Annotated in this window: 52 protein-coding genes and 2 tRNA genes (2 of these 54 cut by a window edge); 29 read left to right on the forward strand and 25 right to left on the reverse strand. The window is 41.8% G+C overall.

What is annotated here, in order from left to right; translation table 11 throughout:
- Both J0654_RS17865 and J0654_RS17870 read left to right on the forward strand, forming a co-directional pair.
- Positions 1-708: the 3' portion of an OmpA family protein gene (locus J0654_RS17865; protein WP_207030480.1), read on the forward strand. 342 nt of this gene lie to the left of the window's left edge; only the last 708 of its 1,050 coding nucleotides appear in the window; the start codon falls outside the window, past its left edge; it ends in the stop codon at positions 706-708.
- Between the two features lie 42 nt (positions 709-750).
- Entirely contained in the window at positions 751-2,370 is a 1,620-nt protein-coding gene (locus tag J0654_RS17870; RefSeq protein WP_207030481.1) for an amidohydrolase, read from the forward strand.
- Between the two features lie 116 nt (positions 2,371-2,486).
- Here J0654_RS17870 and J0654_RS17875 read toward each other — a convergent pair whose 3' ends face one another.
- Positions 2,487-3,020 carry a DUF2911 domain-containing protein gene (locus tag J0654_RS17875; RefSeq protein WP_207030482.1) on the reverse strand — a complete coding sequence of 178 codons (534 nt, stop codon included), beginning with the start codon at positions 3,018-3,020 and terminating at the stop codon, positions 2,487-2,489.
- 240 nt (positions 3,021-3,260) lie between these two features.
- On the opposite strand from J0654_RS17875, the gene asnB reads away from it, so the two are divergent.
- The 3 genes from asnB (at position 3,261) to J0654_RS17890 (ending at position 8,212) form a co-directional block, all read left to right on the forward strand.
- Positions 3,261-4,931 carry an asparagine synthase B gene (gene asnB / locus J0654_RS17880; protein WP_207030483.1) on the forward strand — a complete coding sequence of 557 codons (1,671 nt, stop codon included), beginning with the start codon at positions 3,261-3,263 and terminating at the stop codon, positions 4,929-4,931.
- Between the two features lie 256 nt (positions 4,932-5,187).
- A complete protein-coding gene (gene gyrB, locus J0654_RS17885) occupies positions 5,188-7,128 on the forward strand; it encodes a DNA topoisomerase (ATP-hydrolyzing) subunit B (protein ID WP_207030484.1) in 1,941 nt (646 codons plus the stop codon).
- Positions 7,129-7,201: 73 nt separating this feature from the next.
- Positions 7,202-8,212 (forward strand): DUF6588 family protein, encoded by a 1,011-nt coding sequence (locus J0654_RS17890; protein ID WP_207030485.1) that lies wholly within the window; start codon positions 7,202-7,204, stop codon positions 8,210-8,212.
- Between the two features lie 80 nt (positions 8,213-8,292).
- On the opposite strand, the gene J0654_RS17895 is transcribed toward J0654_RS17890, so the two are convergent.
- On the reverse strand, positions 8,293-8,664 hold the full coding sequence (locus J0654_RS17895; RefSeq protein WP_207030486.1) for a hypothetical protein: 372 nt from the start codon (positions 8,662-8,664) through the stop codon (positions 8,293-8,295).
- A 247-nt stretch (positions 8,665-8,911) separates the two neighbouring features.
- On the opposite strand from J0654_RS17895, the gene J0654_RS17900 reads away from it, so the two are divergent.
- Together J0654_RS17900 and secDF are read left to right on the forward strand one after the other, a co-directional pair.
- Positions 8,912-9,838, forward strand: coding sequence for a malate dehydrogenase (locus J0654_RS17900; RefSeq protein WP_207030487.1), 927 nt, complete (start codon positions 8,912-8,914; stop codon positions 9,836-9,838).
- Between the two features lie 223 nt (positions 9,839-10,061).
- Positions 10,062-13,028: a protein translocase subunit SecDF gene (gene secDF, locus J0654_RS17905; RefSeq protein WP_207030488.1), complete on the forward strand. Its 2,967-nt coding sequence runs from the start codon at positions 10,062-10,064 to the stop codon at positions 13,026-13,028.
- A gap of 61 nt (positions 13,029-13,089) precedes the next feature.
- Here secDF and J0654_RS17910 read toward each other — a convergent pair whose 3' ends face one another.
- The 8 genes from J0654_RS17910 to exaC all read right to left on the reverse strand — a co-directional run bounded on the left by J0654_RS17910 (position 13,090) and on the right by exaC (position 20,158).
- Positions 13,090-14,553, reverse strand: a complete 1,464-nt coding sequence (locus tag J0654_RS17910; protein WP_207030489.1) for a glycosyltransferase — start codon at positions 14,551-14,553, stop codon at positions 13,090-13,092.
- A gap of 82 nt (positions 14,554-14,635) precedes the next feature.
- Positions 14,636-15,886, reverse strand: a complete 1,251-nt coding sequence (locus tag J0654_RS17915; RefSeq protein WP_207030490.1) for an ATP-binding cassette domain-containing protein — start codon at positions 15,884-15,886, stop codon at positions 14,636-14,638.
- A 30-nt stretch (positions 15,887-15,916) separates the two neighbouring features.
- Positions 15,917-16,441, reverse strand: coding sequence for a GNAT family N-acetyltransferase (locus tag J0654_RS17920; RefSeq protein WP_207030491.1), 525 nt, complete (start codon positions 16,439-16,441; stop codon positions 15,917-15,919).
- On the reverse strand, positions 16,442-16,927 hold the full coding sequence (locus tag J0654_RS17925; RefSeq protein WP_207030492.1) for a DUF192 domain-containing protein: 486 nt from the start codon (positions 16,925-16,927) through the stop codon (positions 16,442-16,444).
- A gap of 4 nt (positions 16,928-16,931) precedes the next feature.
- Complete coding sequence (gene lgt, locus J0654_RS17930; RefSeq protein WP_207030493.1) at positions 16,932-17,894, reverse strand: prolipoprotein diacylglyceryl transferase; 963 nt, start codon at positions 17,892-17,894, stop codon at positions 16,932-16,934.
- Between the two features lie 67 nt (positions 17,895-17,961).
- Positions 17,962-18,183 (reverse strand): membrane protein insertion efficiency factor YidD, encoded by a 222-nt coding sequence (yidD, locus tag J0654_RS17935; protein ID WP_207030494.1) that lies wholly within the window; start codon positions 18,181-18,183, stop codon positions 17,962-17,964.
- 63 nt (positions 18,184-18,246) lie between these two features.
- Positions 18,247-18,633, reverse strand: coding sequence for a DUF779 domain-containing protein (locus tag J0654_RS17940; protein WP_207030495.1), 387 nt, complete (start codon positions 18,631-18,633; stop codon positions 18,247-18,249).
- A gap of 1 nt (position 18,634) precedes the next feature.
- A complete protein-coding gene (exaC, locus tag J0654_RS17945) occupies positions 18,635-20,158 on the reverse strand; it encodes an acetaldehyde dehydrogenase ExaC (RefSeq protein ID WP_207030496.1) in 1,524 nt (507 codons plus the stop codon).
- A 212-nt stretch (positions 20,159-20,370) separates the two neighbouring features.
- Here exaC and J0654_RS17950 point away from each other — a divergent pair, with 212 nt between their 5' ends.
- The gene (locus J0654_RS17950) at positions 20,371-21,279 is read left to right on the forward strand and encodes an AraC family transcriptional regulator (protein WP_207030497.1); all 909 of its coding nucleotides are present in this window, start codon (positions 20,371-20,373) and stop codon (positions 21,277-21,279) included.
- Here J0654_RS17950 and cysS read toward each other — a convergent pair.
- Entirely contained in the window at positions 21,276-22,757 is a 1,482-nt protein-coding gene (gene cysS, locus J0654_RS17955) for a cysteine--tRNA ligase (RefSeq protein WP_207030498.1), read from the reverse strand. The two genes, J0654_RS17950 and cysS, sit on opposite strands and share 4 nt — an antisense overlap.
- Before the next feature lie 15 nt (positions 22,758-22,772).
- A complete protein-coding gene (gene folE, locus J0654_RS17960) occupies positions 22,773-23,453 on the reverse strand; it encodes a GTP cyclohydrolase I FolE (RefSeq protein ID WP_207030499.1) in 681 nt (226 codons plus the stop codon).
- A gap of 133 nt (positions 23,454-23,586) precedes the next feature.
- Between folE and J0654_RS17965 the strand changes: the two genes are divergently transcribed.
- Both J0654_RS17965 and J0654_RS17970 read left to right on the forward strand, forming a co-directional pair.
- Entirely contained in the window at positions 23,587-25,389 is a 1,803-nt protein-coding gene (locus J0654_RS17965; RefSeq protein WP_207030500.1) for a T9SS type B sorting domain-containing protein, read from the forward strand.
- Between the two features lie 109 nt (positions 25,390-25,498).
- Positions 25,499-26,941 carry a T9SS type B sorting domain-containing protein gene (locus J0654_RS17970; protein ID WP_207030501.1) on the forward strand — a complete coding sequence of 481 codons (1,443 nt, stop codon included), beginning with the start codon at positions 25,499-25,501 and terminating at the stop codon, positions 26,939-26,941.
- 50 nt (positions 26,942-26,991) lie between these two features.
- On the opposite strand, the gene J0654_RS17975 is transcribed toward J0654_RS17970, so the two are convergent.
- Positions 26,992-28,494 (reverse strand): OmpP1/FadL family transporter, encoded by a 1,503-nt coding sequence (locus J0654_RS17975; RefSeq protein ID WP_207030502.1) that lies wholly within the window; start codon positions 28,492-28,494, stop codon positions 26,992-26,994.
- Positions 28,495-28,530: 36 nt separating this feature from the next.
- The gene (locus J0654_RS17980) at positions 28,531-29,862 is read right to left on the reverse strand and encodes a hypothetical protein (protein WP_207030503.1); all 1,332 of its coding nucleotides are present in this window, start codon (positions 29,860-29,862) and stop codon (positions 28,531-28,533) included.
- 94 nt (positions 29,863-29,956) lie between these two features.
- Here J0654_RS17980 and proS point away from each other — a divergent pair, with 94 nt between their 5' ends.
- The 4 genes from proS (at position 29,957) to rpsT (ending at position 32,015) form a co-directional block, all read left to right on the forward strand.
- A complete protein-coding gene (gene proS, locus J0654_RS17985) occupies positions 29,957-31,432 on the forward strand; it encodes a proline--tRNA ligase (RefSeq protein WP_207030504.1) in 1,476 nt (491 codons plus the stop codon).
- 80 nt (positions 31,433-31,512) lie between these two features.
- Positions 31,513-31,584 (forward strand) — tRNA-Glu (locus tag J0654_RS17990).
- Positions 31,585-31,656: 72 nt separating this feature from the next.
- Positions 31,657-31,728 (forward strand) — tRNA-Glu (locus tag J0654_RS17995).
- A 35-nt stretch (positions 31,729-31,763) separates the two neighbouring features.
- Complete coding sequence (rpsT, locus tag J0654_RS18000; protein WP_207030505.1) at positions 31,764-32,015, forward strand: 30S ribosomal protein S20; 252 nt, start codon at positions 31,764-31,766, stop codon at positions 32,013-32,015.
- A gap of 70 nt (positions 32,016-32,085) precedes the next feature.
- Here the strand turns inward: rpsT and J0654_RS18005 are convergent, their stop codons facing one another.
- The 5 genes from J0654_RS18005 to rho form a co-directional block, all read right to left on the reverse strand.
- Positions 32,086-32,772 (reverse strand): hypothetical protein, encoded by a 687-nt coding sequence (locus J0654_RS18005; RefSeq protein WP_207030506.1) that lies wholly within the window; start codon positions 32,770-32,772, stop codon positions 32,086-32,088.
- Positions 32,773-32,870: 98 nt separating this feature from the next.
- Positions 32,871-33,557: a hypothetical protein gene (locus J0654_RS18010; RefSeq protein WP_207030507.1), complete on the reverse strand. Its 687-nt coding sequence runs from the start codon at positions 33,555-33,557 to the stop codon at positions 32,871-32,873.
- A 104-nt stretch (positions 33,558-33,661) separates the two neighbouring features.
- Positions 33,662-34,228: a hypothetical protein gene (locus tag J0654_RS18015; protein WP_207030508.1), complete on the reverse strand. Its 567-nt coding sequence runs from the start codon at positions 34,226-34,228 to the stop codon at positions 33,662-33,664.
- 131 nt (positions 34,229-34,359) lie between these two features.
- The gene (locus J0654_RS18020; RefSeq protein ID WP_207030509.1) at positions 34,360-35,028 is read right to left on the reverse strand and encodes a hypothetical protein; all 669 of its coding nucleotides are present in this window, start codon (positions 35,026-35,028) and stop codon (positions 34,360-34,362) included.
- Positions 35,029-35,161: 133 nt separating this feature from the next.
- The gene (gene rho / locus J0654_RS18025) at positions 35,162-36,775 is read right to left on the reverse strand and encodes a transcription termination factor Rho (RefSeq protein WP_207030510.1); all 1,614 of its coding nucleotides are present in this window, start codon (positions 36,773-36,775) and stop codon (positions 35,162-35,164) included.
- Between the two features lie 189 nt (positions 36,776-36,964).
- Here rho and J0654_RS18030 point away from each other — a divergent pair, with 189 nt between their 5' ends.
- Complete coding sequence (locus J0654_RS18030) at positions 36,965-37,375, forward strand: DUF4293 domain-containing protein (RefSeq protein WP_207030511.1); 411 nt, start codon at positions 36,965-36,967, stop codon at positions 37,373-37,375.
- 69 nt (positions 37,376-37,444) lie between these two features.
- Here J0654_RS18030 and J0654_RS18035 read toward each other — a convergent pair whose 3' ends face one another.
- Entirely contained in the window at positions 37,445-38,401 is a 957-nt protein-coding gene (locus J0654_RS18035; RefSeq protein WP_207030512.1) for an MBL fold metallo-hydrolase, read from the reverse strand.
- A 3-nt stretch (positions 38,402-38,404) separates the two neighbouring features.
- Positions 38,405-38,899, reverse strand: coding sequence for a metallophosphoesterase family protein (locus J0654_RS18040; RefSeq protein WP_207030513.1), 495 nt, complete (start codon positions 38,897-38,899; stop codon positions 38,405-38,407).
- An 88-nt stretch (positions 38,900-38,987) separates the two neighbouring features.
- On the opposite strand from J0654_RS18040, the gene truA reads away from it, so the two are divergent.
- Complete coding sequence (truA, locus tag J0654_RS18045) at positions 38,988-39,743, forward strand: tRNA pseudouridine(38-40) synthase TruA (protein ID WP_207030514.1); 756 nt, start codon at positions 38,988-38,990, stop codon at positions 39,741-39,743.
- A complete protein-coding gene (locus tag J0654_RS18050) occupies positions 39,727-41,499 on the forward strand; it encodes an ABC transporter ATP-binding protein (RefSeq protein ID WP_207030515.1) in 1,773 nt (590 codons plus the stop codon). Before truA ends, J0654_RS18050 begins: the two co-directional genes overlap by 17 nt.
- Here J0654_RS18050 and J0654_RS18055 read toward each other — a convergent pair.
- From J0654_RS18055 to folP, 3 genes are read right to left on the reverse strand one after another with little or no spacing between them, the layout of a single operon-like run.
- The gene (locus J0654_RS18055) at positions 41,496-42,263 is read right to left on the reverse strand and encodes a DUF3667 domain-containing protein (RefSeq protein ID WP_207030516.1); all 768 of its coding nucleotides are present in this window, start codon (positions 42,261-42,263) and stop codon (positions 41,496-41,498) included. The genes J0654_RS18050 and J0654_RS18055 overlap by 4 nt on opposite strands.
- Positions 42,260-43,048, reverse strand: coding sequence for a diadenylate cyclase CdaA (gene cdaA, locus J0654_RS18060; protein WP_207030517.1), 789 nt, complete (start codon positions 43,046-43,048; stop codon positions 42,260-42,262). The genes J0654_RS18055 and cdaA overlap by 4 nt, the downstream gene beginning before the upstream one ends.
- Positions 43,049-43,092: 44 nt before the next feature.
- Entirely contained in the window at positions 43,093-43,926 is an 834-nt protein-coding gene (gene folP, locus J0654_RS18065; protein ID WP_207030518.1) for a dihydropteroate synthase, read from the reverse strand.
- Between the two features lie 95 nt (positions 43,927-44,021).
- Here folP and J0654_RS18070 point away from each other — a divergent pair, with 95 nt between their 5' ends.
- From J0654_RS18070 to J0654_RS18095, 6 genes are all read left to right on the forward strand, one after another.
- A complete protein-coding gene (locus tag J0654_RS18070) occupies positions 44,022-44,564 on the forward strand; it encodes a DUF1599 domain-containing protein (protein WP_207030519.1) in 543 nt (180 codons plus the stop codon).
- Positions 44,561-45,655 (forward strand): BT_3928 family protein, encoded by a 1,095-nt coding sequence (locus J0654_RS18075; RefSeq protein WP_207030520.1) that lies wholly within the window; start codon positions 44,561-44,563, stop codon positions 45,653-45,655. The genes J0654_RS18070 and J0654_RS18075 overlap by 4 nt, the downstream gene beginning before the upstream one ends.
- A gap of 29 nt (positions 45,656-45,684) precedes the next feature.
- Positions 45,685-46,434, forward strand: a complete 750-nt coding sequence (tpiA, locus tag J0654_RS18080) for a triose-phosphate isomerase (RefSeq protein ID WP_207030521.1) — start codon at positions 45,685-45,687, stop codon at positions 46,432-46,434.
- A gap of 3 nt (positions 46,435-46,437) precedes the next feature.
- On the forward strand, positions 46,438-47,271 hold the full coding sequence (prmA, locus tag J0654_RS18085; RefSeq protein ID WP_207030522.1) for a 50S ribosomal protein L11 methyltransferase: 834 nt from the start codon (positions 46,438-46,440) through the stop codon (positions 47,269-47,271).
- A 22-nt stretch (positions 47,272-47,293) separates the two neighbouring features.
- Positions 47,294-47,569 (forward strand): ATP-dependent Clp protease adaptor ClpS, encoded by a 276-nt coding sequence (locus J0654_RS18090; protein WP_207030523.1) that lies wholly within the window; start codon positions 47,294-47,296, stop codon positions 47,567-47,569.
- A 165-nt stretch (positions 47,570-47,734) separates the two neighbouring features.
- Positions 47,735-48,346: a hypothetical protein gene (locus J0654_RS18095; protein WP_207030524.1), complete on the forward strand. Its 612-nt coding sequence runs from the start codon at positions 47,735-47,737 to the stop codon at positions 48,344-48,346.
- Positions 48,347-48,402: 56 nt separating this feature from the next.
- Here J0654_RS18095 and J0654_RS18100 read toward each other — a convergent pair whose 3' ends face one another.
- A complete protein-coding gene (locus J0654_RS18100; RefSeq protein ID WP_207030525.1) occupies positions 48,403-50,010 on the reverse strand; it encodes an amidohydrolase family protein in 1,608 nt (535 codons plus the stop codon).
- A 210-nt stretch (positions 50,011-50,220) separates the two neighbouring features.
- On the opposite strand from J0654_RS18100, the gene J0654_RS18330 reads away from it, so the two are divergent.
- From J0654_RS18330 to J0654_RS18125, 6 genes are all read left to right on the forward strand, one after another.
- On the forward strand, positions 50,221-50,601 hold the full coding sequence (locus J0654_RS18330; protein ID WP_237686055.1) for a hypothetical protein: 381 nt from the start codon (positions 50,221-50,223) through the stop codon (positions 50,599-50,601).
- A 61-nt stretch (positions 50,602-50,662) separates the two neighbouring features.
- On the forward strand, positions 50,663-52,993 hold the full coding sequence (locus tag J0654_RS18105) for a TonB-dependent receptor (protein WP_313784010.1): 2,331 nt from the start codon (positions 50,663-50,665) through the stop codon (positions 52,991-52,993).
- 41 nt (positions 52,994-53,034) lie between these two features.
- Positions 53,035-54,321: a DUF4249 domain-containing protein gene (locus J0654_RS18110; protein WP_237686056.1), complete on the forward strand. Its 1,287-nt coding sequence runs from the start codon at positions 53,035-53,037 to the stop codon at positions 54,319-54,321.
- Positions 54,318-55,676, forward strand: coding sequence for a DUF4249 domain-containing protein (locus J0654_RS18115; protein ID WP_207030527.1), 1,359 nt, complete (start codon positions 54,318-54,320; stop codon positions 55,674-55,676). The genes J0654_RS18110 and J0654_RS18115 overlap by 4 nt, the downstream gene beginning before the upstream one ends.
- Positions 55,677-55,686: 10 nt before the next feature.
- The gene (locus tag J0654_RS18120) at positions 55,687-57,465 is read left to right on the forward strand and encodes an Ig-like domain-containing protein (RefSeq protein ID WP_207030528.1); all 1,779 of its coding nucleotides are present in this window, start codon (positions 55,687-55,689) and stop codon (positions 57,463-57,465) included.
- Between the two features lie 48 nt (positions 57,466-57,513).
- Positions 57,514-57,671, forward strand: partial view of a DsrE family protein gene (locus J0654_RS18125; RefSeq protein WP_207030529.1) — the 5' portion only. Its footprint extends 283 nt past the window's final position; only the first 158 of its 441 coding nucleotides appear in the window; its start codon is at positions 57,514-57,516; the stop codon falls past the right edge of the window.

Here is a 57,671-nt window from a genome sequence, read left to right on the forward strand (position 1 = left end):
TCGGATGGGGCCGTAATGGATATGGGGGCTGTGTTTTCCGAAAAGCCACTTTCGGTGCATACCAAACGCGAACTTTCACAAAGTGAACTCTTGTCTGCCTCTACTCAGACGACCCATATCAAACAATTTCCCGTTACTGGTTATTATCAGGATAAGCAGGACTGGATGGAATTGAGTTTTGATATGGTGGCCAAAGGTTTTGAAAATCATTTGATTCTTGGAAACTTCAAAAGTAATGCAGGTACTTCCTACTTGGATACACAAAATCCATCAAAAAATGAGGAAGGCTATGCCTATTATTATCTCGACGATATTTCGTTGACCTACCTGGGCCCAGAATACAAAACCGATGAGGTGTATGTGTTGGATCATGTCAATTTTAATTTTGATCGTTTTGATCTTCAGCCCAAAGCAGAGCAAAGTCTTAAAGATGTATATAAATATTTAGAAAAACATCCCAACCTAAAGGTTGCCATTAGTGGACATACCGATGATTTGGGTTCCGATAAGTACAACGACATCCTCTCTCGAGAACGTGCCGGTTCGGTTGCACAATATTTGATTGATTTGGGATTGGATAAAAACAGAATAACCTCCAGGGGGTATGGGGATAGTAAACCACTGGACACTACCCGCACAGACGAAGCCCGAAGAAAGAACCGAAGAGTGGAGTTTGTGATGACAAAGTTTGAAGACGAAAACCCTTAAACATATCCTTGCTTTTTCTATTTTTGATGGAAACCAACAGAAATGAAAAAGTTCTTATTGTTCGTCACGGGTCTGGTCGTTTTTTCTTGCACAACCAAAGAAGAGGTAGACCTTATCGTTACCAATGCAAATATTTATACCGTGGACGATGCCTTCTCCAAAGCATCGAGTATAGCCATCAAAGATGGAAAGTTTGTTGCCGTTGGCGATTCCGAAGAAATCTCAAAAAAATATAATCCCCAAAAACAGTTGGACGCAGAGGGCAAGACCATTGTTCCGGGCCTTATCGATGCCCATTGCCATTTTTATGGATTGGGCCAAAACCAACAGGTTGTAGATTTGGTCGGGACCCAAAGTTTTGATGAGGTACTGGAAAGAGTAGTGGCATTTCAAAACGATCGTCCATCCAACTTTATTTTGGGAAGGGGATGGGACCAAAATGATTGGGAGGTTAAAGAATTCCCGACCAAGGACAAATTGGATGAATTGTTCCCCGATATCCCTGTGGCTTTGGAACGCATAGATGGCCACGCGTATCTCGTGAACCAAAAGGCATTGGATATGGCGGGCATAACAGCTGACACCGAAACGGAGGGTGGCGAAATTGTCAAAGAAGATGGTGAGGTTACAGGCGTTTTGGTCGATAACCCGATGGGTTTGATCAATAATGTGATTCCACGGCCTAGTCTGGAACAAAACATACAAGCTCTTAAGGATGCCGAGAAAATCTCTTTGGATTATGGGTTGACCACAGTAAACGACGCTGGACTGTCGCGGGATATTATTGAATTGATAGATAGTTTGCAACAGGCGGATGAACTATCCATTCGAGTGTACGCAATGGTCTCCAATTATCCCGAAAATCTGGATTACTTTTTGGATAAGGGCATAATCAAAACAGAGGGGTTGAATGTCCGTTCCATAAAAGTATATGGCGATGGTGCTTTGGGTTCTCGGGGAGCCGCGTTACGAGCACCTTACTCCGATAAACCGGGTCATTTTGGGGCTATGGTAACTCCTGTGGACCAAATTGAAGCTTTGGCTCAGCGAATTGCAGCCACCGATTATCAAATGAATACCCATGCCATTGGTGATTCTGCCAATATTGTGGTGTTAAGGGCGTATGAAAAAGCCTTGGAGGGTAAAACCGACCGTAGATGGAAAGTGGAACATGCACAAGTAATTTCGCAATCCGATTTCGATTATTTTGAAAATGGTGTTATTCCATCCGTTCAGCCGACCCACGCTACCAGCGATATGTACTGGGCAGAGGATAGGTTGGGTCCTGAACGTGTAAAAGGTGCATATGCCTACAAAGATCTATTGGAGAAAGCCGGGTTGGTGGCATTGGGCACCGACTTTCCTGTGGAGCAAGTAAATCCATTTTTGACCTTTTATGCCGCGGTGGCCCGACAGGATGTGGAACAATATCCGGAAGGAGGTTTTCAAATGGAGAATGCCTTGAGCAGGGAGGAAACCTTGAAAGGTATGACCATTTGGGCAGCTTATTCCAATTTTGAGGAAGATGAAAAAGGTAGCATTGAGCCAGGTAAATTTGCTGATTTTGTGATATTGAGCGATGATATTATGACGATTCCATCCGAAGAGATTCCCAATGTGACCGCCGAACATGTTTTCTTGGGTGGGATCCAGAAAAAATAATACCCTTTTGTCATTCTGAACGAAGTGAAGAATTTACTTGAAGCTTTTTTGAGTTGTGAAGAGAAATAAAAAAAAGCCCCGAAATGGGGCTTTTATATTTTTAAGACTAAAACTTTTTAGTAGCTGATAGGCAAGGTAACCCTTGTGGTTCCCCAACCCATAACCAAGTTTCCATCGTCATCGAAAGCCATTCCAAAAGCTTCCAATTCTTCACTGTCGGTAGAAACTGTTGCCGTAGCTCTAACTACATCACCATCGCTATCGTAGGAATAAGCACCCCATTGGTGTAGGTTGCTGTTCAGGATTACCGTCCACTCATCTTCGCCGGGAATGGAAAACAAAGAGTAGGAACCGGCTTTAATGGTTTTACCGCCAACTTTGGCATCCTTGTAAAATGTAATTTCTGTAGCTTCGTTTGCACCTGTTCTCCAAACTTTTCCAACCGGAGCCAATTCGGCAAGGCTACGTCCCTTTAATTGTGGGCGACTGTAAATAACACGGGCAGCTTTATCGGCCTCCCTGGAGCTTGCAGGATAATACGCAATATCCGCTGGACTCGCATCAAGTCCACTGAATTTTTGTGCCGTAGCTTCTGTGGTGAATACTAAACTGGTACAAAGCACTAAAAGTAGTAATGTTAATTTCTTCATGATTGTGATTTAAGTTCCTTGTAAAACTAATTAATTCTAATGTTGCTATAAATATACAGACGAGAAAATTAAACAACCTTACAAAGCGTTCGGGTTAAAAGCATAAAAGAATAAAAAAATTACATATTTTATTTTAATGGACATAAATAGTTATTAAATGTAATTCAAAATAACTTTAGGGTTTTATATATTAATCTTTAAGTTCATTTTTGTTTGAAAATTGTTACTAAATTAATTGATATGTGTGGTATTGTATGCGCATTTGATGTAAAGGAAAGTACGGAGGTACTTAGGCCCCAATTGTTAGAGATGTCGAAGAAAGTAAGGCACCGTGGGCCGGATTGGAGTGGTATTTACTCCAACGACAAAGCCATTTTGGCCCATGAGAGATTGGCCATTGTGGATCCTGCTTCAGGAAAACAACCATTGTTCAGTGCCGATGGTAAATTGGTTTTGGCCGCCAACGGTGAAATATATAATCATCAAGAGTTGAGAAAACAATTTGATGGGAAATACGATTTTCAGACCCAGTCCGACTGTGAGGTGATTTTGGCGCTTTATCAAGAAAAGGGACCTGATTTTGTGGATGAAATGAACGGAATATTTGGTTTTGCCATCTATGATTCCGAAAAGGACGAGTATTTCATCGCCCGTGACCATATGGGAATCATTCCATTGTATATTGGTTGGGATAAGAACGGAACCTTTTACGTAGCTTCCGAGTTGAAAGCTTTGGAAGGAACTTGTTCCAAAATCCAACTGTTTCCTCCAGGGCACTATATGCACAGTTCCGATGGAGAGTTTGTGAAATGGTACAAGCGTGATTGGATGGAGTACGATGCCGTAAAGGAAAACGAAACCAGTATTGACAAGATAAAAGAAGCACTGGAAGCTGCCGTACACCGCCAGTTGATGTCCGATGTGCCTTATGGAGTACTGTTATCTGGTGGATTGGATTCTTCCGTGACCTCCGCAATTGCAAAAAAATATTCTCAAAAACGAGTAGAGTCTGGTGATACTGCCGATGCGTGGTGGCCACAGTTGCACTCTTTCTCTGTTGGATTGGAGGGTTCGCCCGATTTGGCTGCCGCTCAAAAAGTGGCTGACCATATTGGTACGGTACATCACGAGATCAAATTTACCATTCAAGAAGGCTTGGATGCGATAAAAGATGTTGTATATAACCTAGAAACTTACGATATTACGACTATAAGAGCCTCAACACCAATGTATTTAATGGCCAGAGTGATCAAATCCATGGGGATTAAGATGGTCCTATCGGGTGAAGGTGCGGACGAATTGTTCGGGGGATATCTGTATTTCCACAAGGCGCCAAGCCCAAAGGATTTTCATGAGGAGACCGTGAGAAAACTGGATAAACTTCACATGTACGATTGCCTAAGAGCCAATAAATCCTTGGCAGCATGGGGTATCGAAGGACGCGTTCCTTTCTTGGACAAAGAGTTTATGGATGTAGCGATGAGCATCAACCCAAAAGATAAAATGATCAACGGTGAACGTATGGAGAAATGGGTGGTGCGAAAAGCATTTGAGGATTATTTGCCCGAAAGTGTGGCCTGGAGACAAAAAGAACAATTTTCGGATGGTGTCGGATATAGCTGGATAGATACTTTGAAAGCTTTGGTGGAAGAAGAAATTACAGATGAGCAATTGGAAAATGCCCATTTCAAATTCCCGATTCAGACCCCGACCTCGAAAGAAGAATATTATTATCGTTCAATTTTTGAAAGTCACTTCCCGTCGGATGCGGCAGCGTTGAGCGTGCCACAGGAGCCATCGGTAGCCTGTAGTACCAAAATCGCCCTGGAGTGGGACGAAGCTTTCAAGAACATGAACGACCCATCGGGAAGAGCTGTGGCCAAGGTTCATACCGATGCATATGTGAAATAATCCTTGTTTAAACCAACCAAACGATATGAAGCAGTAAATTTAACTTGTTTCATTTTTTAATTAGTCCGAAAAGCCCCTTACCCAAGGGGCTTTTTAGTTGTTAGAGGTTAAGTTGCCAAACCCGTTTTGCATTGGTCCGTTTTCCACAGGATTTGTTGATAACTTAAGCTGTTCAATAGGCTCTTAGAGGCCATTTGCACGGGGTATTGATTATATTTGTAAGATTTGAAAATTTGAGGCAAATACCTAAAAATATATGAGCGAAGAAGCGAACAAGAAACAATACTCGGCGGATAGTATCCAGGCCCTTGAGGGAATGGAGCACGTACGTATGAGACCTTCCATGTATATTGGAGATGTAGGGGTCAGGGGATTGCACCATTTGGTGTACGAAGTAGTGGATAACTCCATTGATGAGGCCATGGCCGGCCATTGTGATAAAATTGATGTGATCATCAATGAGGATAACTCCATAACAACCCAGGATAATGGTAGGGGTATCCCAGTGGACCTGCATAAAAAAGAAGGTGTTTCCGCATTGGAGGTGGTTATGACCAAGATCGGTGCTGGAGGTAAGTTCGATAAAGACTCCTACAAGGTTTCCGGTGGACTTCACGGTGTAGGTGTATCTTGTGTGAATGCCTTATCCTCTCACTTAAAAGCCACAGTTTACAGGGATGGCAAAATTTGGGAACAGGAATACGAAAGAGGTAAGACTTTATACCCTGTTAAAAGTGTCGGTGAGAGCAAGGAAACAGGAACCATAGTAACCTTTATTCCGGACACCACGATTTTTACCCAAACTATAGAATATAGTTATGAGACCCTTGCCAATAGAATGCGTGAGCTTGCCTATTTGAACAAAGGGGTTACCATAACGCTTACAGATAAAAGAAACAAGGACGAAAAAGGAGAATTCATCTCTGAGATATTCCACTCAGAGGAAGGTCTTAAGGAATTTATCAAATTCTTGGACGGTACCCGGGAGCCATTGATTCAGAATGTCATCTCCATGGAAGGGGAGAAGAACGGTATCCCTGTGGAAGTGGCCATGGTATACAATACGGGGTACACGGAGAACCTGCATTCCTATGTGAACAATATCAATACCCATGAAGGGGGTACGCACCTTTCCGGGTTTAGAAGAGGTTTGACGACCACACTTAAAAAGTATGCCGACAACTCTGGAATGCTGGACAAGGTAAAGTTTGAAATTTCCGGAGATGATTTCCGAGAGGGACTTACCGCTATTGTTTCCGTAAAAGTGGCAGAACCACAGTTTGAGGGGCAGACCAAGACCAAATTGGGTAACCGAGAGGTGACCAGTGCCGTTAGTCAGGCCGTTTCCGAGATGTTAACGGATTATTTGGAAGAGAATCCAGATGATGCCAAGCAAATCGTGGAAAAGGTGAAGTTGGCCGCCCAAGCAAGACATGCAGCTGCAAAAGCTCGTGAAATGGTTCAGCGTAAGAATCCGATGAGCGTTGGTGGATTACCTGGTAAACTATCCGATTGTTCAGAACAGGACCCGACCAAATGCGAAGTATTCCTGGTAGAGGGAGATTCCGCAGGTGGTACGGCCAAACAAGGTAGGGACAGGAATTTCCAGGCCATTCTACCATTGCGTGGTAAAATCCTTAACGTGGAAAAAGCCATGCAGCATAAGGTTTTTGAAAACGAAGAAATCAAAAACATTTATACGGCTCTCGGAGTAACCATTGGAACCGAGGAAGATAGTAAAGCATTGAACCTGGACAAACTTCGCTACCATAAAGTAGTGATCATGTGTGATGCGGATGTCGATGGTAGCCACATTGAAACGTTGATCTTGACCTTCTTCTTCCGTTATATGAGGGAGTTGATAGAGGGGGGGCACGTCTACATTGCCACACCACCACTTTATTTGTTGAAAAAAGGTTCCAAAAAACGGTACGCTTGGACCGATAAGGAACGTGATCAAATAAATAAAGAAATGAACGGTGGCGCGAGTATCCAACGATACAAAGGTCTTGGTGAAATGAACGCTGAGCAGCTTTGGGATACAACCATGAACCCAGAGCACAGAACATTGCGACAAGTAAGTATTGATAATGCCACAGAATCTGACCGTATATTCTCTATGTTGATGGGTGATGAAGTACCTCCAAGACGTGAATTTATAGAGAAAAATGCCGTCTATGCGAATATAGATGTATAGATAATAGGCATTTCACAACAAAAACTCGCCCTAAAAAGGCGAGTTTTTTAGTTTTGGGGAAAACTTCAACATTATGAAAAGAATAATTTTAGCGCTAGCGCTGGTTTCTGTCACTATGGGAAAAGCCCAAGATCTGAATGATATTTTTGTATCGGGTGTGGCAGATGCCGAACAATTTGCCAATGCATATTTAGCGCCAGTATCAGAAGCATCGATTTATAGTATATCCAATGGGTGGTACAATACAGCCGATGCCAAACCCTTGGGAGGGTTCGAAATTTCCATTATTGGAAACATGACAGGATTCAAGAACAAGGACGATAAAAAAGCGTTTTTATTGGATCCCGCTGATTATGAAAACCTTGATTTCGTGGATAATCCAGGACAAGCCAGAATGGTCGCTACCGGTTTAGGTGATATTGAGGGGGTAAATGTTTTCGTAGAGGATGAAAGCGGATTTTTCCGAGAAGAGTTTGAGCTGCCGACAGGGCTTTCAGCCGAAAATCTGAACTTTATTCCTTCTGGATACCTTCAGGGAAGCGTTGGCCTTATCAAAGGATTGGAAGTGAAAGCGCGTTTTTTGCCTAAGATCAAATTTGACGAAGATGCCAAGATCGGCCTTTTTGGAGCTGGTCTGCAATATGATTTTACAAAAATGTTGCCAGCCGATAAATTATTGCCGGTGGCCATTTCTGCAGTTATAGGTTATACGAACTTGAATGGTGAGTATGATTTTACGGAGTCTTCTACCATTAGTGGTAGTGATCAACGTATAGATGCATCTTTCAAAACATGGAATTTTAGTGCCGTCGTATCCACAAGAAATATTCCTGTAATTAATTTTTACGGGGGAGTTGGGTATATTACCGGTAAGTCCGATATCGATTTGTTGGGTACTTACGAAGCCAACGGACCTTTCTTTTCCGAAACAGTTGTGGATCCATTTTCTGTTAGTAAAAAAGCAAGTGGCGTTTCTGCCAATTTGGGTACCAAGTTAAAATTGGGCTTTTTTAGGCTCAACGCAGAATATAATATCTCTGAATTCAGCACCTTTACCTTTGGTGTGAACTTCGGGTTCAGGTAGAAAAACACCAAATCAACCGATCAATAATAAAGAAGGCCCCGATTACGGGGCCTCCTATTTTCATATATGTAGTCTTCACGTCATTCCCTGGTGGCGAAGACCGAGCCATTGTCCAAGGTCAATACTTCAGGATCTTTTGCTTTTTGCAAGCTAACGGTAATATCGGTCACTTGTGGGTCGCCATAAACAATGGAATAGTTTCCATTTTCCTGGGACCATTTAAAATCAGTGTAAAAAATTAATTCGGAGTTGGAATATCTTTGGTATCTGCCTAGGTAAACATCGTTAAAGATCCATTCTTCACGAATGGAACTCTCGCTTTTGCCTTCAATACTGGAAGATTCGGTTTTTGCCCAAACACCCAAAATAGGGTCGTTGTTTTCTGGTACACGGGTACAGTTGCTTATGGCGATAATGCCTATAATGGACAACAATGAAAAGAGCTTTTTCATAGGTCAAGTAGGTTAAAATGATTTTGGGACTATTAGAACGTAAGTTTGTAAGAATCTATTGCATAAAAAAGACAAAATATTTGTGTTTGGCTTTTATCCCCGATTCTCCGAAATATTTCTTTTCATTTTTGTAGTGGATGTCAACTTTGCGGAATTCGGTTGAATAAGGCCGCTAAAACTGGTAAAAGTCAGCCTTTTTCTGAGTCAAATGCCTTATTTTTGAAGACTAAAATTTAAATCTATACAAATGAAAGTTACCGTAGTTGGAGCAGGCGCAGTGGGAGCAAGCTGTGCTGAGTACATAGCAATGAAAAATTTTGCATCAGAAGTAGTTTTATTGGATATCAAAGAAGGATATGCCGAAGGTAAGGCCATGGATTTAATGCAAACCGCCTCCTTGAACAAATTTGACACCAAAATCTCGGGAAGCACCAACGATTATAGCAAAACTGCCGGTAGTGATATTGCAGTGATCACTTCAGGTATACCACGTAAACCGGGAATGACCCGTGAAGAATTGATCGGAATCAACGCTGGAATTGTGAAAACCGTGGCAACCAGCCTTTTGGAACACTCTCCGAACGTAACCATTATTGTGGTAAGTAACCCAATGGACACCATGACTTATTTGGTGCATAAAGCAACGGGATTGCCAAAGAACAGAATTATCGGTATGGGCGGTGCTTTGGATAGTGCCCGTTTCAAGTATAGATTGGCCCAGGCGTTGGAAGCGCCAATATCCGATGTCGACGGTATGGTAATCGGCGGACATAGTGATAAAGGAATGGTTCCTTTGATCGGTCATGCTACCAGAAACAGTGTTAAAGTTTCCGAGTTCTTATCCGAAGATAAAATGAACTGGGTGGTGGAAGAGACCAAAGTAGGTGGAGCTACCCTTACAGGTTTGTTGGGGACCAGTGCATGGTATGCGCCAGGTGCTGCAGTATCTGGATTGGTTCAGGCCATTGCTTGTGATCAAAAGAAAATGTTCCCATGTTCCGCTTTGCTGGAAGGGGAATATGATTTGAATGATATCTGTATCGGTGTACCAGTAATTTTGGGTAAAAACGGAATCGAGAAGATCGTTGAAATCGAATTGTCCGATGCCGAAAAGGCCAAAATGCAGGAAAGTGCCGAAGGTGTTAAGAAAACCAACGGATTGCTAGAAGTTTAATCCGTAAAATATAGTCTTACTGAAATGTCATTTTGGATGCGACCTAAAAAAGATTTCTCTTGAATTTGCATTGGAATCTCTAGGTTTGTCCAGAATGACATTTTCATTTTAACAGCTTAAGCGTAACCTGTAATTGCAATTACATTAATTTCTATTGTCAAATCTTATCGGAAATGATATATTTGCACGCTGTTTAAGAAAACTTCTAAAAAATTAACAATCAATGCAGAATAAAGGACTTATAAGGCTTTTCGCTATCCTTTTTGGCTTGGTGAGCATCTATCAGTTGTCTTATACTTTCATCACTAATAAGTTGGAAGGAGACGCTGAAGCATACGCTGTTAGCCAAATTTCGGAAGCTGAGGAAGACTATGTTGCAAAGCGTGAAGCTTTAGAAGCATCGTATTTGGACTCCATCAGTGACAACACTGTTTTGGGCTTTACGAGCTATGAGGAAGCCAAGACTAAAGAGTTGAACAAAGGATTGGACCTTAAGGGAGGTATCAACGTTACCTTGCAGATTTCCGTGAAGGATATCTTGAAAGGCTTGGCCAACAATACCAAAAACCCGGTTTTCAACAAAGCATTGGCCGATGCCGATGAAGCTTCAACAAATAGCGACGACACCTATTTGGAGCTATTCTTTGATGCCTTTGATAATATTAAAGGAGATACCAAATTGGCTTCCCCTGATATTTTTGCGAACAAGGGACTTAGCGATGATATCAATTTTCAAATGACGGATGACGAGGTAAAACCTATCATCAGAAGAAAAATTGATGAATCCATTGTTTCTGCATTTGAAGTACTTCGTGAACGTATTGATGGATTTGGGGTAACCCAACCGAATATTCAAAGAGAAGGAAACTCAGGAAGGATCGTAGTGGAGCTTCCCGGTGCAAAGGATATTGCTCGTGCACAAGAGCTGTTGTCCAGTACAGCACAATTGGAGTTTTGGGAAACGTATCCACAAAGCAACCAAAGCCTTGGGAACTTTTTGGTGAACGCCAACGAGCGTTTAAAAGAAATTTTAGAGCCTGAAACTACCGAAGAGGAAGTTTCCAAACCAGAATCAGAGATTGACTCCCTGCTTTCCGATGTTTCGCAAGACTCATTGGACATGGCTCAGGACGTTAACCCAATATTGGGCAAATTGCTGCCGGCCAACCCAGGTAGCCACGCAATAGCCCGTGCTATGGTTTCCGATACTGCCGAGTTGGGCGGTTATTTGAGAATGCCGGAGATCAAAAGATTATTGCCAAACGATATTCAATTTACCAAGTTCCTTTGGGAGCGTCCATCCAAAGATGCTGAGGTAGTTGATTTGTATGCATTAAAATCCAATAGAGAAGGTACACCTAGAATAAGCGGTGATGTAGTTTCCGATGCACAGGATACTTTTGACCAGTTCAACAAACCCGCTGTTAGCATGACGATGAATACACGTGGTGCCAAGGAGTGGGAAGAACTAACAGGTGATGCATACAACAACCAAACGGGTATTGCCATTGTTTTGGATAACAAGGTATATACGGCACCTGGTGTTTCTTCAGGACCTATTTCTGGAGGCCGTTCCGAAATCACGGGTACATTTACCGTAAACGAAACCAAAGATATTGCCAACGTATTGCGTGCAGGTAAACTTCCTGCTTCTGCAGAGATTATAGACTCTTTTGTGGTAGGCCCTTCATTGGGTCAAGAAGCGATCAACAGTGGTTTGATGTCTTTTGTAATAGCCATGCTATTTGTGTTGGTATGGATGATTTTCTATTACGGAAGAGCAGGAGTTTTTGCCGATATCGCACTATTGTTCAACATTCTTTTGATTTTTGGGGTGTTGACCAGCCTTGGAGCTGTGTTAACGTTGCCAGGTATTGCGGGTATCGTATTGACCATTGGTATGTCGGTGGATGCCAACGTACTTATTTTTGAAAGGATAAAAGAAGAATTGGACCGTGGAAAAGGAAAGGCACAGGCCATTGCCGATGGTTTTGGAAATGCTTTGTCCTCTATTTTGGATGCCAACATTACAACAGGACTTACCGCGATCATACTCTTCATATTTGGTTCAGGACCTATTAAAGGTTTTGCCACAACTTTGATGATTGGTATCGTAACCTCATTGTTCACAGCGATTTTTGTGACTCGTTTGATGATTAATGCCTATACCAGCAAAAAAGGACGTCGATTGGATTTCTGTACTGGAATTACCAAGAACCTGTTCAAGAACTTGAGCATAGATTTCTTGTCCAAGCGTAAGGTAGCTTACATCATTTCGGGAATAATGGTTACAGTCAGTATAATTTCATTGTTTACCCTCAAGCTTCAACAAGGTGTGGATTTTGTGGGAGGACGTTCTTACCAAATTCGATTTGAACAAGCAGTGAATCCTTCCGAGATAGCTGGAGACTTAAATTCAGTATTCGGAAGTGGAACCAATGCCAAAACTTTTGGAGCTGCCAATCAAATTATAATCACAACGAATTATAGGTTCGAAGAAAATGGACCGGAAGTGGATACCGAGATTTTGAACGAAATGTTCACACATCTTCAAAAATACTTCCCTGATGGTACCAGCTATGACGATTTTAAACCCGGAGGCACAGCAGAAGACCTGGGTGTGTTGAAATACCGTAAGGTTGGTCCAACCATTGCCGATGATATTAAAAAGAGCGCCATATTGGCTATTATAGGCTCATTGGCAGTAGTTTTCCTATACATCTTATTGCGATTTAGAAAATGGCAATTCTCTTTGGGTGCTGTTGTTGCGGTATTCCATGATGTATTGATTGTATTGGGTATATTCTCACTGACAGGAAGCATTATGCCTTTTAACATGGAAATTGATCAAGCCTTTATTGCCGCCATTCTAACGGTAATCGGTTATTCCCTGAATGATACGGTGGTAGTATTCGACCGTATTCGTGAAGTTACCGGCCTAAAGGGTTGGAAAGGTGGAGAACATATCAACCTGGCGTTGAACAGTACATTGAGTAGAACATTGAATACATCTTTGACAACATTGATCGTGTTGTTGGCCATCTTCATCTTTGGTGGGGAAAGCTTAAGAGGATTTATGTTTGCCATGATCGTAGGTGTGATTGTAGGTACATATTCTTCCGTATTTATTGCAACACCCGTGATGTTCGACTCATTAAAGAAGAAAATTGCTGCTGCTACAGGAGCATAGTTTTTCGTTTTTTTACATTACACTTTATAAGAAAGGCCCTCATTTTTGAGGGCCTTTGTTTTTATATTTTGTTTGCAGATAATGTCCCCAGCCACGATAATAATTGACTGAACAAGGTAAAGTTTTGGATTACCCTGAGCTGACCATTAAAGCCCCATTTGTCCCTTTCTTTTGGATGGTTGAGCATATAGGCCAAAGTTTTGGCTAAACTTTCAATATCCGTCGGGTCTGCATTTATTTGCCCCGTTTGATTGTGGACCACTTGATATTTGAGCCCGGCAGCGTTGGATACCAAAACGGGTTTTCTTTTCCACATGGCCTCTGTTGCGGTAAGTCCAAACCCCTCTTGGATAGAGTTCTGGACAATAATGCTCGATGTTCGCTGAAGCGCATTTACGATCAAAGCATTCTGTTTCGGATTATCAAGGGGTAACAGCAATATGGCAATATCATTCTGCATGCTGCTATCCACTTTTTTGTAGGTTTCTGTTAGTTCCTTTAAAACCTCTTTGCCCTCAGGATCATCGGATACAAAAGCAGGGTCGGGCCCACCCATCACCAATAAGGTCATTTCAATACGCTTGTATTCCAAACTTTTTGGGTCACCGTATTTTCGGTTGTCCAATTTCATTTTAATGAAGGCTTCCATCAGCTCCTTAAAACCTTTTAGGCGATCCCATCTCGAGATTTCAGTCACGATCGGGCGATAGATTAAATCCAGGTTTTGACCTGCATCCAAAACGTCGAAAGAACCATCTGGCATTACTTTTCTTACCAAATGCTCATATCGATGATACAGAATGGCTTTATGGTCGTCCAAAATCCCTGACTGATATAAAATACCAATGCACTTATGCAACTGAAGTTCCCGGTTCTTATGGCTCAAAGGGTCAATGGCAGGAGGAATAATGGAAGTTCTATTTTTCAATGGCTTGGGAACGTAGGAGGGGAGACTGAACACAAAATGGTCATAATCATTGGTGTACGGTTCCAAAAATTTCCAAACGGCATCGGTAACATCGGTATCTTCTTCCAGACCGATATGGCATCTCCAAATAATGGAAACGTTTTTTTCTTTTTTGATCATGGCCGCCAAGGGCATGGGCTGTGGGTCATGCACCACAACAATATCGCCATCATTGATAAGTTCGAGGGCTTTGGAAAGGTTGTTGCGGTTAACTTCTTCGTAAATTTTGCGGTCTTCCTCTGTAAAAACACCGTTGCCACTACCGTGAATGGCATTGTGAATGCGTTTGGTCAAATCAAAAAAGGCATCTTTTTTCGCTTCGATAACGAGCCATTCGATAGATACGCCCAACTCTCGCAATATGCGCATTTGACTCGGAAGCATTTCGGCAACACCTCCACCAATGGCGGTCGAGTTGATCATCCAAATGGTTCGTCCTTTAAGGGATTCGATAGGGTCTTTGGCCTGTTCCATAAAATCCAGAACAGAGGAGTAAAGGGAGCCGTATGCCTTGTAATCCACAAGTTTAGCTCCTGGCTTAACATTTATTTTTTGCATGTATGGGAAAAGTTAATGATTGAATTCCCTATAAGATAGCAAAAAAACGGGTGATTTACCTAAGAGGTTGTTTTTTAACCACTTAATGATCTAACCTGATTCCTTTAGAGCCGTTTTCCGAAGGATGGAGCTCATAAATGTATTCAGGTTCCAACTGTGGCTCTTTTCGGTGGGAGACAAAAACAATGGCAGAATCACTTTCTTTGGCTATTTTGTTTACCAAGGCTACAAATAAGTTGGCACTGGCATCGTCCAAACCAGCTGTGGGCTCATCCAAAATAAGTAAAGGTGGGTGCTTTACCATAGCGCGGGCCATCATTACCAAGCGTTTGTCCCCGACAGATAAGTCCCTAAAGTGTTCGTTCTTTCTATGTTCTAGGTTTAAAAGATCTAGCCATTTGTTGGCCAGTTGTTTTTCGCTATCGGTTGGCAGCACATAAAGTCCAATAGAGTCATGTAATCCGGAAATGATCATATTTTCCAAGCTATGGTAACCACGAAATTTATTGGTGATGGCAGGGGTATAGTATCCAATTTTTTGTTTCAGGTCCCAAACACTTTCACCGCTCCCTTTTTTTTGTCCAAAAATGGTGAGGTATTGGCCGTAGCCTTTATGACTGTCACCTGTGATCATGGACAATAATGTGGACTTCCCGCTCCCATTGGGGCCGATCAGTTGCCAGAACTCCCCTTTTTTGATGGTCCAATCTATGTTGTTAAGCACTTGGCGGCCATCAAAACCAACGGAGACCTTTTTAAAGCTAACCAATTCCTTTAGGTCAAGAGCAACAGGGGACAAGGGTGGTGGTATGGTACCGTTAAAACTGATGGATTTGGTTTTGTTTTCTTCCCAAAAGACATCAGGGGATTCATACTGATGCAAGCTATCCCCATCCAGTTTAAAAAAGTGGTTGGTATGCGGCAATATATCATCCAATCTGCTCGCTAATTGAACCAAAATTTTGTGGGAGGCAATATCCAAAAGCTGTTCTTTAAGTTTCGCTTGGGTGGCTATATCCAAATTGTCAAAAGGATTTACAAGCACCATAAAATCAGGGTTCTGCTGCAACAAGTAGTTGAGTAGGGCCTTTTTCTGTTCACCGCTGCTCATGGTTTTTAAGGGTTGTTCGCCGTTCTTGGTCAAAATCTTGATGTCGTGACGGTCTTCTTCGTCCATGTATCGATTGATTTCCGATCGAGAAAAAAGAAGCCCTTTTAAAGGTTGTAGCGCTAGCAATCCATCAACTGCACGATGACTGAGCAAGTCCTGGACCAATTGGTCGGTGTTGGAATTGTTTTGTATAAGAATAGCGTAGCTTTTGGGTGGCTTCATGTGGCAAAACGTATGACCCTAAAATTACGATTATCCTTGGTTCACCCGAAAAATATGAACCGGATTATTCTTGTATGTGGTGGTTTTGTCCAACAACATACCATTTTTAAGTGCTACTTTTTGCGATGGCAGATTGTCCACATGGATAATGGAAATCAATGAATCTGCAAGATTGTTTTCAAAGGCAAACTCCTTACATTTTTTAGCAGCTTCGAAAGCAAACCCTTGTAGCCAAAAATTTGGTAATACCGAATACCCAATTTCCAGTTCTTTTACATTATCCACGGTTTGAACAAGGAGCCCACAGATTCCGACCAGCTCTCTAGATTCTTTTAAAATAAGAGCGTTCATTCCACCCAAATCATTATCGTAGCGTTCAAAAACTCGATCAAACTGTGTTCTGCATGCTTCAACGGGGTTAGTGGGAAGTCCTTGCCAATATTGGGTGGATTTTGGGTTGTGGTAAAAGGGTAGCCAATCCTCAAAATCCGACTCTTCGAGCTTTCGAAAAATCAAACGATTCGAAACTTGATTTTCTAAGAGATATTTAGGCATTTAATTACGCGAAAATGAGATGCTATCCCCAACTTGCAAACCTAATTGGTCGGAAAGCCCTGCATTGATTTCCAACACATATTTTGCGGGCGCATTGGAAGGAAGCGTATCTTCATTGAAGGGTTCAGCGTTTTTTTGGAAGCTCACAATTTTCATTCCTGAATTAATGTAAATAATGTCCAAAGGGATTTCGGTGTTTTTCATGTAAAAGTACTGTAAAGACTCTGTAGGCTGAATGAAGAGCATACCTCGATCTTCTCTCATGGATTTTCGGTACATAAGTCCAGTTTGGGTCTCGTACTCCGTTTCGGCTATCTCAATATCAAAATTGGCCTTGATGGAATCTGTTTCTGTGGACAGTACGGCAAGTTCACCTTCTTTGGTAAAGGTGATGTTTTCTGTTTTAATGGATCGTTTGGACTCCGTTTTGCATGATGCCAAAACAATGGTCAACGCCAAAAGGACTACTTTTAAAATTTGTATCATCAAATTACAGTTCTACGGGTGCAGGTTTTATCATAAAGTACACCCCGATAAGTATCATTGGGATGCTGAGCCATTGCCCTGTAGAAAGCATTCCCAAAGCATCTTCGAATCCACCTTGACTTTTCTTGTAGAATTCCACAAAGAACCGTACCACGAACAAGAGTACCATGAACAACCCGAAAAGGAAACCTGGTTTGTTCTTCCAATCCGTTTTCCAATACAACAGGTAAAGTGCTATAAATACTAAAACGTAGCAGAAAGCCTCGTACAATTGAGCTGGGTGACGATAGGGAATGGATTGTAGCACCTCCGAAAATTCTGGATTGTGCTGAATGGCTTTGTACGCCGCGTTCGGGGTTTGCTCCTTGGTGAGTGCCATGGCCTGATAAGCTGGCATATCGTCCGAATCGCGGATAAAACGGGTTGCAAGAAAATAGGACTCATCTACTTTTTTACCGTTGATTTCGGAGTTGAAAAAATTACCGAACCTCACGAAAGCCGCACCAATGGCTGACGGAATTACCAATCTGTCCAACAGCCAAAGCATTTTAATGTCTTTCCATTTACGGGTATACAGCCATATACCGATAATGGCCGCAATGGTAGCACCATGGCTGGCCAAGCCTGTAAACCCAGTAAACTCATAACCATTGATAATACCGAAAAGAGAACTGTTCGCACTTTCTCGAATCGGTAACAGGATTTCCGCCAAATGGTCTTTATAGTAGTCCCAATCATAAAAGAAAACATGTCCCAAACGGGCACCCAACATAATTGAGACCACGGTATAAATAAAAAGGGAATCCAGTTTTTCCATGGATTTCTTTTCATTCAGGAAGATTTTCTTCATGATGAACCACCCAACGACAAAGGCCGCGATCCATAACAAATTGTAATATTTTATCTGTAGAAAACCCAGTTTAAAAAGGGTTCCTTCGGGGTTCCAGTCAAATCCGAGGAAATACATTTATCTAAATTTTGGACTAATATAACTACTTTGAACGGTTGCACGGTATTAATTAAAGTTCAATTTTTCAGGGAACGGGGTCAAATCCGCTTCCGCCCCAGGGGTTGCAACTGGCGATGCGTTTAATGGAAAGCCATCCCCCTTTAAAAAGCCCGTGCTTTTTTAAGGCTTCCAAGGTGTATTGGGAGCACGTAGGGGTGTAGCGGCATGTGGAGGGAAACATGGGGGAGATAAAAAGCTGGTAAAACCTTACCAGCAAAACAAATGGCGCTATCAAAATTTTCTTCATGCTTTCTATGGAACAAAACAAAGAACAAGGTATGAAAAAGCCCCGACAAAGTCGGGGCTTGGGTTAAACTTCTTCAGCGGGTTGCACGGGCTCCAAATGTTCCCGTTCCTCGTCTGTGTACAATCGTGACTTAATGACAAAACGTAGTCCCAACGGAATTTCCAGACTAAAACTGGCACCACGTCCTGTAGTTACATCGACTGTAAGCTGTGTGTGTTTCCAGTATTCGAACTGGTCCTTGCTCATGAAAAAATCGCACCCGTGGATGGTACCCAATTTAACATCGTTTTCATTGAGCATCAATTCTCCTTTTGGAAAGCACATAGGGGAGGAGCCGTCGCAGCACCCGCCACTTTGATGGAACATAAGTTCCCCATGGCGTTCCCTGAGCTGATCAATGATTTCTATGGCCTTGTCCGAAACCAACACGCGTTTTATCAAATTTTCCATCCTAGAAAAAGCCCAATTTGTTCTTATCGTAAGAAATAAGCATGTTTTTGGTCTGGGTGTAATGGCTGAGCATCATTTTATGGTTTTCTCTTCCAATACCTGACTTTTTGTACCCTCCAAATGGTGCGTGGGCAGGGTAGTTGTGATAGCAATTCACCCAAACTCTACCAGCTTGAATCTGTCGGGAGATTTTATAGGCTTGGTGCATGTCACGTGTCCAAACCCCTGCACCCAAACCATAAAGGGTATCGTTGGCTATTTCCAGAGCTTCGGCTTCATCTTTAAAGGTGGTGACGCAGACCACAGGGCCAAAAATTTCTTCTTGGAAGACACGCATTTTGTTGTTTCCTTTCAAAATGGTGGGTTGGATGTAATATCCACCTTCCAAACCTTCGTTGTAGGCAGCTTCGCCTCCTGCCAATACTTCACATCCTTCTTCTTTGCCAATTTGGATGTAGTTCATGATTTTTTCGAACTGATCGTTGGATGCTTGGGCGCCCATCATGGTGGTTGGGTCTAGAGGGTGACCAAGTTTAATGGCTTTGGTGCGTTCCACGACACGCTCAATGAATTTATCATAAATGTTTTCCTGAACCAGTATTCTGGATGGGCAGGTACAAACTTCACCTTGGTTCAAGGCGAACATCACGGCACCTTCCAAACATTTGTCGAAGAACTCATCATCTGCATCCATAATACTTTCGAAGAAAACGTTCGGGGATTTACCGCCCAATTCCAATGTCACAGGAATAATGTTCTTGGAAGCATATTGCATGATCAATTGTCCTGTAGTGGTCTCTCCCGTGAAGGCAATTTTTTTAATCCGTGGACTGGAGGCCAATGGCTTTCCTGCCTCCAACCCAAATCCGTTAACAATATTGAGTACACCTGCGGGCAGAATATCCTCGATCAGTTCCATCAAAATAAGTATTCCAACGGGTGTTTGTTCTGCAGGCTTGAGCACTACACAGTTTCCTGCGGCCAATGCTGGTGCCAATTTCCAAGCGGCCATCAAAATGGGGAAGTTCCAAGGAATAATTTGCCCTACTACACCAAGTGGCTCCATTACATTCATGGAAACCGTGTTGCTGTCCAATTCGCTTACCGAACCTTCCTCTGCACGGATTACTCCTGCAAAATACCTGAAGTGGTCAATGGCCAATGGCATATCCGCGGCACGGGTCTCGCGTATCGCCTTCCCATTGTCCCAAGTTTCGGCGCGGGCCAAAGCCTCAAGGTTGTTCTCCATCACATCGGCAATCTTTAATAATAGATTGCTACGGTATGTGGCGGAGGAATTGTTCCATTCTGGAGCTGCCGCCCATGCAGCATCAATGGCCTTGTCCACATCTTCGGCAGTGGACCGTGCAATTTTGGTGAATGCGTTTCCATCTACAGGGGAAATATTGTCAAAATATTCTCCTTTGGTCGGCGGGGTCCATTTTCCACCGATGTAATTTTCATACTGATCTTTGAACTTTGGTTTTTCCAAAACACTACGTTCAGTAGTTTGTACATTGCTCATAATACGTGTTGTTAAAGTTAATTTTTATGTTCGTCCACAGTTTGTCCAAGTGGCTGATTTTAAAAGTATTGATTTTGAACCCCGGACATCTGACGTATTCTATTAATGACATGACCAATCCTCTTTGTTTTTATATTTTTAACAAAATATCACATCATATTTTTTATATTTAGTAAGTATTTGTACAATATATTAAGGAGTAGATATTTTATATGCAGTTGCCAGAACGATTTTATAAGGAGAGAAAACTTGAACATTTGGTCGAGAACCAAACATCGTATACGTTGAATAACGCATCGATGCACGTTTTTGAGACCCATCTGCAGGCCGAAAAAGTGCTACTTCAATTTGACCAACCTGTACTTGCCTCCATGTTGATAGGAAAAAAGGTAATGCATCTGAGAGATAAAAAATCGTTTGATTTTCTTCCGGGCGAATCCTTGATACTTCCATCCAACGAAGTCATGTGCATTGATTTTCCCGAAGCAAATGAAGAGAATCCGACACGTTGTTTGGCCATGGCCATTTCTGATGAGAAAATAAATAAGGTCATTAATTTGATGAACGAGGTAATTCCCAAACATGATGGTTCCGAGTGGGCTTTAATGGATTACAATTACCACTTTACCAACGATGCCAGTATTTATGGCATTATTCAACGGTTATTGTATCTGTTCACGGAGAACCATCCGTCCAAGGACTATTTTGTGGACAATATGCTCCAAGAACTGATTATTCGGATTTTGCAGGGCAACACGCGGGAAAAATATACCCAAAACGCATCCAAATTAAGCTCGAACAATAGGTTGGGCTATGTGATCGAATATATTTCCCAACACTTGCACGAACCTTTGACCGTTAGTGATTTGAGTAAAAAGGCCTGTATGAGCGAATCGCATTTCCACAAGACATTTAAGGAAGAATTGGGGGTTACACCGATTGACTACATCAACAGCGAACGCATAAAAATGGCCATCAACCTTTTAAAAGATCCGGATCGGAAAATAAAGGAGATTTATTTGGAATGTGGGTTTGAAAACCGTTCCTATTTCAACCGTTTGTTCAAGCGAAAAATTCATGTCTCGCCCGGGGAGTACCAATCAAAATTTGTGAAGTACTAATTTACGCTGAAGGTAGTCCCGTCCTTGCCATCTTTGATCTGAATGCCCAATTCGATCAATTGATCTCTAATTTTGTCAGAAGTAGCGAAGTCCTTGTTCGCGCGAGCTTCGTTTCTAATATCGATCAATAATTCCATTACTCCGTTGAGTGTATTGGAATCATCTTTGGTCATGGATTGGTTTTCAATGCCAAGCACATCGTAAACAAAGGCTTTGAGCGAACTTGCAAGAACCTCCTTATCTTCTGCGGAAATAGCTTCCTTATCCTCCTTGATCAAGTTGATATGTTTAACGGCCTCGAACAACTGCGCGATCAAAATCGGTGTGTTGAAGTCGTCGTTCATGGCATCGTAGCACTTCTGCTTCCAAGCGGCCACATCAAAATCTGATGTATCACCTGTTTTTAACGTATCGATACTATCAAGGGCGTCCATCAAACGGTTATATCCTTTTTCGGAGGCTTGCAAAGCTTCATCACTAAGATCCAAAATACTGGTGTAGTGGGCCTGCATCATAAAAAATCGAACTACTGCTGGTGTATATGGCTTGCTCAAAATGTTATTGTCACCGCTAAAAATCTCTGCAGGGTAAATATTGTTGTCCGTGGATTTGGACATTTTTCTGCCGTTCAGGGTCAACATATTGGCGTGCATCCAATAGTTTACAGGCGATTTTCCCGTGCTGGCCTCTGCCTGTGCAATCTCGCACTCGTGGTGCGGAAATTTAAGGTCCATTCCTCCGCCGTGAATATCAAAGGTTTCGCCCAAATATTTGGTGCTCATAGCGGTGCACTCCAAATGCCATCCTGGGAAACCATCTCCCCAAGGGGATGGCCAACGCATGATGTGCTGTGGTTCCGCTTTTTTCCAAAGGGCAAAATCCTGTGGGTTTCTTTTTTCGTCCTGGGCAGTAAGTTCGCGGGTGTTGGTAATCATATCCTCCAACTTTCTACCGCTCAATTTGCCGTAATCATGGTCTTTGTTGAACTTGAGCACATCAAAATAAACCGAACCGTTTGCCTCGTAGGCCAATCCTTTTTCAAGAATCTCCTTGATGATCTCTATCTGTTCAATGATATGACCTGTAGCAGTTGGCTCAATGCTCGGTGGCAATAAGTTGAATAATTGCAGGGTGTTGTGGAAGTCAACGGTATAGCGTTGTACCACCTCCATCGGCTCGATCTGCTCTAGTTTGGCTTTTTTAGCAATTTTGTCCTCACCTTCGTCCGCATCGTTTTCCAAGTGCCCGGCATCTGTAATGTTTCGGACGTAGCGTACCTTGTACCCCAGATGTTTGAAGTATCGGAAAATCATATCAAAAGACATGAACGTGCGGCAATTGCCCAAGTGTACATTGCTGTAAACGGTGGGTCCGCAGACGTACATGCCTACATGACCTTCATTTATAGGTTTGAATATGTCTTTTTTTCCGGTAAGCGAATTATGGATTCTTAAGGTTTGGTCTTTGTACAATTGCATTTAAACAGTTGGTGTTTAAAATTCGGTATCTAGGTTGATGTAATCCAAAAATTCTCTCCGCGTGGCTTCTTCCTTGAACTTTCCACCATATTCAGCAGTTACTGTACTGCTGTCAATATCCCGTATTCCTCTGGAATTCACACAAAGGTGTTTGGCATCGATAACGCAAGCCACATCTTCTGTGCCCAATACCTTTTGAAGCTCTTTTACAATTTGGATGTTCATACGTTCCTGAACTTGGGGCCGCTTTGCAAAATAATCCACTACGCGGTTCATTTTGGAAAGGCCGACAACGGTTCCGTTGGAAATGTAGGCGATGTGCGCCCGCCCAACAATGGGCAATAAGTGGTGCTCGCACGTGGAATAGACCACAATGTTTTTTTCCACCAACATTTCGCCATACTTGTACTTATTGTCAAAAGTTGATGATTTTGGCTTTCTGTCAGGGTGCAATCCGCCAAAGATTTCCTGCACATACATTTTGGCCACTCGTTTTGGAGTGCCTTTTAAACTGTCATCATCCAAATCAAGACCCAGGGTAAGCATAATTTCCCTTACGCTTTTTTGTATTCTTTCGATTTTTTCTTCATCGCTCAATACAAAAGCATCGTCCCTCATTGGGGTATCCGTTGAGGAACCAACGTGGTCGTTTCCTCTTTCTTCATATTGTTCTTCCAATGCCTGCTCTAGTTTCATAGCTACTGCTTAAGAGGAGCAAAGATATACATTAATGACCGATTTAACATCTGCTATCGGGGGTTTGACAACATAAATTATTGTTAACCCTAGCACCACGGTACTTTTATAATGCCCAAACCTACAGTCTTTTATGTTTAGAACCTTAACAAAGACCTTGTTGATACTATTATTTTGGCAGACGGCGCAAGCGCAGGTGGCCCAAGATTGTGCAGATGCTATTCCTATTTGTAGCAATACGCCGATCAATGGGGGAACCAGTGGTTTTGGTTTGGACGACTTTAATGGCGCTACGGCCAGTGGTTGTTTGGAGCCGACGGTAACGGGTACTATCGAATCCAATTCCGCATGGTATCGTTTTAGGACGGCCGAAGCGGGGCAATTGGGTTTCAATATTGGACACAATAGTAACGAGGACTGGGACTTTGCCCTTTACCGAGCTACCGATTGCAGTGATTTGGGCGAACCTGTCCGTTGTAACTTTTTTGATAATAGTGAAAATACCAGTTTCATTGGGGTAGGGGAAGACCCAACGGGTAATGTGGACTCTGTACATTATGAAGACTGGCTTCAGGTAGAGGCTGGAGAGGACTATTACCTATTCATTAACAACTTCAGCAATGTAAATTCTGGATTTTCCATTCAGTTTACCGGCAATATTTGGGTGGATTATCCCAATAGCGCATTGGATTGTTCCATTGTAAGCAATTTATTGGGACCCCCGATTTCTGCTTGCGAGGGGGATAATGTGGTATTGGATGCCACTACTTCCGGGGCCATCAATTATGAGTGGTATATTGATTCGGGAAGCGGTTATCAACTTATCGCAGGAGCCAACGGGGCAACGTACAATGTTCAGAATACAGGGCAGTACCGAGTTGTAGTCATCACATCTGCCGAAAATATTGTGAGTGATGTACAAGTTGGATTCAATGAAGTGCCCGTTACAGGTGTGATTGCAGATGAAACCTTTTGCCACGAGGTTGATATGGCCTTTGACCTGAACAGTAAAAACACGGAAGCCTTGGGAGGTATGGATCCTGATGATTTTGTTGTCAGTTACCACAGTTCGCAAACCGATGCGGACATGGGTGTCCATCCCTTCGAAAAACAACATATGTTGATGGGAGGTTCCGAAACCATATATGTTCGAACCACCTCCTTGGCAAACCCAGATTGTTACGATGCATCGCAACGCTTTGTTTTGAATCCCATTGAAACCCCAATATTGACTTTTGATGAGCAAGCGGTAATCTGCGAAGCTGTTGGAAGTATAGAAATAGGGGAAACACAGCCCAACCCCGATTATATCTATCTGTGGAGTACGGGAGAGCAGACCCCGTCCATAACAGTGTCCGATGCGGGAGAATATACGTTAACAGTTACTAATCAATCCAACGGAATTAGTTGTGAAGCTAGTCGCACGGTATCTGTCGAAATTTCAACGAATCCCCAAATCTCCAGTATCGATATAGAGGATATGAGTGTGAACAACACGGTAACGATCAATACGGAAAACAATGGTATGTACGAATTTAGTATGGATGGGGGGGAGTATCAAAGCAGTAATGTTTTTGAAGCCGTTCCTCCTGGTGTACACACCGTAAACATGCGCGATCTTTTTGGTTGTGGAGTGGTCGAAGAAGATATTGTAGTGGTAGGGTATTTGGCCATTTTCTCACCCAATGGCGATGTGTTGAACGAAACCTGGCAGATAGAAGGTCTTTCAACCTTGAATTCGCCTATTGTTACGATTTATGATCGGTATGGAAAACTCATCAAGCAAATGAACGAGTTCGACGCCGGTTGGGATGGAAGTTTTCAGGGGAAGCCTTTACCGTCCACCGATTATTGGTTCAAACTATCGTACATTGATGCCGATGGAAACCGGACGTATGCCAAATATTTACAAAGTCATTTTTCCTTAAGAAGATAATAGCTGGTTCGTTCATCGATTAACTACAAATTTCTTCGGTTAAAACATACTAAAAGAAAGAATTAGGGAGTTATACAGCTTATAGAATAACCAATAGCCCCAAAATTCTATGCGAGCTCTATTTAGCGCTATTTGTTTCTTTTTTCTTGCACAAGTGGTTAGCGCACAAAACTCCCCGGATTGCAGAACAGCAATACCAGTTTGTGCAGATGCGCCTATTTTGGGAACTACCGATGGTGGGGGCGATATTGATGATTTTGATCCTGAAGTCATTACGCAGACCGGTTGTTTGGAAAAGGGAAGTGTCAGTTCCGCCAATATTGAGAACAATACGGGATGGTTTGTATTTAGGGCTGGTACGGATGGTCAGATCGGTTTTGATGTTGAAGCCATACCTGTAAACCCAGGTAGTCCAATTACCGCGGAATGGGACTTTGCATTGTATGGCCCTTTTGACGAAACTTCCAATGAAACCTTTTGTACCATTATTGGGGATGGTTCCGCACAACCGATACGATGTAATTACGAATACAATGAGACCAATTTTACAGGAATAGGGATAAATCCAGTTGATGGGCGCGAAGGGGCCCCGTTTGTAAAAGGAAGCCAGAACACTTATGATGAATGGTTGAATGTTAGGCAAGGAGAGGTTTATTACCTCTACATCAATAACTACAATACCAATTTTGATGATGAGCCAGAAGACTTTATCTTAACCTTTACGGGCAGTTCGGTGGATGAAGATCAAAATACGGCGTTGGATTGTACGTTAAGGGATGAGTTCTTAGGATTCGATATTGTTGCCTGTGAAGGTGATCCTGATATTGTGCTTTCTGCCTTAAACTCTCCTGTAGGACCGAGCATTGCGAATATTACTTGGGAATTGGACGCAGAAGATGATGGTACTTACGAAACAATTTTGGCTTCAGGGGCCGGAGAAACTGAATTGACGGTCTCGAGCCCAAATTCCGGTCGTTATCGTGTTACTATCGAATCTACATTTGGAACAACCGTTACCGATGATATCCTCATTACCTTTTATGGGACGCCCGAACTTGATGAAGTTAGAGTGATCGATGATTTGGTTAATAGTGAACAAACAGACCCTTACAATATTGAGATCGTTCCGGTGGGTGATGGTAATTACGAATATGCGATCAATGGAGGTGAATTTCAGGACGACCCAGTGTTCTATGATGTGCCACCTGGTACGAATACGGTTGTAATAAACGATAAAAATGGCTGTGGTGCTACCGAGCCCATCGAGTTTTTAGTGGTCGGATATCCAAAATTCTTTACACCAAATAGCGATGGTGTCCACGATAACTGGAATGTTTATGGGGTAGAACAGTTGATCAACCCTGTAGTGTTCATTTTTGATCGTTACGGAAAGCTATTAAAGCAAATTGATGTGAACATTGGATGGGACGGCACCTTTAATGGAAGGGATATGCCCTCTTCGGATTACTGGTTTAGATTGGATTATGAACGGGACGATGATGGTGTTTTGGTCGCTACATCGGTTCGTAGGCATTTTTCGTTGGTGCGATAAAAAAGGCCGGAATTTCTTCCAGCCTTCTATATAATTTTCTTTTTCTCTTTTTAGAATTTTAAGGTATAGCCCAAAGAAATGTTGGTGTTTATTCTATTGATCAGTGCAGCGCTATCAATACCGCCATCAAAGAAGTAAGAGTTTATATCTTGTTCTGTTCTGCTATAGGCCAAATCTAATCGGCTTGCTCCAAAGTTGTAACCGATACCTGCGGAAAAACCGTTTAGGTCACCAATAAAATCACTGTTCTCATAAGGACTTTCCTCAAATCTGTAACCTGCCCTAAGACTTACCTCTTCTATTCGGTATTCCCCGCCCAAACGATATGAGTTCACAGCTCCCAAGGTGCTGGCAATAAAATCGTTTTCCGCGGTAAAATTTGGGTCGGAAGTAGGCCTAAGCTCTGCTTTGGACATGTCTTGATAGCTGTAATCCAAGCTTATGAGTCCATCTTGCCCAAACACAAGGGCAACACTACCGGTGTATTTTTCCGGTGTTTTTATTCTATATTCATCATAAAGATTTACAATGTTAAAGTTGATGAAATCAATGTCCGATACCGCTAGGTTACTATTGATTCGTTGGCTGGTGTCATCTGTCAATGTATACCACGTTGGTGATTGATAACTACCGCCGATTCGAATGGACTGATTTACTTTTGCAATTGCTCCTAAGCTAAAAGAGAAACCATAGCCTTCGGTATGAAGCAAATTATCGAAAGAGGTATACTGGATCGGTGAGTCCGCATCGTAGCCATCTTCATCAAGATAGGAGACCCTATCATATATAACATTGTGGAAGTTCACCGATGCACCCAAGTACAAATCTTCCTTATACTGACCGGCAAAATTTAAAGTGAATTTGCTATTGTAGCCGGATGTGTTCTGTAAATATCTTTGATTTACACTTCCGTATTGTGCATTGGAGAAATAGGAAGTGTTTTGATCATCGTCTTCAACAGGTTCTATAATACCGGATTGAAACCCTAAAAATGCTTGTTGGGCCGAGTATCCCAGATTGGCACCGATATCCAAATAAGCATCCTCTATGAATTCTCCCTGTTGTGTACGTAGTGGCCCCAAGGGCTCTCCTTGTGCAAAGTTGAGGAAATAATTGTCTACACCTACAGCGGTGTTCCCAGATGCGGTAAATTCATTATCAAAATTTTGCACCATGTCGTAGTTGAATGCCAATGCAATTTTTTTCCAGGGACTATCTGTTGACGAATTGAATACAAATACACCACCAACTTGATTGAAATCCAAAGAATTGGAGGTGGTACTTCTTAGGCTATTGCCATAAAGTGCATCATTGTTTATATGATAGTTAGAGCCTGTAAACCCTATCTCACTAAAATTAAAGACTGCTGAACCAGCAGGGTTAACATTAAGGGCGGACAAGTCGCCACCCAATGCTCCAAATGCTCCTCCCATTGCCTGAAACCTCGCGGTTCCTTGAAGGTTTTCCGTACTGTAGCGGAGAACATCGTCAATGGTCTGTGCACTTGCGAAAGTGCATGCCAATACCATGATGAAAGTCAATATTCTTTTCATTTCTTCTGATTTAGATTAATCGATGAGTTTATGGAATTATGGTCTACCGCCACCTCTACCGCCTCTTCCTCCGGAAGAACGGGATGAGCCTGAAGATCTTGAGCCGCCGGAAGATCTACTTACTCCGGAGCTTCCTCTGGAACTACTTCCTGAGCTTCGATAGCTTCCTCGCGAACTACTTCTTGATGAACCGCTGCTGCGGTAACTTCTAGAACTGGACCTGCTTGAAGATCTGTTGTAGTTTCTGCTAGGTACAGCACTTCTGGATTGGTAGCTTCTTGTGCTTCGTCCAGAACTTCTGTAACTTCTGGATGAAGGCGAACTACTTCTATTGTAGCTTCTACTGCTCCTAGTTGAAGAAGTTCCGTAAGAACGTCGTGCAGTAGTTCTTGAGCTTCCACTATAACTTGGGGAAGTTCTGGTGCTTCTACTTGTTCTGTAATTTCTGTTTCTGGCAACGGCATCGGCACTTATAGATCTTCTAACGTTTGACCTATTGCTATATCCTTGAGAGCTTCTTCTTGCCAAATTGTTATTGTTGCGGGACAAGTTCGCATTGGAACGCCCACTGTTGTTTCGTATTCTGCTGGCGTATCCATTGGATCTAGATGTGAGTGTGGTTCCAGGTATGCGGGAGGAGTATCCTCTTCTTCCTCTCATATAAGCATAGTCTCCATATCCTCTACCATAATACGGACGGTTCCAATAGTTGTTGTAGTATCCGCCCCAACCGTAGTATCCGGCCCAGCCCCAGCCATTGTATGGGTATCCCCATCCGTAGTATCCGGCCCAGCCCCAACGATTGAATCTCCATGGGTTGTTCCAACCCCATCCCCAACTGTAGTAAGGACTGTTCCAGCCCCATCCCCAATTGTTATATGGGTTGTTCCATCCCCATCCGCCATTCCATAACCATGGGTCGTTCCAACCCCAACCGAGGCCGCCCCATCCCCAACTATTGTCATAAACGTTGATGGAGACATTTGTGGGGTTATCACCCCAGCCAGGGTTTCCGTTGTAGTTGTTGTTGTAAGCAAAATAATCGGTTTGCTCACCGTAAGGAACAGTATCGTTTTGAACTTGGCTGGAATAGCTGTCAATGTCGGTAAAAACCTCGCTGTCCAAAATTTCACCATACTCGTTTGCCTTATCCCCGAAATAATCTCCGTAGATATTACTTTCTTGTTCTTCAATTCTTACCGCTTCGGCATTTTTCTTTTCAACCCTTACAACTCGGTTATTGGAAGAATAAATTCCGTCATCGTAATATGAGGCTTGTTGGTAGGAACCGCAAGAAGCCATAAAAAGGGCAATAACCATCAATATGGCGAAGGTTCTGAATTTATTATGGAGTAAAGACTTTAACATGGCGCAATTTTTATTGTTGAACATACTAAAAATAATTAGTTTTACCCAATCATTACATGACTAAAGTCACAAGTTTTGTGCCAAACTACAATAGATGGGTAAAAATTTAACGAGCAGAGCAGAAGATTATTCCAAATGGTATAACGAACTAGTAGTAAAGTCAGATTTGGCTGAAAACTCAGGTGTTAGGGGGTGTATGGTCATAAAGCCCTATGGGTATGCCATCTGGGAAAAAATGCAAGGTCAATTGGATAGAATGTTCAAGGAAACGGGCCACGAGAATGCATATTTCCCGTTGTTCATCCCAAAATCATATCTAAGCAAAGAGGCCAGTCACGTAGAGGGGTTTGCCAAGGAATGCGCCGTGGTTACCCATTACCGATTGAAAAATGCCGAGGACGGCAGTGGTATTGTGGTGGATGAGAACGCCAAACTTGAGGAGGAGCTGATCGTTCGTCCAACTTCCGAAACCATTATTTGGGATACTTTTAGAAAATGGGTGCAATCTTACAGGGATTTGCCGCTAAAAATAAATCAGTGGGCCAATGTGGTGCGCTGGGAGATGAGAACACGACTTTTTTTAAGAACTGCCGAATTTTTGTGGCAGGAGGGCCATACCGCACACGCTACTAGAGAGGAAGCTGTGGAAGAAGCAGAACTTATGATGAATGTTTATGCGGATTTTGCCGAAAAATATATGGGTGTTCCCGTGATCAAGGGAACCAAAACCGAGAGCGAGCGTTTTGCCGGTGCGGAGGAAACCTACTGTATAGAGGCTTTGATGCAGGATGGAAAAGCATTGCAGGCGGGTACTTCACACTTTTTGGGCCAGAACTTTGCAAAGGCTTTTGATGTCAAGTTTGCCAACAAAGAAGGTAAGCAAGAATACGTTTGGGCCACATCTTGGGGTGTTTCCACGAGATTGATGGGCGCTTTGGTCATGACGCACAGCGATGATAATGGGTTGGTGCTGCCACCACAATTGGCACCGATTCAAGTTGTAATTGTACCGATTTATAAAGGATTGGATCAGTTGGATGCCATTTCGGAGAAAGTGGATCCATTGGTCAAGGCATTGCGGGATAAAGGCATTACTGTTAAATATGACACCCGAGATACCCATAAGCCCGGCTTTAAATTCAATGAGTATGAGCTAAAGGGTGTTCCCGTGCGCTTGGCGGTTGGGCAGCGTGATTTGGCCAACGGTACCTTTGAGGTGGCGCGGAGGGACACATTGACCAAGGAAATCGTAAAGGCGGAAGAGGTTGTGAACAAGGTGGTGTCCTTAATGGATGAGATTCAGGAAAACATCTTTAATAAAGCCCTTGATTACAGAAAGGAACATATCACCAAAGTGGATTCCTATGATGAGTTTAAAAAAGTTATCGAGGAAAAAGGTGGTTTTGTTTCCGCCCATTGGGATGGAACTGTCGAAACCGAGGACAGGATAAAAGAAGAGACCAAAGCCACTATTCGTTGTATTCCTTTGGATGCAGAAAACGAAGAGGGCAAGTGTATTGTAACAGGAAAACCTTCCCATAAAAGGGTGTTGTTCGCAAAGGCCTACTAAACAGCTTGCAAAAAATAAAAAATACTGTTGCAAGACTTAAAAATAGTTGTATTTTTGCATCCGCAATTATGCAACCATACGGCCCGTTCGTCTAGGGGTTAGGACGCCAGGTTTTCATCCTGGTAACAGGGGTTCGATTCCCCTACGGGCTACTAAGAAGAGTTTTAAGCTAAAAAGAAATTAGTTTTTAACTTTGTAGTTTGAAATTTTGAAATTGAAATAATGGCCCGTTCGTCTAGGGGTTAGGACGCCAGGTTTTCATCCTGGTAACAGGGGTTCGATTCCCCTACGGGCTACAAAAAAAGGATTTAGAAAGAATTAAATTTAAGCAATGGCAAACCATAAGTCAGCATTAAAGAGAATCAGAAGAAACGAAGCAGTACGTTTGCGTAACAGGTATCAGCACAAAACTGTGCGTAATGCCATCAAAAAATTGCGTAACGAGGAAGATAAAAAAGCTGCTGAAGCTTTGTTGCCTACTGTAGTTGGTATGATTGATAAATTGGCCAAGAAAAACATCATTCATAACAATAAGGCCGCAAACCTTAAGAGCAAGTTGATGACCAAGGTTGCAACAATGTAATTCTTGTCAAATAAAAATATGTTGAACGCCTCCAATTTGGGGGCGTTTTTTATTTTGGTCGAATTCCATTCTATCTAAATGCTTTTCTTCTTCCGGTAATGGCGCCAATGATAAATGATGAATGCATAAATACTACGGCTATCATCAGTACTTGGAATATGGGGTATTCGAGGTAGATTTTTGGTATCTCGTGAACAATAAAATATACTATCGGAAAGCAGGTGTAAAAAACTGCCAGTCCCATGCTGGTCCAGAACATAGTGTTGTGTATTTGAGAATATGAACTTTGTTCGGACCTCTTTTCCTTGATATACAATCCAATGGAGAACAGTAAAATAAAGGAGGATATGATATCCGCATAATAGAGACTGGCATGAAACGGATTTTGGAAGAACAGGCTGGCCATAAATGACAAAATACTTGCCAATGCTCCATACAATACCCAAGCTTTATGTTTTTTGACCTTTAAAACATGCCAATAGATATAATAATAGAACAGGAAAGAAACCAATGCATAAATATTATAGACAATTACATTGTGGTTGCTGTAGCTGTCATCTGAAAAAAATTGGAATTCTTCATAGCGCAAAATCAAGACGGCCAACATTTCGGATAGAAATGTGTACATGATAAAGATGGGAAAATATTGCAAAGGCGTATCATAATAGGTGCGGTATCGTAAAACCACGACAATCCATGTCACAAGGTAGATTGGAATAGTATAATTGTCGATAAGAAAATCGTAGAATTCTTTCATTGGGCTTGTTCCCGTGCCGTTAATTCTAAAAATACAGCAATTTTCCTGTTCTTGGAAACTTTGTTTTTTATCTTGGGATCAAGATCAAGGAAATGGTTTTATCGAAATGCTTTTCTGCTGTGGATAAGAACACCGACCAAAAAGGTACCGTACATAAATAAAATCAATATCCGCAATATGGTCCTTAGGTGATAATCAATCCAGATTTCAGGAATCTCATAGCCTATCCAAAACAGGAAAGGGAAAATGGAATAAAAGATCACCAATCCCAGGCTCATCCAAAACATGAGGTTGCGTTTGTTGGGGTAGATGGTAGATTCACTTCTTTTTTCTTTAAAATAGAGCCAAATATTAAAAAGTAAAATAAAGGAAGCGAGCATATCGGCATAGTAAAGGTTGCTATACAATGGATTTTGAAAAAATAGACTTACCACATACCCGATAATGCTTGCCAAGGCTCCTATTTTTATCCATTTTCTGTACGTCTGGTTTTTAACAACTCTCCAGTAGATGTAATAAAAAAACAAAAAGGATATCACCGAATAGATATTGAATATAATCACATTGTACCAACTGTACTTTTCAATATCAATGATCTGGAATTCATCAAAATATTTAATAAAATACCCCAATAACTCCGTAAGGAAGGTATACATTAAATACATTGGATAATACTTTAATGGAGTATCAAAATAGGTGCGGTATCGGGCCATGGCCACAATCCATACGATAAGATAGAATGGAAGAATGTATTGCTCTGAGATAAATGTATAAAATTCTTCCATGGTTCCCTGGCCAACCAGTTAGCTTTCAGTGCTTTTGTTGAAAATCAAAAATAACGTAAAAAAGCTGTGGAAGTGAATCTATTTTAAAGGCCTTTGATTTTTGATCATCTAAATGCTTTTCGTTCACCTAATAAAAGTCCCAACATGTAAAAGCCATACATAATTGCTATGAGTACAAATAATATTTTTTGAAAGTGATAATCATACCATACATGATCATCTATAGATCCCAGTAAAAAAATGTATGGAGTTATGGCATAAAAGATAAATGAACCTGAGCTTACCCAAAAAAGCAAATTTTTCCCTTGATGGTAGGAGGAGTTTTCATTTTTCTTTTCTTTAAAATAAAATATTATGCATCCCAATAATACCCACGATCCAACAAGTTCTGCATAGTATAGACCTCTATACAATGGATTTTGGAAAATCAAACTTGTCAAATAACTCACAAGAACTAGAAAAGCTCCATACTTTACAAGTTTTTTATGTTGAGTTCTTTTTAAGGTTTTAAAGTAAACCCAATAAAAAAACGCATATGCAATCAACTGATAGATATTATAGATTATAATGTTTAAAGAGGCATATTTTCCTTCGGAAAAAAATTGAAAACTATCATTGAACTTAATAAAGTACCCTAATAAATCAGTAAAAAAGGTATAGGCGATAAACATCGGGAAATATTTTAGGGTCGTGTCAAAATATTTCCTGTAAGTCAACACCGAGATTATCCATGTCACTAAATAAGTAACTAGGAAAAATTGCTCTTTAAGAAAAGAAATTAGATCTTCGATTACATTCCGGTTTAGTAATCACTATTTGGGGGAGGGGAGGAATTCCCTTTGTTCAAAACAAGGCTTTGAGGGTCATCCTGAACCATATTTGGCAGCATGCTTGCATAGGACTTACCTCCTTTTTTATTTTGGCCTACAGCTTTGCCGCCCACAGCATCCTTGATCAATTTGGCACTACCGTCGGCTCCGATATAAAATCCGTATTCTGCACCATCTACAATCATAGTGGGAACAACAAAAATAGAATTTTGCCTAGGATGCACTATTTTTTTTCCATCTGGAAAATCCGGTTTGTCAGGATAATTTGCGAAATAAAATCGAAAAGAACTTATTTCTACTCCAGCACTATCAGCTTCTTGTTCAGCAAAAGCGATATAAGTTTTTAGTTTATCATAGCCAAAGGAAGTAAATCGGGCCGGAACAAACGCTACATCCCCACTTCCTCGTTCTGCTTCAAATTGCTGAATCATGTCCACCCTGTTTTTGGTATAGTTATCGTAAAGGGATTTTGACTCTTCCAAGGAAATTATGCCTTCGGGTGGCGCAATAGGTTCTTTTTGAGTGGTTTTAACATCCTTTGTTTCGGTGGATTCTTCCTTTTTAGGACCTTGCTGACAAGCTCCCAACATCAAAAATGTGGCCCCGAAAAGTGCAAGAAAGGCCGTTCTGTAGTTTATCATAGTTAAGTGTTTATAGTTCAGTTTTTGGGGAAACTGAACTAAAGATATGCCTTTTCTATAAATTGACTCAACAAAAAGCCCTTCAAAAAACTTGAAGGGCTTTTAATACTATGATATAGAACCTTGTAGGATTTTACTCGTTCATGGTGAGTAAAAATTCCTCGTTGTTCTTGGTTTGCTTTATGCGTTGTTCTATAAACTCCATGGCTTCTACAGGGTTCATGTCCGCTAAGTATTTGCGTAAGATCCACATGCGTTGAATGGTATTTTCGTCCAACAACAAATCATCTCTTCGTGTGGAGGAAGAAATAAGGTCGATCGCAGGGAAAATTCTTCTGTTGGATATTCTTCTGTCCAACTGGAGTTCCATATTACCTGTACCCTTGAATTCCTCAAAGATGACCTCGTCCATTTTGGAGCCTGTTTCCGTTAATGCCGTAGCGATAATGGAAAGTGAACCTCCGTTTTCGATGTTACGCGCAGCACCAAAGAAACGTTTTGGTTTGTGCAGTGCGTTCGCATCCACACCACCACTCAATACTTTACCGGATGCTGGTTGTACGGTGTTGTAGGCACGGGCCAAACGGGTAATGGAATCCAACAGGATCACTACATCATGACCACACTCTACCAATCGTTTTGCTTTTTCCAATACAATATTGGCAACCCTTACGTGCTCGGTGGCTTCTTTGTCAAAAGTAGAAGCAACCACTTCGCCACGTACATTGCGTTGCATATCGGTAACCTCCTCTGGACGCTCATCGATCAATAAAATGATTTGATACACCTCTGGGTGATTGGCCGCTATCGCATTGGCGATATCCTTCAATAACATGGTTTTACCCGTTTTGGGCTGGGATACGATCATACCTCTTTGTCCTTTCCCGATGGGGGAGAACAAATCCATGATTCTTGTGGAAATAGTACTTTGTTTTTCCGCTAATTTGAATTTTTCCTTTGGAAACAACGGGGTAAGATGTTCAAAAGCAACCCTATCACGAACCACTTGTGGGTCAAGTCCATTGATTTTGTTCACTTTGATCAGCGGGAAATATTTTTCACCTTCTTTGGGAGGTCTAATGTTCCCCAAGATAGTGTCCCCGGATTTAAGCCCAAACAGTCTTATCTGTGATTGGGACACGTAAATATCGTCGGGGGAAGAAAGATAGTTGTAATCGGAAGACCTAAGGAACCCATAACCATCTTGCATAATATCCAACACACCTTCACTTTCAATAATGCTGTCGAACTCGTACTCAGGTTCTTTGTACCTGTTTCTCAAGTCCTTGTCAAAATTGCTGTTCTTTTTGTCGTGGTGGCCTTTGTTATGTTGGGTGTTTCTTCTGTTGTTTTGATTCTTTTGGGAATTGTTACTACCCTGTGACTTGTTGTCTTGAGGCTTGTTATCCTGTTTTTGAGGTTTTCCCTGTGGTTTGGAGTCGTCTTTTTTGTTCCTTGGCTCTCTTTTCTGAGGCGCTTTTTCAGGTTTGTCCCCTGTGGTGTCTTTTTTGGCCTCCGTGGTTTTGGGACGTGGAGCCCTTGTTCTTTTTGGTTTAGGGGCCGGTTTTTCTTCTTTGGTCGCAGCAACAGTTTCTGCAACAGCTTTAGGGTTGGAGGCCTGTACGTCCAATATTTGGTATACCAGGTCCAGTTTTTTCAATGATTTGAATTTGGGAACATTAAGATCCTTTGCAATCTCTTGCAACTCAGGAAGCTTTTTAGCTTTTAGATCTGAAATCTCGAACATTAAGTAATGGAATAAGTTAAACTTGTGATTCTAAAATTTGAAGTAAAGTTATTTTTGGATACTACTGGAGAAAGAATTCCGAGGTAGGTGCTTGATAATAACATGACAATATTACAAATAATTTTTCAAGAATAAAGCCTTATTTATCAAAAAGACGCCTATTTTTGCCATTCGAAATCGATTTGAACAATGATTCAGCGGATACAAACGTTATATTTACTTATAGTAGGCCTTATTTCGGGAATACTTCCGTTCTTTATGAATCTATGGGTCGAAGTGGGCGGCAAAGAAGTGTTTGCCCAGGATGAAGTTATGTTAAGCCTCGTTTTTTACGTAATTACCGTATTGGCCGTAGTATCGATTGTAATGTACAAGAAACGACAAAATCAATTTGTGGTGAACAGATTGAATATGATATTGAACCTTTTTTTACTAGGATTTTTCGTTTATCGATCGCTAAGCTTATCCGGAGAAACTGTGGTTTCTGAGAAGGGTATTGGGATGCTGATTCCTGTATTTTCTATCGTTTTTCTGGTCCTGGCCAACAGGGCTATCAAAAAGGATGAAGATCTTGTAAAATCTGTTGATCGCTTGCGTTAAACCTAACATCTTAGTAGTATTAGTGCGAAAAAACCCTGGCTTCGGCCGGGGTTTTTATGTTTGTAAGGTCTACAGACCGATCTTTTGATCAAAAGCTGAGATATGGAAACCTGCCTCTATAACTTTTTGATAGGAGTCACTGTTTTTGTTCAAAAGTGCGTTGGTATGATTAAAATGGATAAAGTGAACTTTGGATTTTTCACTTTTGGGTAGGTTTTTGAACAAACGGATACTTTCAATAACAAAAGGATGGGGAATTTCGGAAATATTTCTTGAGTTGATCTCAGGACCATCAAAAAATGTGGCATCCAAAAAAGCAAAATCCACATTTTGTATTTCTTTCAAAATATCCTTTTCCCATTTGGACCATTTATCGATGTCGGGAATGAACAAAACCGATTTGTTCGGCCCGATGATCCTATAACCTACGGTTTCGGAATATTCATCCCGGTGCGGCACGGTGAAAGGAACAACTTTTATGTTTGGCGTAAGTTGAATGGTCACCTCATTTTTTATGGGTCGTAGTTCCATGTTTTTCAACGAGACAAGTTGTTCCCAAGGTCCGTTGGACTCCAAGAACGCTTTCATTCGTGGCATTGCATATACAGGTACTTTGTTTCCGCCCAGGGCTTCCCTGCCCAAATACATCAAACCAGTGTAATGGCCAATATGGGCATGTGTTACAAAAATTCCGTCAGGGGTTTCCCTGTTACTACGGGCATGTTCCTTTAAGAGTTTCAGTTGGGAGGACATATCGGGAGTGGCCTCAAAAAGATAGCTTTTTTTATTTTTATGATCTACCAACCCCAAGGAAACTACTTTTCGGGTGGGATCGGGATTGTTAAAGAGTTCTGCACAACACGATTTTTGACAACCTATGTGGGGACTGCCGCCATCTTGAACGGTTCCTAAAATATGAAGGGTGACCGCACTTTGTTCGGGTTGGGATGTGGAATCCTCATTTTTGGAGGACCTGGTCGAACAGCTTGCCAAGAAAATTGCCAGTATGATCAGATCGTATTTCATTCTTTATCTTTTTCCCAATTCAATAACCTCTAAATCCGTAATCTTTTCGCCATCAATAACAAAGCGCAGCATGGTCCGCATTTGATGAAAACCATGCTTTCCGCATGCCCCTGGATTCATGTGCAGCAGCCCAAGCTTTTTGTCGTGCATTACTTTTAGTATGTGGGAGTGCCCACAAATAAAAAGTTTGGGCGGATTGTTTCTGATTTCATCCCGAACACGAATGTTGTAGCGGTTGGGGTAGCCGCCAATGTGGGTGATCCAAACATCGACCCCTTCGCACATAAACCTGTTGTTTTCCGGAAATTCTTTTTGAATCACATGGTCATCAATATTTCCATGCACACCCCTTACAGGCTTAATGGCTTCCAGTTGATCGGTTACACTAAGACTGCCAATATCGCCTGCATGCCAAATTTCATCGGCTTGGGCCGCATACTTTAAAATGGTTTTGTCCATGTGCCCATGTGTATCGGAAAGCAGTAAAATCTTCGTCATTTCGCTAAAAATATGCTAAAAACTATCCGTTGGATTTGTGTTGGAAAGGATTGAATTATCTTTATCGACCTAAAAGTAAGGGATCCCATTGAGATATTTTATCCAATTTTCTTATTTCGGAAAGGCGTACCACGGATGGCAGAACCAACCCAATGCCATCACCGTGCAAGAGGTTTTGGAAAAGGCCCTGTCCACATTGCTCCGTGAAAAGGTCGAAGTGGTAGGTGCCGGAAGGACGGATTCAGGAGTGCACGCCAAAGAAATGTTCTGTCATTTGGATGTTGATGCAGTTTCGGATATTGATGAGCTGGTGTACAGGTTAAATGCCTTTTTGCCCGATGATATTGCGGTACAGGCAATTATTCCAGTTGCCCAAGATGCCCATGCCCGTTTTGATGCTGTGGGACGCACTTACGAATATTGGTTGGTTAAGGAAAAAGATCCTTTTTTGTTTGATCATGCCCATTTTGTAAAACATCCTTTGGATGTGGATTCCATGAACAAGGCGGCTAAAATATTGTTGGACTACACGGACTTTGAATGTTTTTCCAAATCCAATACCGATGTAAAAACATTTGATTGCGATGTTCACGAGGCATTTTGGACCATTGATAAGGAGAAATGGGTGTTCACCATTACCGCCGACCGTTTTTTACGAAATATGGTCCGTGCGGTGGTAGGTACATTATTGGATGTGGGCATGGGGAAAATGGCTCCGGAAGGCATCCATCAAATTATTGCAAGTAAAGATAGGGGAGAGGCAGGCGTCTCCGTCCCCGCAAAAGGATTATATTTGACCAAGGTTTCATATCCAAAAGAAATTTTTGATGAGCAAAAAGGATGATGTAGGGAAAGCGTTTGATTTTAGACTGTTCAAGCGGGTTTTTTCACGGACCAGGCCCTACAGGGGCATCTTTTGGTTGGTGGCCATTGTGGCTATTTTGTCCGCGGCCTTTGCCGTCGGAATACCATTATTGGTAAAAACGATCATCAACCAATCGTTGGAAAACAAGGATGCAGGTCAATTGCTCAACAATGTTTTATTCATGTTGGCCTTTTTGCTCGGTCAGGTGACCACGCAGTTATTGTTCAACTATTTTGCAAACCTGTTGGGAGAGTCGGTGATTCGGGATATCCGAATCGACCTTTTTGAAAAAATGACCAGCTTTAAAATGACCTACTTCGACAACTCTTCGATAGGGGTGCTGGTAACCAGAGCGGTAGCGGATATGCAACGTATTGGCGAAATTTTTAGTCAAGGCTTTTTTATGATCGTGGCGGATGCCCTAAAAATGTTGTCCGCAGCCATAATTATGGTGGTTATCAACTGGAAATTGGCGTTGATTGTCTTTGCCATCCTCCCAGTTATTTTGATAGCTACGCGTCTCTTCCAACAAGCCATGAAAGTGGCTTTTATCGAGGTGAGGGCGCAAGTGTCCAACCTTAACTCTTTTGTGCAGGAACGTATTGCCGGGATGAAGATAGTTCAACTGTTCAACCGCGAAGAAATCGAAAAGGAGAAGTTCCGTGTCATTAACGAGAAGCATCAAAACGCTTGGTTGAAGACGGTCTGGTACAACTCTATATTTTTCCCTGTGGCCGAAATTTCCAACTCCATTGGTATTGGTTTGGTCGTATATTTTGGGGTGATACAAAACATTGAAAATGTTGGGATGGACAACAAAGGAGCTATCGTGGCTTTCTTTTTCTTGATGGATCTGTTGTTCCGCCCGCTACGTCAAATCGCCGATAAGTTCAATACCCTTCAAATGGGAATGGTAGCTGCCAATCGAGTATTCAAAATTTTGGATACCGATAGCCATATTGATGATAAGGGTACCGTAGAGAAAAAAGTTGTAAAAGGGGATATCGAGTTTAAGGATGTACACTTCGGCTATGTGCCCGATGAAGAGGTGTTGCACGGTATATCGTTTGATGTAAAGGCGGGTGAAACCGTTGCTATTGTGGGCGCTACCGGAGCGGGAAAATCCACTATCATCAATTTGCTCAACCGATTCTACGAAATCAACTCTGGTAAGATCTTGGTAGATGGTGTCTGTTTGGAAGATTATACCCTACGTTCGTTACGTTCACATATTGCCATAGTATTGCAAGATGTTTTCTTGTTTGCGGACACCATAGCGCATAACATTTCACTACGCGATGAATCCATTACCGAGGAAGAGATAGAGGCTGCTGCCAAGCAAATAGGGGTGCATGAGTTTATTTCCAGTCTTCCGGGTGGTTACCAATACAATGTGAAGGAACGGGGAACCATGTTATCCAGCGGTCAACGTCAATTAATTGCCTTCTTGCGCGCCTACGTAAGCAATCCAAGTATCCTGATTTTGGATGAGGCCACATCTTCTGTGGATACGTATTCCGAGCAATTGATCCAACAAGCCACGGACAAGATTACCGAAGGCAGGACTTCCATTATTATCGCTCACCGCTTAGCGACCATCAAAAAAGCGGATAAGATCATTGTGATGGATGCAGGCAAGATCATTGAAATTGGAACACACAAAGAGCTTTTACAAAAAGGTGGCTACTACAACGATTTGTACAATGCCCAGTTCTTGGCGGAAGAAGTCGCCTAATTTGGTGGTTTAAAATCTTCAATATTTATGTTTCCAGTTAGATAACCGATCAGGAATATCAGTATGCCAATTCCGATCATAAGAATGATAAGCATCACCATATAGGCCAGTGCTCTGAGTAACGTACTTACCGGTCCTGTGTGATGGACCTTCCTAAAGACATAGAACTGATAAAGTACGACAATCAGAAGGAAAGTATAATTGAACAGGTCATAGCGAACATCAAAAAATCCGAAAATAAGAAGTCCTGATAATACTTGAACAAAGGATACTTGCCCGAAAATAAAGGCATTTGCCACCAAATGTTCCGTGTAGTTCAGTTTTTTCTTGTCTAAGAACAGGAGCCATGTGAACATGGCGTAAATTGGTATGATCAGGTAAGACATCAGCCCTTGGTAGTCAAAAACAAAATCCAGGTCGGGTGTTTTTTGGTTGTTCAGACTGTTTTGGGTGAGATGTATATGGTAAACATTTCTTAAAACATAAAACAGGATTCCGGAAAGCGTAACCCCAATAGCAAAAAAGCTGATCGGGTTCATATATCGTTTTCTGGTACCGCTGATATAACTATTGATTACTTCATCGGGTCGGGTAAATAAATGTTTTATTGTTTTAAACAGTGTGTTGTCGAGGTTGAAGATTTGAAAACTGATGTCTTCCCAGACATTCTTAAAGGTCAATCTATGGTGAATTACTTTTGCTCCACAAGTTGGGCAATAACTAAAATCTGTTCTCAGGTCGTTATCGCAATTCTTGCAGATCATTGCTCCAAATCCTTTTTGATTCGCTTTATCAATTCCTCCCTCGCTTTGAAGGGAACAAATTCACCATTTTTAATATAGGATATAGAGCCCGTCTCCTCACTGACCACTAAACAAAGTGCATCGGTTTTTTCTGTGATTCCCACGGCCGCCCTATGTCGCAACCCAAAACGAAGGGGGATGTTACGATCGTTGGAAACAGGTAGGATTACCCGTGTGGCCGTGATAAAATTATCTTGGATCACAATGGCTCCGTCATGCAAGGGGCTATTCTTGAAAAAAATACTTTCCAAGATGGGTTGGGTCACCTTTATGTTCATGGCATCCCCTGTAGATTTTACAAAATCCATGGAATTGTTGCGCTCGATTACAATAAGGGCTCCCGTTTTTGAAGTTCCCATCCGTTCACAAGCACCTACAATGGCCTCTACATCCGTTTTGGTGGAAATCGCCTCCTGTTTTAGGAATTTAAAATGCTTGAAAATATTACGTTTCGAAGCAAAATTGGTAGACCCGATCATTAACAGAAACTTTCGGATTTCCTGTTGGAACACAATGATGAGGGCAATCAGGCCAATGTTCATAAAACCACCGACCATGCTGCTGATCATTTTCATCTGAAGCAATTCGGTAAGTTTCCATAGGGCCCAAACGATTACTATCCCAATAAAAATATTGATGGCAACGGTACCCTTGACCAGTTTGTAAATATAATAGAGCAATGCGGCCACAAGGACAATGTCGATGACATCCGTAATCTTAAAGTCTAGAAAATTTAGAAAATCCAACCGCAGCGTTTTTGTAAAATTAGCAAAAATAGAAGAACCTCAAATTAGAGCGCATTCTCTTTTAAGGCCTCTACAAGTTTAACACATTCCACGGCTTCTTTTACATCATGTGCCCTAATAATATTTGCGCCTTTTAAAAGAGCGATGGTGTGCAAGGCCGTGGTGCCGTTCAAGGCCTCTTTTGGAGATGATCCCAAAACTTTATAAACCATAGATTTTCGGCTCAAGCCTATTAAAATGGGCAAACCAAAGGTTTGGAACATATCCAGGTGGTTGAGCAGTGTATAGTTTTGTGCCGTTGTCTTGGCGAATCCAAAGCCCGGATCTATAATGATGTCGTTGATTTTTTTTGCTGTGGCCTCTTTTACTTTTTCAGAAAAGTATAACCTGATATCATGGATCAAGTCGTTGTACGTCGCTTCTTTTTGCATGGATTGCGGAGTACCTTTCATATGCATCATAATGTACGGCACTTGATATTTGGCAATGGTGTCAAACATCGCTTCATCCAGATTTCCTGCCGCAATATCGTTGATGATGGCCGCACCATGTTCAATACTTTCCGCAGCAACTTTACTTCGAAAGGTGTCCACGGAAATAATAGTATCCGGAAATTTTTTCAGGATAAGTTCAATAACAGGAACCATCCGTTTCAACTCTTCTTCTTCCGGAACGTGCTCTGCACCAGGGCGGGAACTGTAAGCGCCCATATCTATAAAAGTAGCCCCATTTTTGAGCATGTAATCAACTTGGTTTAGGATGGATGCTTCGTCCTTGTACTTTCCGCCATCAAAAAAAGAATCGGGTGTAAGGTTGAGTATGCCCATTACCTTGGGGGTTTTTAGGTCTACAAGTTCACCTTTGCAGTTTATGGTCATAAAAAATATATGCTTTGTTGGGTTTCATTATCTTTGGCAAAGTGCTTGTGGGCACAGATAAGTTGGACGAAATTTACGCAAATTAGCAACAATACATGCAGCAGACTTCCCAACAATACGATGCGGTAATACAAACCTGTCGTGAATTGTTTTCAAAAAAGGCCAAGGATTATGGCACCGCTTGGCGCATCCTTAGGTTGCCTTCCTTAACGGATCAGATTTTTATAAAGGCACAGCGGATTCGCGGTCTCCAACAAAATGATGTGCGCAAAGTGGACGAGGATGAGCGTTCCGAATTTATCGGAATCATCAACTATTCCATTATGGCGCTCATACAGATCAAAAAGGGAGTGGTGGAACAACCTGACCTTACCGCAGAAGAGGCTATCGCACTTTACGATGAGGAAGTCGCTATCACCAAAAAATTGATGGAGGACAAAAACCATGATTATGGTGAAGCTTGGCGAGATATGAGAGTAAGTTCGCTCACGGATTTGATTTTGCAAAAATTACTCCGGGTAAAACAGATTGAGGACAACCAAGGGACGACTTTGGTGAGCGAAGGTGTGGATGCGAATTATCAGGATATGGTTAATTATGCGGTTTTCGCATTGATTCATTTAAACGAAGAAGAATGAAATATTTGGTCTGGATATCAAGAATTATAGTAGGGGTGTTGTTCATTATCAGTGGACTGATCAAGTTGAACGATCCAATGGGTTTCTCCTTTAAATTGGAAGAATATTTTAGTCCAGGGGTGTTGGATTTGCCTTTTTTAACCCCATTGGCATTGAGCATCTCCATTTTTGTGGTCATTGTCGAGGTAATTCTGGGTGTTTTGCTCTTGGTGGGCTTTAAACCCAAATTTACCGTGTGGAGTCTTTTGTTAATGATCGTCTTCTTTACATTCCTCACGTTCTATTCGGCCTATTTTAATAAAGTGACCGATTGTGGGTGCTTTGGTGATGCCATTAAACTAACGCCGTGGGAATCCTTTACCAAAGATGTGATTTTGCTGGCATTTATTTTGATCCTATTTTTCGGCAGAAAATATATTACACCCTTGTTCAGCCCCAAGACCAACTGGATTGTTGGGGGAGTGGCTCTGTTGGCTTGCATTTTGTTCGCCAATCACGTATTGGCCCATTTACCTTCGGTGGATTTTAGGCCTTATAAAATTGGAGCAAACATTCAAGAAGGAATGTCCGTTCCCGAAGATGCGCCAAAACCCATTTATGAGTATGCATGGCGTTTTAAGGTGAACGGAGAGGATCAAATTTATATTACTGAGGGTGATTACCCCTCGGTAGATGGGGAGTTTATTGATGTGGAAACCACGGAAGTTCAAGCAGGATATGAGCCACCGATTCATGATTTTACCATTGAACAAGAAGGACAGGACTATGCAGGAGAACTACTGGAAGAAGATAAGCTGGTGATGGTGATTGCATACGATATGGCAAAAAGTGACCTTGATGCCTTTGAGGGAGTTGACGAGGTTACAGCAAAAGCAAAACAAAATGGCTATAAGGTTATTGGTATGTCCGCTTCGAGCAGCGATATGGCCAATCAGATAATCGATACCTACGGACTGGATTTTGAATTCTATTTTACAGATGAGACCACTTTAAAAACCATTGTACGTTCCAATCCGGCTATTTTGGTACTCAGCAAGGGAACTATTCAGCAAAAGGTCCATTACAACGATTTTGACGAACTTACTTTCTAATCATAACATTAAAGAAAAAACCAAATAATATGAGAACAAAGATTGTTGCAGGAAACTGGAAGATGAACAAGAACCTTCAGGAAACAGAGGAGTTGTTGGCCGAGCTTTCTGCTAAACTACCCGATACAGATGCCGATGTAATCGTAGCGCCAACGTTTGTAAACCTTCAAGCGGCAAAGCAAGCACTTCAGGATTCCAAAATACAGGTTGCGGCCCAGAACATGCACTTTGCTGAAAGTGGAGCTTACACAGGTGAAATTTCTGCCGATATGTTGCTTAGCCTAGGTGTGGATATTGTGATTTTAGGTCACTCCGAAAGACGTGCCTACTTTGGTGAAGACGATGAATTATTGGCCAAGAAAGTGAAGACCGCTATTGATAAAGATCTGAGAGTGATCTTCTGCTTTGGTGAAGAATTGGAGGATAGAAAATCCGATAACCACTTTGCCGTAGTGGAAAGTCAATTAAAGAATGCCTTGTTTGACCTTGATGCCAGCGCTTGGAGCAAAATAGTGCTTGCTTATGAGCCTGTTTGGGCCATAGGTACCGGCGAAACCGCAAGCCCCGAGCAAGCTCAGGAAATGCATGCGTTCATCAGAAAAACCATTGCGGACGGATTCAATGCATCCATTGCCGAAGATGTGTCCATCCTATATGGAGGAAGTGTAAAGCCTGCCAACGCAGCTGAAATATTTTCAAAACCTGATGTTGACGGAGGTTTGATCGGGGGTGCTTCATTAAAGGCTGAAGATTTCACGGATATCATCAAGGCGATTTAAAGAATGTCCTTGGTTTACCTCGAATACGATTTTAAAATAAGTCCCCTCCAACCTGCATCGGATATTTTGATTGCGGAGTTGGGGGAATTGGGATTTGAAAGTTTTGTGGAAAACGAAACCGGTCTTTTGGCCTACATTCTCAAATCCGAATGGCAGGAAGATATATTGGAGGAACTTTTTGTTACTCAGAATCCAAATTTTGAAATCAGTTGGACCAGCAAGGAAATTGAACAGCAGAATTGGAATGCCGAGTGGGAGAAAAACTTCCATCCGATAAAAGTAGGCGACCGATGCATGGTACGTGCGCCCTTTCATGAAGCTGTTGAGGTGGAGTACGATATTGTGATAGAACCCAAAATGAGTTTTGGAACGGGCCATCACGAAACTACGCATATGATGCTACAGCATATTCTGGATAATGATTTCGAAGGAAAATCGGTCCTGGATATGGGATGCGGTACAGGTGTCCTGGCCATTTTGGCCAAAAAGCGAGGGGCTGCTGATACGGAAGCCATCGATATTGATGAATGGTGCTTTCTAAATACCCAGGAAAATGTGGAACGAAACGACTGTTCGGATATCAAAGCCTTTCAAGGTGACAGTAGTTTGCTCAAAGGCAAAAAGTTTGATGTTATTCTGGCCAATATCAACAGAAATATCTTATTGGAGGACATTCCTGTTTATGCAGATTGCCTTAATAAGGGAGGAACACTATTTTTAAGTGGCTTCTATTTAAGGGATTTAGATGCAATTTCTTCAAAATGTGGTGCCTACGGTTTGGAATTTGAAAAAAATCTGGAGAAGAACAAGTGGGTTGCAGCAAAATATGTAAATTAGAAAGTAGTAAACTTCGTTAGCTATGGGTACTAGAGAAAAAGAGTTGGAAGATGTCCTTCTGGAGGAAGAAATCACTAATGAGCATGAGATAGTTCTTTTTAATGACGATGTAAACACTTTTGATCACGTCATAGAAACCCTTATAAAAGTATGTGAGCACACTCCCGAACAGGCAGAACAATGTTCCTTGATCGTGCATTACAAAGGAAAATGTACGGTAAAAACAGGAGAGTACTCTTTTCTAAAACCCAAATGCAGCAAGCTGTTACAGGCTGGCTTGAGCGCTGAGATCGTATGAAGTCCTCATTTTGTATTTTGGTTATTTTATGATAGTTGATCTTTGAATGATGCTTCAAAACAAAAAGTTGATGAATTTTTTGCCCTGACCTAGAGTAGCTTACCGTCCCATTTCTTTACATTTAGCCACAATAATCAAAAAAACACTAACCACCCATTCTGAAAAATGAGTGAATTTTTTAAGGCTGAACTAAAAGATCGTTTTTTGGAATATGCTCTGGAACGAAACGACTATTTTGAAATCCAAACTCTTTACGACGAATTTTTGAGGCCCAATTACAGTCTGGAATACGTTCAGAAACTGGTTAAGGAAATCCAAACGTACGACCCGGATTTATTGGATGTAATGAGCGGCAATGGGATGGACATATTTATGTTGGCATCCACGCCAAGTACAGAAGATTTTTTGAATGAGGGAGGGTTTATGAATCTTTATGTAAAAGAAGAGGAAAAGTGGGATACGTTTTTGGGACATTTGTCCAATACCCCAAAACTCTCCAAGGATGAAAAGAGGCGCCTTAAAAAAAGCGCACCAACTTTAAAACGGGAAAAGACCTTGCTCATAGGTTTAATTGTGGCGGTGGCCATAAGTTTTTTGTTTACCGTGGTCAGTATTTTTAAAGAAACATTGTTTGAACCGGAATATGTTCCTGCCGATGAGTTTGAACGTAAAATGGACCAATTACGGGAGCAATATATTTTAGATAACGAGAAGCTTCAGCAGGAGTTAAAGGAAACACAACGGATACTGGATTCTTTGGAAAAGAAGAAGCCATAAAAAAGACTGTAACTTAAAAATTACAGCCTTTTTTATACACATAACTTCATGTTCGGTCAAGGCTTCATCCCTGGCTGAACTATTTTGTAATTGGATTCAGCCTTGGCTTCCTCAACAATTTTCTTTACATCTTCCAATAGTTTTTTGGCATCATAAATAATACCATCCTTTATGGTGTACTTTACGCCCCCAACACGTTCAATGGTATTGTCTTCCTGTAGTTGAATTGCACCGGTACCGTAAAGGGATTTAAAGTTTTCCAACGGATTTTCCTCGGTAATTACAAAGTCTGCTAATTTCCCCACTTTAATGGTTCCAATTTCATCGTCCAATCCAAGAGCTTCAGCTCCATTAAGGGTAGCTGCTTTAATGACCTCTAGCGGATGAAACCCTGCTTCGCGCATGAGTTCAAGCTCCCTGGGGTATGCGAATCCATATAGTTGATAAATAAACCCTGCATCTGTGCCCACGGTAACTCTTCCGCCCCTGTTCTTGTACTCGTTCAAGAAGGTCATCCAAAGTCTGTAGTTTTCTTTCCAGTCAATCTCCTGTTCGGTTCCCCAATAATGCCAGTAGGAGCCATGGGACTGTCTGCTAGGTGCATAAAATTCCCAAAGTGAAGGAAGTGTATACTCTTCGTGCCATTCGGCTCGTCTGGCTCTTTGCAGGTCCCTGTTGGCTTCGTATATAACCATGGTAGGGGAGATGGAGAAATCCAAGGAAATCAGTTCGTCCATAACTGCGTTCCATTTATCGGAAAAAGGTTTTGCAGCTTGTTCCCATAGTTGACCGGCTTCGCCAAAACGATCTTGTTCGTTTTGGTAATTGTAATCCAAAGAATAATTCTGAACTGTTCTGTCATCGAACATGGCTTCGGGCAGACCGTACCAATGTTCCATGGAGGTTAATCCGGCTCTTGCACTGTTCAGTACGTTCCATCTGCCCACATACAACTGAGCGTGGTGGGTTTTGGAACGTAGTCCCAATTTTTTGTTCTCGTCCAAAGCTGCCGTCATCACCTCTGGCAGGCCTCCCCCAAATTTAATGCCGTCGGCACCTTTTTTAGCGTTGGCGCGTACCCATTCGCGGGCAGCTTCTGGAGTTGTTATGTCAGCACGGCGGCGTTCACCGTTCAAACTGTTGCCAAACCAATTGTATGCTTGAATTCTTGGGGCGGTAATTTCGTTTTTGGCACTTTTTTTCTTTTGGTCCAGTACCCAATCAATTCCGTTTCCTGAACCTGGATCGCAAATAGTGGTAATGCCGTGTCCCATCCATAATTTAAAAACATATTCCGCAGGAGTGCCTTGTGAGCTGCCACCGATATGTGCATGCGTATCCACAAATCCCGGCATTAAATACATTCCCTCGGCATTTAACTCCTTTCCACCTGGTTTTAGTTGGGGTCTTCGGTCGGGGTTAATGTCCATGCCCGGAAAGCCTACTACTTGCACCGATGCGATTCGGTTGTTCTCCACTACAATATCCACTGGGCCGATAGGAGGGGACAGTGTACCGTCAATAACGGTAACACCTCGAATGATCAATTGTGACCATGGGCCTTCGCCTTCCGCTCTAGGTGGGGCTTTTTCGATTTGGGCATTGGAATAGTATCCCAACACTAAACAGACAATGAGTAAAGTTTTGGTTGTAAATGTCTTCATATGATTGGCTTAGTTGGTTTTTTTAATCAAATAAAATTCTCGTGGCAATCTAACATTCTTATTGATGAAAATTTAATGTTTTTTGAATTTAGACTGAAAAGAATAAAGATTCAATGAGCTAATTTAAGCAACCTATTGAAATTTTGTTAAATTGACGTATGCTAATTCAACAAACCATTGACACTTTTTCTTAGACCTCATTCTTTTTTTTTGAAAAAAGGAAGTTTATTGACCATTTTTTTGATGGTACAATTCACGTTCTCACAAAACACATCCATTACTATTACGGGTGATTCAAAAACTTCTTCTGAATTCTTTGCTGAATTGGAGGACAAATCCAATTATACTTTTTTTTACCTCGATGATTGGATTGAAGATCTAGAAGTAAAAGAAAACTTTGTGGATGCATCGATTTCCGAAATCCTTGATGCAATTCTATCGGGCACAACATTGAACTTTTACCTGTTGGAGGAGGAAAAACGTGTGTTTTTATTGCAGAATACAGTGGTTTATGATGAATTGCCCCCGAGCTTCTATCAACAAAATGATTCAATGGCCAGTGTCCGGGTTGTTTTAGAAAGTAGGGGGTAATCCTCCCCCGCCTACATTTTATAATGATGAAGTGTCTCAAAAAGCACAAAAATTGCCTGTTGTGCGCATCGGTAGGGCCGATGAACAGAATTTAAAGTCAACCTATCAATTGTCGGGAAGGGTGATCAATGCCCAAACGGGTGCACCGATTCCGGATTTGGCCATTAGGGTGCGCGGAAGCGCTCGTGTTGCAGTAACCAATGAGCAAGGGGAGTATGAGCTCGTTCTTCCAGCTGGTTATAATTTGATATCTACCAGTGCTATGGGAATCCGAGATTCGGAACGTGAAATTATAATGTACAACGATGGGACCTTGGACCTTCAACTGCAAGAGAGTTTGGAGCAATTGGAAGAAGTTGTCGTTGAGGCAGATGCCGTAAGCAATGTGGAAGATGCCGTTTCGGGGAGCGAAGAGATAAGTTCCGAAGAATCCAAGGATATTCCGTTGGTGCTCGGTGAACGAAATATTTTAGAAGTGGCCAAAGCACTTCCAGGTATTTCTTCGGCAGGTGAAGGTGCTACAGGACTAAATGTACGTGGGGGTAAAACGGATCAAAACTTGGTACTATTGGATGATGCGGTAATTTACAATCCAACGCACTTCTTTGGGGTTTTTCAAGCGTTGAACCCGTTCACCACAGAAAAAGTGAATATTTATAAAGGAGCACCTCCAGTGGAATTTGGGGGACGGCTTTCTTCAGTACTGGATATTGAGACCAAAAATGGGGATACGGAAAAAATTTCGGGTGAAGGTTCCATTGGTCCGGTAACAGGGAACTTGGCTTTGGAGTTTCCAATAAAAAAAGATACATCTTCCTTAGTTGTAGGTGCCCGTGGAGCTTATGCCGATTGGATTTTAAAAGCATTGGATGAAGAATCCTTGAACAATAGCGAGGCTTCTTTTTTTGATGGCATTATAAAATACCATCATAAGTTCAGCGAGAACAGTGAAATCAGGGGAACTGCCTATTACAGCAAGGATAATTTTAGTATAACCTCGGACTCACTTTACAATTACAGTAACAGATTGGGTTCTGTTCGGTGGGCGCATAAGCTTAGCGAAAAAAGCACCGGAGTACTTACGGCAAGCAACAGCAACTATAATTTTGGTATTGATTATGAAGGTGAGGGCAACAGCAATTTTGAACTGGATTACACCATAAACGAATCGGAGTTGCGCTATAAATTGAACACTCGATTAAATGAGGCGCACACGCTGGATTACGGTCTATCGGCAAAGTATTACGGAGTGGAACCGGGAAATGTTGAGCCTAAAGGTCCCAACTCTAATGTGGAACGCATTTCCATTGATAAAGAACAGGCGTTGGAAGGAGCGCTCTATATTGGTGATGAATTTAAGGTGTCGGAGAAGCTGCTTTTAAATGTTGGGGCACGATATGCTTTTTATGCGGCCATGGGAGAAGCAACACAAAATACCTACCAAGAAGGTGCGCCACGCAGTGAATCCACTGTTCAAGATACTATAAGTTACGATAGCGGAGAGTTTATTAAAACTTATGGTGGTCCAGAGGCCAGAGTGTCGGCCAGATATTTGTTTACACCCGATTTCTCGGTCAAAGCCAGCTTCAACAACTCCTATCAATTTATCCATACACTCTCCAATAATACCACGGTGTCCCCCATAGATACCTGGAAACTATCGGATTTGAACATTAAGCCCCAAAAAGGATATCAGGCCACTTTTGGTTTTTTCAAAAACCTCAATGACAATATGTATGAGTTGAGTTTGGAAGGGTACTATAAACAAATGGATGATGTACTTGATTTTAAAACAGGGGCGGACCTTTTGCTCAATGAAAATGTGGAGACCGAAGTGCTCCAAGGAGAAGGTAAAGCCTATGGCGTTGAATTCTTATTGAAGAAGAACAGGGGCGACTTCAACGGCTGGTTGAGCTATACCTATTCTCGTTCTAAGTATAGATTTGATGGCGATACCAGTGAGGAACGTATCAATAACGGGGAGTTTTTTCCATCTAATTTTGATAAGCCCCATGACCTAAGTGTTATTGCGAATTATAAGTTCACCAGACGATATAGCGTGTCCATGAACTTTGTTTATCAGACGGGAAGGCCCATTACCTATCCAGTGGGGACCTTTAGGTTCAATAATGCGGATTATGTAACCTTCAGTGATCGGAACAAATTCAGGATACCCGACTACTATCGATTGGATTTGGGAATCAATATTGAAGGGAACCACAAAAAGAACAAACTAGCGCATAGTTTTATCACAATTCAGGTGTACAATGTGTTGGGCAGGAACAACCCCTATTCTGTCTTTTTTGTAACGGAAGATGGTGAAGTTAAAGCATTGCAAAGCTCGATATTTGGAGTTCCAATTCCTTCCATAACCTATAATTTCAAGTTTTGATGAATCGTAAAGGAGGCTTATATCGAATAATTTTAGCCATCATGCTCCTTACATTACTTGGCGCATGTCTGGATGAGTTGGAAATAGAGACACTCAACCAAGATGGGCAATCCGCCGCCTTGGTTGTGGAGGCCGTTCTTACGGATGAAATGATTACCCAGAAGGTATATTTAAGCCGGAGCAGTCTGCGCTTGGATCTGGAGACCGACACGGTTTATAACCCTTTTATTCCTTTGGGAAGCCGTCCCTTGGATTCTGTGGATATGGAGGGAGGGGCGACCGTACGTGTGCTGGGAGACAACGGCGCCGAGTACCAATTTACGGAAGGTGACGAAGGCGTATATCTTTCCAATCAACCATTTGCTTTGGAAATGGGTGTTGGGTATACCTTGGATATAACAACAAGAAATGGTGTGGAGTACATATCGGACCCATTAACGGTTCAAGGTAATTCCCAATTGACCAACATCTACGCCGAAAAGGCTGTTAATGATAATGGAGAGGAAGGGGTGGCCATTTATGTGGATAGCCAACCAATGGAAGGGGAAAGTCAATTTTTTAAGTATGTTTATGAGGAAACTTATAAAATAATACCGCCATTTACCAGTGAATTTGAGTTCGTTTTAACTGATTACGACCCCTGTGCCCTGCCAGAACCTACCTATAATTTGGAAGTGGTTGAAAAAACCGGGGAAAGCGTATGTTTTAATACCGTTGCATCCGATCAAATAGTACAGGGAAGTGCATTGGGTGGAGCAAACTCGGATGTAACCAGGCAAATGGTACGGTTCATAGGGAAGGACAATTTTATCATTTCCCATCGGTATAGCATTTTGGTGCAGCAGCAAGTTCAGTCGGCCGATGCCTATTCTTTTTACGAGACCCTAAATAGTTTTTCCCAGTCCGGTGATATATTTTCCCAGATTCAACCAGGGGCACTGTACGCCAATGTGCAAAGAAAAGATGGAATTGCAGAAAATGTTTTGGGTTATGTCGAAGCCGTAGGGGTGTCGGACCAAAGGCTCTTTTTTAATTACGAGGATTTTTTCCCTGATGAGGACTTGCCCCCTTTTCCTTTCAACTGTAATTTATCAAGCCCACCGGAATCTCATATATCGTATTGTTTTTCAGGACCAACAGGACCTAATCCATGTCCTCTTTCAATAATTGAGAGTGTAGATCAAGGTGTTATAAGTTTTTATGCATATTACAGTGAGGGCGCAGTCCCTACCGCCACCTGTCCAGGTCCTTATATTGTAGTGCCCAGGATTTGCGGTGATTGCCTGTTGGGGCAGAAGGAGACACCAGAATTTTGGATAGAAGGATGAGTTGCAGAACATACATATATGGTTTGGCGCTTATTTTCTCGGCACATGCCTGTGTAGAGCCTTTTGATGCAACTTCGGACATATTTTCCGACACCAGTATGGTTGGAACTTTGGTGGTGGAGGCCAATATAACAGATATAGAGGCCGTACAGAAAGTATTCTTAAGTCGAATGCAGCGCGTTGAAAGTGATAGTACTGTAAACGTGGAAGAGCAAAGCCTATTTAATGTGCACACGCCCATTATAATTGAACGAGGACTCGAACCTGAATTTGAAAATGGAGCGAATGTTGAAATTAGAACGGATAATGGCACCGTATATCCATTTGAAGAAACCGAGGATGGGACATACGAGTCCATAACTCCATTTAAAGCTGTGTCAAATAGCTCATATCAATTGTATGTGATCACTGTCAATGGGGAAGAATATACTTCTGAACCCATGATGCTTCCCCAAACTTCGAATATTGATAATGTGTATGCCGAAAGAATGACCAGTGACACAGGACTTGATGGTGTAGGTATTTTTGTGGATGCTTCTTTTTCGTCCGATGGAAGTAAATTGTTCAGATATGCCTACGAAGAAACCTTTAAAATTATAGCGCCTTATTGGACTCCATATGAATTCGAAATTATACGTGACCAAACTGAATTCGTTTACGACGATTTGGGGAATGTGGTGGAAACTTTATATCCCGATGTGCAATTGGTTCCTAGGGCAAGGGAAGAGCGCGTGTGCTATAGGACGGATTTTTCTGCCGGAGAAGTTTTGTTGAACGGGAACGTACTTAACGGAAATAGGGCAGAAAGGACCATGGTACGTTTTATAGCCACTGATAATCCTATCATATCCCATAGATACAGTATTTTGGTCAAACAGAGAGGCGTTTCCAGAGCGGCATTCGATTTTTATGAGAAACTGGTCGCATTTTCTCAGAGCCAATCACTATTCAGTCAAGTGCAGCCTGGTAGCTTGGAAGGAAACGTGTACAATATTGATGGCGATACTCCTGTTATTGGTTTTTTTGATGTGAGTTCAGAGGTAAGTCAACGTCTGTACTTCAATTTTGAGGATTTGTTTCCTGATGAACCACTTCCGCCATATTTTGGAACTATCAATTGTGAAAACCCGATTGCTCCAATTCTTGGAAATCCTGAAAGGGATGGGCCCAGGCCTCCAGAAGATCAATGCTCAAGTGGTTTAATAGGTCGAGTAAAACAGGGTTTAGTGGAATTCTACCTAGATAATTATGATCCACCTGGTGAATGCGAAGGACCTTATTTGGTGGTCCCTACAATATGCGCAGATTGCAACATAGTTGGATCAAATGTTAAACCCGATTTCTGGATCGATTAAAACACAGCTTATGAAAAAACAATGGACAGTACTATTGATTCTTGCAGCTTTGGCCTTTCAGGCCCGGGCTCAATACGTAATAAGCAGTGTGAACGAGTTACAAAACTTGAAAAGTCTACCACAGGAAAAAGTCTATGTACACCATACCGGTCCCATTGTGTTTACGGGAGAGTATTTGCACTATTCCTTTTATTGTTTCAATGCACAGAACAATCGGGCCAGTACAATTAGTTTTGTGGGGTATGTGGCCTTGGTCAACCAACAAGGAGAGTATATAATGGAGCAAAAAATCCGCTTGGAAAGGGGTAAATCCCAGGGGGATTTCTTTGTCAATACCGATGTGCCCTCTGGAAACTACAAACTTCTCGGGTATACCCAGTGGATGAAAAACAATGGTTTGGAGCAAGTATTCAAGGACGATTTGGTGATCATCAATCCATACCAAGTAGATCAGTCCCAACTTTTGCCGGATGATGCTTCAGATGAGATAACTGCTGATGATCCTCAGTCTTTTCGTCAACCAATTGACTCTTCTATTATACAAATAAAAATGTCCGATACGAATTTTGGAACTCGTGAAAAGGTAAATTTCACCCTAAAAAATTATAAGGCACAATTGGGACAGGGAAGTTATACCTTAAAAATCCAAAAGAAAGATGAAATGGCCGCACAGCCTGCTAAAAACGCCATAAGCTATGCCAATGATTATTTGGATGTAAAAGGGGAGTTGAACAAAACAGTGGGCGATAGCCTCTTTTTGCCAGAACAACGGGGCGAACTTTTGTTTGGTAAAGTTACGGATGATGCTGGAAATCCAGCGCCTGATACTAAAATGGTGATATCCATTCCAGGTGAGGAATTTCTTTTGAAATTTGCCACCACCGACAGTAATGGGAATTTTTATACCTATCTGAGTCAAGATTACAAGCGGGCCAGGGCTATTATGCAGATAGCGGAAAATACCCGGGATGTTCAAGTGTCACTCGGCTCATTGCCAAACTTGGATGCTTCTGGATTGACCTTTGGTCAATATTATTTAAAGCCACAATACTCGGATGAAATAGAATTGCGTAGCGTTTATAATCAACTGGAGAATCAGTTTTTCTCTGTAAAACCCGATTCCATTCTTTTGGGAACGCCTATCGACCCATTTAACGGTGGGATTCCGGAAACCATAAATTTGGATGATTTTACACGTTTTCCCACTTTTCAGGAAACCCTTGTGGAAGTATTCAATTACGCGGGCTATCGGAACAATCCGAATGGTAGCGATTATATACGAATTGCCCAAGATTTTGAGACATACAATGAGCAGGCCAATGATTTTTCAGCAATTGTATTGTTTGATGGTGTATATATCCCAAACCACGAAAAAATAAAGGACTTTGATGCCAAACAAATTGAGTCCATTAGTTTGGTAAGGGACCAGTTTAGGCTTGCTGGCAAGGATTATCAGGGAATGATGGTGGTGAAAACAATTGAGGGGGATTATTTTGAAAACTATGCTCCCGAAAATGGAATCAATGTACCGATAGAAAAGGCTGTTTCGAAAAAAAATTATTTTAAACAGCGTTACGTAGAAGGAAACAGCAAACAATCTAGAATTCCTGATTACCGAAGAATTCTATTCTGGGAACCCCACGTTGAGGTTGGTAATACCGATTTGCAATTTGAATTTTATACTTCAGACCTTACTGGGGAATTTGAAGTGGTTTTGGATGGATTTACCACTTATGGTAAACCGATTACGGTCTATAAGACCATTGTTGTGGGAGAAGATAGCCAATAATTGTATTTTTACAGATAGCAATTTTGCTAGAATTAATTCCTAACTACAATGAAAACACTCCGAGCATTTATTATCCTGGGCTTCTTTACAGCTTTGACCATGTCCAGCATACACGGACAAGACAAACTTGACGAACAGATCGTTGCCGATTTACAAGAAACAAAACAATATGCATTTGGAGTGAGCCAAGAACTTCATTTTAGAGG

Origin of the sequence: Flagellimonas profundi (assembly GCF_017313275.1) — a bacterium.
Classification (GTDB): domain Bacteria; phylum Bacteroidota; class Bacteroidia; order Flavobacteriales; family Flavobacteriaceae; genus Flagellimonas; species Flagellimonas profundi.

Excerpts from the sequence above, each read along its gene's own strand:
- J0654_RS17915 (WP_207030490.1), bottom strand. The coding sequence starts at position 15,886 with ATGAAGCCACCCAAAAGCTACGCTATTCTTATACAAAACAATTCCAAC.
- J0654_RS18055 (WP_207030516.1), bottom strand. The coding sequence starts at position 42,263 with ATGATCTGCAAGAATTGCGATAACGACCTGAGAACAGATTTTAGTTAT.
- yidD (WP_207030494.1), bottom strand. The coding sequence starts at position 18,183 with ATGAAGAAAATTTTGATAGCGCCATTTGTTTTGCTGGTAAGGTTTTAC.
- J0654_RS17970 (WP_207030501.1), top strand. The coding sequence starts at position 25,499 with ATGCGAGCTCTATTTAGCGCTATTTGTTTCTTTTTTCTTGCACAAGTG.
- J0654_RS18020 (WP_207030509.1), bottom strand. The coding sequence starts at position 35,028 with ATGATAAACTACAGAACGGCCTTTCTTGCACTTTTCGGGGCCACATTT.
- gyrB (WP_207030484.1), top strand. The coding sequence starts at position 5,188 with ATGAGCGAAGAAGCGAACAAGAAACAATACTCGGCGGATAGTATCCAG.
- J0654_RS18070 (WP_207030519.1), top strand. The coding sequence starts at position 44,022 with ATGCAGCAGACTTCCCAACAATACGATGCGGTAATACAAACCTGTCGT.
- J0654_RS18040 (WP_207030513.1), bottom strand. The coding sequence starts at position 38,899 with ATGACGAAGATTTTACTGCTTTCCGATACACATGGGCACATGGACAAA.
- J0654_RS18090 (WP_207030523.1), top strand. The coding sequence starts at position 47,294 with ATGGGTACTAGAGAAAAAGAGTTGGAAGATGTCCTTCTGGAGGAAGAA.
- J0654_RS18015 (WP_207030508.1), bottom strand. The coding sequence starts at position 34,228 with ATGTTTATCGCCTATACCTTTTTTACTGATTTATTAGGGTACTTTATT.
- J0654_RS18120 (WP_207030528.1), top strand. The coding sequence starts at position 55,687 with ATGAAAAAACAATGGACAGTACTATTGATTCTTGCAGCTTTGGCCTTT.
- J0654_RS17870 (WP_207030481.1), top strand. The coding sequence starts at position 751 with ATGAAAAAGTTCTTATTGTTCGTCACGGGTCTGGTCGTTTTTTCTTGC.
- proS (WP_207030504.1), top strand. The coding sequence starts at position 29,957 with ATGGGTAAAAATTTAACGAGCAGAGCAGAAGATTATTCCAAATGGTAT.
- J0654_RS17910 (WP_207030489.1), bottom strand. The coding sequence starts at position 14,553 with ATGCAAAAAATAAATGTTAAGCCAGGAGCTAAACTTGTGGATTACAAG.
- J0654_RS18095 (WP_207030524.1), top strand. The coding sequence starts at position 47,735 with ATGAGTGAATTTTTTAAGGCTGAACTAAAAGATCGTTTTTTGGAATAT.
- exaC (WP_207030496.1), bottom strand. The coding sequence starts at position 20,158 with ATGAGCAATGTACAAACTACTGAACGTAGTGTTTTGGAAAAACCAAAG.
- J0654_RS17890 (WP_207030485.1), top strand. The coding sequence starts at position 7,202 with ATGAAAAGAATAATTTTAGCGCTAGCGCTGGTTTCTGTCACTATGGGA.
- tpiA (WP_207030521.1), top strand. The coding sequence starts at position 45,685 with ATGAGAACAAAGATTGTTGCAGGAAACTGGAAGATGAACAAGAACCTT.
- J0654_RS17875 (WP_207030482.1), bottom strand. The coding sequence starts at position 3,020 with ATGAAGAAATTAACATTACTACTTTTAGTGCTTTGTACCAGTTTAGTA.
- prmA (WP_207030522.1), top strand. The coding sequence starts at position 46,438 with ATGTCCTTGGTTTACCTCGAATACGATTTTAAAATAAGTCCCCTCCAA.
- J0654_RS17900 (WP_207030487.1), top strand. The coding sequence starts at position 8,912 with ATGAAAGTTACCGTAGTTGGAGCAGGCGCAGTGGGAGCAAGCTGTGCT.
- J0654_RS17965 (WP_207030500.1), top strand. The coding sequence starts at position 23,587 with ATGTTTAGAACCTTAACAAAGACCTTGTTGATACTATTATTTTGGCAG.
- J0654_RS17920 (WP_207030491.1), bottom strand. The coding sequence starts at position 16,441 with ATGCCTAAATATCTCTTAGAAAATCAAGTTTCGAATCGTTTGATTTTT.
- J0654_RS17940 (WP_207030495.1), bottom strand. The coding sequence starts at position 18,633 with ATGGAAAATTTGATAAAACGCGTGTTGGTTTCGGACAAGGCCATAGAA.
- secDF (WP_207030488.1), top strand. The coding sequence starts at position 10,062 with ATGCAGAATAAAGGACTTATAAGGCTTTTCGCTATCCTTTTTGGCTTG.
- asnB (WP_207030483.1), top strand. The coding sequence starts at position 3,261 with ATGTGTGGTATTGTATGCGCATTTGATGTAAAGGAAAGTACGGAGGTA.
- J0654_RS18075 (WP_207030520.1), top strand. The coding sequence starts at position 44,561 with ATGAAATATTTGGTCTGGATATCAAGAATTATAGTAGGGGTGTTGTTC.
- J0654_RS18100 (WP_207030525.1), bottom strand. The coding sequence starts at position 50,010 with ATGAAGACATTTACAACCAAAACTTTACTCATTGTCTGTTTAGTGTTG.
- lgt (WP_207030493.1), bottom strand. The coding sequence starts at position 17,894 with ATGTATTTCCTCGGATTTGACTGGAACCCCGAAGGAACCCTTTTTAAA.
- J0654_RS17950 (WP_207030497.1), top strand. The coding sequence starts at position 20,371 with ATGCAGTTGCCAGAACGATTTTATAAGGAGAGAAAACTTGAACATTTG.
- folP (WP_207030518.1), bottom strand. The coding sequence starts at position 43,926 with ATGACCATAAACTGCAAAGGTGAACTTGTAGACCTAAAAACCCCCAAG.
- J0654_RS18110 (WP_237686056.1), top strand. The coding sequence starts at position 53,035 with ATGCTCCTTACATTACTTGGCGCATGTCTGGATGAGTTGGAAATAGAG.
- J0654_RS18030 (WP_207030511.1), top strand. The coding sequence starts at position 36,965 with ATGATTCAGCGGATACAAACGTTATATTTACTTATAGTAGGCCTTATT.
- J0654_RS17925 (WP_207030492.1), bottom strand. The coding sequence starts at position 16,927 with ATGATACAAATTTTAAAAGTAGTCCTTTTGGCGTTGACCATTGTTTTG.
- J0654_RS18010 (WP_207030507.1), bottom strand. The coding sequence starts at position 33,557 with ATGGAAGAATTTTATACATTTATCTCAGAGCAATACATTCTTCCATTC.
- J0654_RS17975 (WP_207030502.1), bottom strand. The coding sequence starts at position 28,494 with ATGAAAAGAATATTGACTTTCATCATGGTATTGGCATGCACTTTCGCA.
- folE (WP_207030499.1), bottom strand. The coding sequence starts at position 23,453 with ATGAAACTAGAGCAGGCATTGGAAGAACAATATGAAGAAAGAGGAAAC.
- J0654_RS18035 (WP_207030512.1), bottom strand. The coding sequence starts at position 38,401 with ATGAAATACGATCTGATCATACTGGCAATTTTCTTGGCAAGCTGTTCG.
- J0654_RS18050 (WP_207030515.1), top strand. The coding sequence starts at position 39,727 with ATGAGCAAAAAGGATGATGTAGGGAAAGCGTTTGATTTTAGACTGTTC.
- J0654_RS17980 (WP_207030503.1), bottom strand. The coding sequence starts at position 29,862 with ATGTTAAAGTCTTTACTCCATAATAAATTCAGAACCTTCGCCATATTG.
- cysS (WP_207030498.1), bottom strand. The coding sequence starts at position 22,757 with ATGCAATTGTACAAAGACCAAACCTTAAGAATCCATAATTCGCTTACC.
- J0654_RS18115 (WP_207030527.1), top strand. The coding sequence starts at position 54,318 with ATGAGTTGCAGAACATACATATATGGTTTGGCGCTTATTTTCTCGGCA.
- rpsT (WP_207030505.1), top strand. The coding sequence starts at position 31,764 with ATGGCAAACCATAAGTCAGCATTAAAGAGAATCAGAAGAAACGAAGCA.
- J0654_RS17895 (WP_207030486.1), bottom strand. The coding sequence starts at position 8,664 with ATGAAAAAGCTCTTTTCATTGTTGTCCATTATAGGCATTATCGCCATA.
- J0654_RS18005 (WP_207030506.1), bottom strand. The coding sequence starts at position 32,772 with ATGAAAGAATTCTACGATTTTCTTATCGACAATTATACTATTCCAATC.
- rho (WP_207030510.1), bottom strand. The coding sequence starts at position 36,775 with ATGTTCGAGATTTCAGATCTAAAAGCTAAAAAGCTTCCTGAGTTGCAA.